Annotated in this window: 61 protein-coding genes and 3 tRNA genes (2 of these 64 cut by a window edge); 22 read left to right on the top strand and 42 right to left on the bottom strand. The window is 64.0% G+C overall.

Annotation, left to right across the window (positions count from 1 at the left end):
- Both E4487_RS12595 and E4487_RS12590 read right to left on the bottom strand, forming a co-directional pair.
- On the bottom strand, positions 1-658 hold the 5' portion of the coding sequence (locus E4487_RS12595; RefSeq protein WP_175253503.1) for a cytochrome c. The gene continues 152 nt to the left of window position 1, outside the view; 658 of the gene's 810 nt are visible here — the first part of the coding sequence; its start codon is at positions 656-658; the stop codon falls past the left edge of the window.
- The gene (locus tag E4487_RS12590) at positions 655-1,017 is read right to left on the bottom strand and encodes a rhodanese-like domain-containing protein (protein ID WP_175253502.1); all 363 of its coding nucleotides are present in this window, start codon (positions 1,015-1,017) and stop codon (positions 655-657) included. Before E4487_RS12590 ends, E4487_RS12595 begins: the two co-directional genes overlap by 4 nt.
- Positions 1,018-1,703: 686 nt before the next feature.
- On the opposite strand from E4487_RS12590, the gene E4487_RS12585 reads away from it, so the two are divergent.
- Both E4487_RS12585 and E4487_RS12580 read left to right on the top strand, forming a co-directional pair.
- Complete coding sequence (locus tag E4487_RS12585) at positions 1,704-2,909, top strand: acetyl-CoA C-acetyltransferase (protein ID WP_037053104.1); 1,206 nt, start codon at positions 1,704-1,706, stop codon at positions 2,907-2,909.
- 120 nt (positions 2,910-3,029) lie between these two features.
- Positions 3,030-5,174, top strand: coding sequence for a 3-hydroxyacyl-CoA dehydrogenase NAD-binding domain-containing protein (locus E4487_RS12580; RefSeq protein WP_175253501.1), 2,145 nt, complete (start codon positions 3,030-3,032; stop codon positions 5,172-5,174).
- Between the two features lie 58 nt (positions 5,175-5,232).
- Here the strand turns inward: E4487_RS12580 and ptrC are convergent, their stop codons facing one another.
- Together ptrC and E4487_RS24690 are read right to left on the bottom strand one after the other, a co-directional pair.
- The gene (ptrC, locus tag E4487_RS12575) at positions 5,233-5,433 is read right to left on the bottom strand and encodes a type III secretion system co-regulatory protein PtrC (protein WP_037053098.1); all 201 of its coding nucleotides are present in this window, start codon (positions 5,431-5,433) and stop codon (positions 5,233-5,235) included.
- A 21-nt stretch (positions 5,434-5,454) separates the two neighbouring features.
- On the bottom strand, positions 5,455-5,568 hold the full coding sequence (locus tag E4487_RS24690; RefSeq protein WP_277700522.1) for a PA2485 family small membrane protein: 114 nt from the start codon (positions 5,566-5,568) through the stop codon (positions 5,455-5,457).
- A 298-nt stretch (positions 5,569-5,866) separates the two neighbouring features.
- On the opposite strand from E4487_RS24690, the gene E4487_RS12570 reads away from it, so the two are divergent.
- Positions 5,867-6,592, top strand: a complete 726-nt coding sequence (locus tag E4487_RS12570) for an amidotransferase (protein WP_037053097.1) — start codon at positions 5,867-5,869, stop codon at positions 6,590-6,592.
- 40 nt (positions 6,593-6,632) lie between these two features.
- On the opposite strand, the gene E4487_RS12565 is transcribed toward E4487_RS12570, so the two are convergent.
- The 9 genes from E4487_RS12565 to acnB all read right to left on the bottom strand — a co-directional run bounded on the left by E4487_RS12565 (position 6,633) and on the right by acnB (position 15,929).
- Complete coding sequence (locus tag E4487_RS12565) at positions 6,633-6,875, bottom strand: hypothetical protein (protein ID WP_047588484.1); 243 nt, start codon at positions 6,873-6,875, stop codon at positions 6,633-6,635.
- Between the two features lie 9 nt (positions 6,876-6,884).
- A complete protein-coding gene (locus tag E4487_RS12560; RefSeq protein ID WP_134675977.1) occupies positions 6,885-7,079 on the bottom strand; it encodes a hypothetical protein in 195 nt (64 codons plus the stop codon).
- A 144-nt stretch (positions 7,080-7,223) separates the two neighbouring features.
- Positions 7,224-7,946 (bottom strand): 1-acyl-sn-glycerol-3-phosphate acyltransferase, encoded by a 723-nt coding sequence (locus E4487_RS12555; protein ID WP_037053094.1) that lies wholly within the window; start codon positions 7,944-7,946, stop codon positions 7,224-7,226.
- Positions 7,947-8,106: 160 nt separating this feature from the next.
- A complete protein-coding gene (alaC, locus tag E4487_RS12550; protein WP_037053093.1) occupies positions 8,107-9,339 on the bottom strand; it encodes an alanine transaminase in 1,233 nt (410 codons plus the stop codon).
- 104 nt (positions 9,340-9,443) lie between these two features.
- A complete protein-coding gene (locus E4487_RS12545; RefSeq protein ID WP_037053091.1) occupies positions 9,444-10,796 on the bottom strand; it encodes a pyridoxal-dependent decarboxylase in 1,353 nt (450 codons plus the stop codon).
- A 145-nt stretch (positions 10,797-10,941) separates the two neighbouring features.
- A complete protein-coding gene (locus tag E4487_RS12540; RefSeq protein WP_037053090.1) occupies positions 10,942-11,520 on the bottom strand; it encodes an ANTAR domain-containing response regulator in 579 nt (192 codons plus the stop codon).
- A gap of 18 nt (positions 11,521-11,538) precedes the next feature.
- Positions 11,539-12,744, bottom strand: a complete 1,206-nt coding sequence (locus E4487_RS12535; protein WP_175253500.1) for a CmpA/NrtA family ABC transporter substrate-binding protein — start codon at positions 12,742-12,744, stop codon at positions 11,539-11,541.
- Positions 12,745-12,971: 227 nt separating this feature from the next.
- A complete protein-coding gene (locus tag E4487_RS12530; RefSeq protein ID WP_037053086.1) occupies positions 12,972-13,181 on the bottom strand; it encodes a YgdI/YgdR family lipoprotein in 210 nt (69 codons plus the stop codon).
- Between the two features lie 147 nt (positions 13,182-13,328).
- Positions 13,329-15,929 carry a bifunctional aconitate hydratase 2/2-methylisocitrate dehydratase gene (gene acnB / locus E4487_RS12525; RefSeq protein ID WP_134675997.1) on the bottom strand — a complete coding sequence of 867 codons (2,601 nt, stop codon included), beginning with the start codon at positions 15,927-15,929 and terminating at the stop codon, positions 13,329-13,331.
- A 404-nt stretch (positions 15,930-16,333) separates the two neighbouring features.
- Between acnB and E4487_RS12520 the strand changes: the two genes are divergently transcribed.
- A complete protein-coding gene (locus E4487_RS12520; protein ID WP_037053082.1) occupies positions 16,334-16,810 on the top strand; it encodes a DUF1289 domain-containing protein in 477 nt (158 codons plus the stop codon).
- Positions 16,811-16,875: 65 nt separating this feature from the next.
- Here E4487_RS12520 and E4487_RS12515 read toward each other — a convergent pair whose 3' ends face one another.
- Positions 16,876-17,739: a universal stress protein gene (locus tag E4487_RS12515; RefSeq protein ID WP_175253499.1), complete on the bottom strand. Its 864-nt coding sequence runs from the start codon at positions 17,737-17,739 to the stop codon at positions 16,876-16,878.
- Positions 17,740-17,896: 157 nt separating this feature from the next.
- On the opposite strand from E4487_RS12515, the gene E4487_RS12510 reads away from it, so the two are divergent.
- Positions 17,897-18,550: a tRNA-(ms[2]io[6]A)-hydroxylase gene (locus E4487_RS12510; RefSeq protein WP_175253498.1), complete on the top strand. Its 654-nt coding sequence runs from the start codon at positions 17,897-17,899 to the stop codon at positions 18,548-18,550.
- 447 nt (positions 18,551-18,997) lie between these two features.
- Here the strand turns inward: E4487_RS12510 and lpxH are convergent, their stop codons facing one another.
- Together lpxH and E4487_RS12500 are read right to left on the bottom strand one after the other, a co-directional pair.
- On the bottom strand, positions 18,998-19,741 hold the full coding sequence (gene lpxH, locus E4487_RS12505) for a UDP-2,3-diacylglucosamine diphosphatase (RefSeq protein WP_152488574.1): 744 nt from the start codon (positions 19,739-19,741) through the stop codon (positions 18,998-19,000).
- A gap of 4 nt (positions 19,742-19,745) precedes the next feature.
- Positions 19,746-20,243, bottom strand: a complete 498-nt coding sequence (locus E4487_RS12500) for a peptidylprolyl isomerase (RefSeq protein ID WP_152488575.1) — start codon at positions 20,241-20,243, stop codon at positions 19,746-19,748.
- Positions 20,244-20,403: 160 nt separating this feature from the next.
- Between E4487_RS12500 and E4487_RS12495 the strand changes: the two genes are divergently transcribed.
- Complete coding sequence (locus E4487_RS12495) at positions 20,404-22,068, top strand: glutamine--tRNA ligase/YqeY domain fusion protein (protein WP_175253497.1); 1,665 nt, start codon at positions 20,404-20,406, stop codon at positions 22,066-22,068.
- Between the two features lie 130 nt (positions 22,069-22,198).
- Positions 22,199-23,581: a cysteine--tRNA ligase gene (gene cysS, locus E4487_RS12490; RefSeq protein WP_037053069.1), complete on the top strand. Its 1,383-nt coding sequence runs from the start codon at positions 22,199-22,201 to the stop codon at positions 23,579-23,581.
- A 43-nt stretch (positions 23,582-23,624) separates the two neighbouring features.
- Here cysS and E4487_RS12485 read toward each other — a convergent pair whose 3' ends face one another.
- Positions 23,625-24,584 carry a LysR family transcriptional regulator gene (locus tag E4487_RS12485; RefSeq protein ID WP_134675971.1) on the bottom strand — a complete coding sequence of 320 codons (960 nt, stop codon included), beginning with the start codon at positions 24,582-24,584 and terminating at the stop codon, positions 23,625-23,627.
- A 118-nt stretch (positions 24,585-24,702) separates the two neighbouring features.
- Between E4487_RS12485 and E4487_RS12480 the strand changes: the two genes are divergently transcribed.
- Positions 24,703-25,452, top strand: coding sequence for a 3-oxoacyl-ACP reductase family protein (locus E4487_RS12480; RefSeq protein ID WP_037053065.1), 750 nt, complete (start codon positions 24,703-24,705; stop codon positions 25,450-25,452).
- Between the two features lie 73 nt (positions 25,453-25,525).
- Here the strand turns inward: E4487_RS12480 and ampC are convergent, their stop codons facing one another.
- Entirely contained in the window at positions 25,526-26,662 is a 1,137-nt protein-coding gene (gene ampC / locus E4487_RS12475; protein ID WP_175253496.1) for a class C beta-lactamase, read from the bottom strand.
- Between the two features lie 12 nt (positions 26,663-26,674).
- A complete protein-coding gene (locus E4487_RS12470; RefSeq protein ID WP_175253495.1) occupies positions 26,675-27,112 on the bottom strand; it encodes an Lrp/AsnC family transcriptional regulator in 438 nt (145 codons plus the stop codon).
- 134 nt (positions 27,113-27,246) lie between these two features.
- Here E4487_RS12470 and E4487_RS12465 point away from each other — a divergent pair, with 134 nt between their 5' ends.
- Positions 27,247-28,143 (top strand): DMT family transporter, encoded by an 897-nt coding sequence (locus E4487_RS12465; protein WP_175253494.1) that lies wholly within the window; start codon positions 27,247-27,249, stop codon positions 28,141-28,143.
- On the opposite strand, the gene E4487_RS12460 is transcribed toward E4487_RS12465, so the two are convergent.
- The gene (locus tag E4487_RS12460; protein WP_175253493.1) at positions 28,133-29,968 is read right to left on the bottom strand and encodes a sigma-54-dependent Fis family transcriptional regulator; all 1,836 of its coding nucleotides are present in this window, start codon (positions 29,966-29,968) and stop codon (positions 28,133-28,135) included. The two genes, E4487_RS12465 and E4487_RS12460, sit on opposite strands and share 11 nt — an antisense overlap.
- A gap of 280 nt (positions 29,969-30,248) precedes the next feature.
- Between E4487_RS12460 and E4487_RS12455 the strand changes: the two genes are divergently transcribed.
- From E4487_RS12455 to E4487_RS12430, 6 genes are read left to right on the top strand one after another with little or no spacing between them, the layout of a single operon-like run.
- The gene (locus E4487_RS12455; RefSeq protein WP_037053060.1) at positions 30,249-31,343 is read left to right on the top strand and encodes an ABC transporter ATP-binding protein; all 1,095 of its coding nucleotides are present in this window, start codon (positions 30,249-30,251) and stop codon (positions 31,341-31,343) included.
- Positions 31,343-32,440 (top strand): ABC transporter ATP-binding protein, encoded by a 1,098-nt coding sequence (locus tag E4487_RS12450; RefSeq protein WP_047587400.1) that lies wholly within the window; start codon positions 31,343-31,345, stop codon positions 32,438-32,440. Before E4487_RS12455 ends, E4487_RS12450 begins: the two co-directional genes overlap by 1 nt.
- A complete protein-coding gene (locus E4487_RS12445; protein ID WP_037053057.1) occupies positions 32,437-33,300 on the top strand; it encodes a carbohydrate ABC transporter permease in 864 nt (287 codons plus the stop codon). The genes E4487_RS12450 and E4487_RS12445 overlap by 4 nt, the downstream gene beginning before the upstream one ends.
- 8 nt (positions 33,301-33,308) lie before the next feature.
- Positions 33,309-34,109, top strand: a complete 801-nt coding sequence (locus E4487_RS12440) for a carbohydrate ABC transporter permease (protein ID WP_037053055.1) — start codon at positions 33,309-33,311, stop codon at positions 34,107-34,109.
- 11 nt (positions 34,110-34,120) lie between these two features.
- Positions 34,121-34,393: a DUF2160 domain-containing protein gene (locus tag E4487_RS12435; RefSeq protein ID WP_037053054.1), complete on the top strand. Its 273-nt coding sequence runs from the start codon at positions 34,121-34,123 to the stop codon at positions 34,391-34,393.
- 50 nt (positions 34,394-34,443) lie between these two features.
- Positions 34,444-36,186 (top strand): ABC transporter substrate-binding protein, encoded by a 1,743-nt coding sequence (locus E4487_RS12430; protein WP_037053052.1) that lies wholly within the window; start codon positions 34,444-34,446, stop codon positions 36,184-36,186.
- Between the two features lie 84 nt (positions 36,187-36,270).
- Here the strand turns inward: E4487_RS12430 and folD are convergent, their stop codons facing one another.
- Entirely contained in the window at positions 36,271-37,125 is an 855-nt protein-coding gene (gene folD / locus E4487_RS12425; RefSeq protein WP_037053043.1) for a bifunctional methylenetetrahydrofolate dehydrogenase/methenyltetrahydrofolate cyclohydrolase FolD, read from the bottom strand.
- Positions 37,126-37,394: 269 nt separating this feature from the next.
- Here folD and E4487_RS12420 point away from each other — a divergent pair.
- From E4487_RS12420 to E4487_RS12410, 3 genes are all read left to right on the top strand, one after another.
- Positions 37,395-37,471, top strand: a tRNA-Arg gene (locus E4487_RS12420).
- Between the two features lie 38 nt (positions 37,472-37,509).
- Positions 37,510-37,585, top strand: a tRNA-His gene (locus tag E4487_RS12415).
- 55 nt (positions 37,586-37,640) lie between these two features.
- Positions 37,641-37,725 (top strand) — tRNA-Leu (locus E4487_RS12410).
- A gap of 134 nt (positions 37,726-37,859) precedes the next feature.
- Here E4487_RS12410 and E4487_RS12405 read toward each other — a convergent pair.
- The 20 genes from E4487_RS12405 to E4487_RS12315 all read right to left on the bottom strand — a co-directional run bounded on the left by E4487_RS12405 (position 37,860) and on the right by E4487_RS12315 (position 50,854).
- Positions 37,860-39,026, bottom strand: coding sequence for an Arm DNA-binding domain-containing protein (locus E4487_RS12405; protein ID WP_175253492.1), 1,167 nt, complete (start codon positions 39,024-39,026; stop codon positions 37,860-37,862).
- Between the two features lie 112 nt (positions 39,027-39,138).
- Positions 39,139-39,489 carry a hypothetical protein gene (locus E4487_RS12400; RefSeq protein WP_175253491.1) on the bottom strand — a complete coding sequence of 117 codons (351 nt, stop codon included), beginning with the start codon at positions 39,487-39,489 and terminating at the stop codon, positions 39,139-39,141.
- A gap of 80 nt (positions 39,490-39,569) precedes the next feature.
- Positions 39,570-39,776, bottom strand: a complete 207-nt coding sequence (locus E4487_RS12395; protein WP_373921522.1) for a hypothetical protein — start codon at positions 39,774-39,776, stop codon at positions 39,570-39,572.
- Positions 39,769-40,014 (bottom strand): type II toxin-antitoxin system HicA family toxin, encoded by a 246-nt coding sequence (locus E4487_RS12390; protein ID WP_175253490.1) that lies wholly within the window; start codon positions 40,012-40,014, stop codon positions 39,769-39,771. Before E4487_RS12390 ends, E4487_RS12395 begins: the two co-directional genes overlap by 8 nt.
- Positions 40,011-40,388 carry an ASCH domain-containing protein gene (locus tag E4487_RS12385; RefSeq protein WP_175253489.1) on the bottom strand — a complete coding sequence of 126 codons (378 nt, stop codon included), beginning with the start codon at positions 40,386-40,388 and terminating at the stop codon, positions 40,011-40,013. The genes E4487_RS12390 and E4487_RS12385 overlap by 4 nt, the downstream gene beginning before the upstream one ends.
- On the bottom strand, positions 40,385-42,118 hold the full coding sequence (locus E4487_RS12380; protein ID WP_175253488.1) for a DNA cytosine methyltransferase: 1,734 nt from the start codon (positions 42,116-42,118) through the stop codon (positions 40,385-40,387). The genes E4487_RS12385 and E4487_RS12380 overlap by 4 nt, the downstream gene beginning before the upstream one ends.
- The gene (locus tag E4487_RS12375; protein WP_175253487.1) at positions 42,108-42,356 is read right to left on the bottom strand and encodes a hypothetical protein; all 249 of its coding nucleotides are present in this window, start codon (positions 42,354-42,356) and stop codon (positions 42,108-42,110) included. The genes E4487_RS12380 and E4487_RS12375 overlap by 11 nt, the downstream gene beginning before the upstream one ends.
- A gap of 60 nt (positions 42,357-42,416) precedes the next feature.
- Positions 42,417-43,370, bottom strand: a complete 954-nt coding sequence (locus E4487_RS12370; protein ID WP_175253486.1) for a hypothetical protein — start codon at positions 43,368-43,370, stop codon at positions 42,417-42,419.
- 57 nt (positions 43,371-43,427) lie between these two features.
- A complete protein-coding gene (locus E4487_RS12365) occupies positions 43,428-43,787 on the bottom strand; it encodes a hypothetical protein (protein WP_175253485.1) in 360 nt (119 codons plus the stop codon).
- Positions 43,784-44,371: a hypothetical protein gene (locus E4487_RS12360; RefSeq protein ID WP_175253484.1), complete on the bottom strand. Its 588-nt coding sequence runs from the start codon at positions 44,369-44,371 to the stop codon at positions 43,784-43,786. Before E4487_RS12360 ends, E4487_RS12365 begins: the two co-directional genes overlap by 4 nt.
- A 53-nt stretch (positions 44,372-44,424) precedes the next feature.
- Positions 44,425-45,279 carry a hypothetical protein gene (locus E4487_RS12355; protein ID WP_175253483.1) on the bottom strand — a complete coding sequence of 285 codons (855 nt, stop codon included), beginning with the start codon at positions 45,277-45,279 and terminating at the stop codon, positions 44,425-44,427.
- Positions 45,280-45,334: 55 nt separating this feature from the next.
- The gene (locus tag E4487_RS24535) at positions 45,335-45,460 is read right to left on the bottom strand and encodes a hypothetical protein (protein ID WP_257229416.1); all 126 of its coding nucleotides are present in this window, start codon (positions 45,458-45,460) and stop codon (positions 45,335-45,337) included.
- A gap of 43 nt (positions 45,461-45,503) precedes the next feature.
- Positions 45,504-48,329 (bottom strand): toprim domain-containing protein, encoded by a 2,826-nt coding sequence (locus tag E4487_RS12350; protein ID WP_175253509.1) that lies wholly within the window; start codon positions 48,327-48,329, stop codon positions 45,504-45,506.
- A 5-nt stretch (positions 48,330-48,334) separates the two neighbouring features.
- On the bottom strand, positions 48,335-48,640 hold the full coding sequence (locus E4487_RS12345; RefSeq protein ID WP_175253482.1) for a hypothetical protein: 306 nt from the start codon (positions 48,638-48,640) through the stop codon (positions 48,335-48,337).
- A 10-nt stretch (positions 48,641-48,650) separates the two neighbouring features.
- Positions 48,651-48,884 (bottom strand): hypothetical protein, encoded by a 234-nt coding sequence (locus tag E4487_RS12340; RefSeq protein WP_175253481.1) that lies wholly within the window; start codon positions 48,882-48,884, stop codon positions 48,651-48,653.
- Between the two features lie 74 nt (positions 48,885-48,958).
- Complete coding sequence (locus E4487_RS12335; protein WP_175253480.1) at positions 48,959-49,237, bottom strand: hypothetical protein; 279 nt, start codon at positions 49,235-49,237, stop codon at positions 48,959-48,961.
- Complete coding sequence (locus E4487_RS12330) at positions 49,234-49,542, bottom strand: ogr/Delta-like zinc finger family protein (protein ID WP_175253479.1); 309 nt, start codon at positions 49,540-49,542, stop codon at positions 49,234-49,236. The genes E4487_RS12335 and E4487_RS12330 overlap by 4 nt, the downstream gene beginning before the upstream one ends.
- A gap of 25 nt (positions 49,543-49,567) precedes the next feature.
- On the bottom strand, positions 49,568-50,107 hold the full coding sequence (locus tag E4487_RS12325) for an antA/AntB antirepressor family protein (RefSeq protein WP_175253478.1): 540 nt from the start codon (positions 50,105-50,107) through the stop codon (positions 49,568-49,570).
- Positions 50,104-50,580 (bottom strand): YmfL family putative regulatory protein, encoded by a 477-nt coding sequence (locus E4487_RS12320; protein ID WP_175253477.1) that lies wholly within the window; start codon positions 50,578-50,580, stop codon positions 50,104-50,106. The genes E4487_RS12325 and E4487_RS12320 overlap by 4 nt, the downstream gene beginning before the upstream one ends.
- Before the next feature lie 37 nt (positions 50,581-50,617).
- Positions 50,618-50,854 carry a hypothetical protein gene (locus tag E4487_RS12315; protein ID WP_175253476.1) on the bottom strand — a complete coding sequence of 79 codons (237 nt, stop codon included), beginning with the start codon at positions 50,852-50,854 and terminating at the stop codon, positions 50,618-50,620.
- 145 nt (positions 50,855-50,999) lie between these two features.
- On the opposite strand from E4487_RS12315, the gene E4487_RS12310 reads away from it, so the two are divergent.
- From E4487_RS12310 to E4487_RS12295, 4 genes are read left to right on the top strand one after another with little or no spacing between them, the layout of a single operon-like run.
- The gene (locus E4487_RS12310; protein WP_175253508.1) at positions 51,000-51,416 is read left to right on the top strand and encodes a helix-turn-helix domain-containing protein; all 417 of its coding nucleotides are present in this window, start codon (positions 51,000-51,002) and stop codon (positions 51,414-51,416) included.
- A 35-nt stretch (positions 51,417-51,451) separates the two neighbouring features.
- Positions 51,452-51,757 carry a hypothetical protein gene (locus tag E4487_RS12305; RefSeq protein WP_175253475.1) on the top strand — a complete coding sequence of 102 codons (306 nt, stop codon included), beginning with the start codon at positions 51,452-51,454 and terminating at the stop codon, positions 51,755-51,757.
- A 38-nt stretch (positions 51,758-51,795) separates the two neighbouring features.
- Positions 51,796-52,656, top strand: a complete 861-nt coding sequence (locus tag E4487_RS12300) for a DUF6731 family protein (protein ID WP_175253474.1) — start codon at positions 51,796-51,798, stop codon at positions 52,654-52,656.
- Complete coding sequence (locus E4487_RS12295) at positions 52,653-53,063, top strand: hypothetical protein (RefSeq protein WP_175253473.1); 411 nt, start codon at positions 52,653-52,655, stop codon at positions 53,061-53,063. Before E4487_RS12300 ends, E4487_RS12295 begins: the two co-directional genes overlap by 4 nt.
- 64 nt (positions 53,064-53,127) lie before the next feature.
- Here the strand turns inward: E4487_RS12295 and E4487_RS12290 are convergent, their stop codons facing one another.
- A protein-coding gene (locus tag E4487_RS12290) for a phage late control D family protein (RefSeq protein ID WP_373921524.1) crosses the window boundary here: on the bottom strand, positions 53,128-53,162 show its end. The gene runs 1,183 nt beyond the window's last position; only the last 35 of its 1,218 coding nucleotides appear in the window; the start codon falls outside the window, past its right edge; it ends in the stop codon at positions 53,128-53,130.

The following is a 53,162-nucleotide window of genomic DNA, read 5'->3' as shown; positions in this document are numbered from 1 at the left end:
GCAGGAAGTCGCCGGTGAAGTACTCGGTGGGGTTGTAGGGGATATTCAGATCGGGGCCGAACGCGGAGTCACCGGCGCCATTGAGGCGGTGGCAGGCCATGCAGTTCTTCTGAAACAGGGCGAAGCCGGCCTGCACCTCGCTGTTCGCGTCACCGGCCGGGAGCAGGGCGGGGAAGCGTTGCTCCACCGCTGCGAGCTGGCGAATCCTGACGACCTGGAAGGGCCACTGCTCGGGGCTGATCTGGCTGGCGTGCGGGTCGGTCCAGACCAGGTAGAACGGCCCCGCGCTGGCCTTGCCCTGGGCCAGCGGTGGCCACGGCTCGTCCGGGTCTTCGATGGCCAGCCAGGCCTTGGCCCCCTCGTCGGCCAGCAGCAGGGCGGCCGGAAGCTCGGCGGCGAAGCCGTCCGATGCCACCGCCTGCAGGTGATCGCCCGCCGTCACGCCCTCGAGCAGCGCGCGGATCGGGACCGCACGGTAGCGCATGGGGCGCTTGTAGCTGACGTCGTCGGCGATCTCGATGTCGCGGGCCTGAGGGTGGTGCAACAGTTCGCTGCTGCTCCAGCTGCGCGTGCCAGCGTTCAGTTGTGCGGCGAACTCGCCGGCCTGCAGCGAGAGGGAACAGCCAAGAAACATCAGGCTGACCAGCAGCCCCCTCATTCGCCGCGCTCCAGGAGCGGCAGCAGGTCGTCATAGCCGCCTGCGTTGATCACCCGGCTGTAGCCCAGTGCCTGCAGCTTGTCCTGCGCGAATGAGGAGCGCCGCCCGCTGCGGCAGTACAGCACCAGCGGGCGGTCCTTGTCGGGTGCCACGCTGGCGATGCGTTCCGCGATCCGATCATGTTCGAGGTTGATGGCGCCGGGCAGGGCGCCGTCGGCGAATTCCTCGGCGCTGCGCACGTCGATCAGCAGGCTGTCTTCGTCTTGCAGCGTCTCGAGTGCGGCAGCCTGGTCCACTTCCGCGGCGTGGGCGCCGGCAAGGGTGAACAGGCCGGTAAGGAAGAGAATGGCGAGGCGCATGTCTGGCTCCGGGGCTGGCGAGGGATCGAACTATCTTTGCCCGATGCGGGCGCGCCGTCCAGACGGGGTGTCATCAGGTCATGGGAAAGCACCCGCCCTGTGCCGAGCGCACCACGGCGTCTGCACAGCAGCGGGGTCGTTGCTGGGTCAGCTGACCAGACGGGTCAGGTTGGGAAGGATCAGTATGACCGCCGTGGCGAAGAGAATGACGCCAGCCTGACGGTATTTCGGCTGCTTGTTCATGGCCATATGCCTCTTGTTGTTATGGGCGTCGTGTCGGACGCCTGCCGGTCTGCCTGGCGAGCTGCTGCCTGGGCGTAGTTCCATCGACCGTCCCGGCATGACCCAGCGACGGTTCCCTGCACCGGTTTTCGTCAAGGTGCATGACTAACTCTAGGGCTGCAGTCAGCGCTTTCTTAGATGACTTGGTTGCTAATGGCTGGCTGCTAGGAAACACGCGCTATGACGCGCGCCAGGTGCGCAGGCCGCATGCCTTGTGGCAGACAGGTTGCTCGGGCCCATGTGCCCGTTGACGAACAAACGACCGTTCGTCTGAGCTCAGTGGTCAATGGCGCTGAGCGCTTCGGTCATTGAGCGCTGGCCTCGTGGCGCTAAGGTAGGGACGCTCAAACAAGAACCGGCGCGGCGCCGTGATCGCCAGCGCCGCATGACCTTCCGAGGATGCCATGACCGAAGCTTATATTTTCGACGCGGTACGCACGCCGCGTGGCAAGGGCAAGAAGGACGGCGCGCTGTACAGCGTCAAGCCCGTCCAGCTGGTCGCCGGCCTGCTGACTGCCCTGCAAGCCCGTAACGATCTGGATACCAGCCAGGTGGACGACATCGTGCTGGGCTGCGTGACGCCGGTAGGCGACCAGGGCGCCGACATCGCCAAGACCGCCGCGATGGTGGCCGACTGGGACGTATGCGTGGCGGGCGTACAGCTCAATCGCTTCTGCGCCTCGGGGCTGGAGGCGGTGAACATGGGGGCGATGAAGGTGCGCTCCGGCTTCGAGGACCTGGTGGTGGTCGGTGGCGTCGAGTCGATGTCACGCGTGCCCATGGGTTCCGACGGCGGCGCCTGGGTGATGGACCCGGAAACCAACATTCACTCCAATTTCGTGCCGCAGGGCATCGGCGCCGACCTGATCGCGACGCTGGAAGGGTTCACCCGCGCGGACGTCGATGCCTTCGCCCTGCGTTCGCAGCAGAAGGCCGCACGCGCCAGCGGCAATGGCGCATTCGCCAGGTCCCTGGTGCCGGTCCGCGACCAGAACGGCATCCTGCTGCTCGAACATGACGAATTCATCCGTGGCGACTCGACGCTGGAGGGGCTGAACAAGCTCAAGCCCAGCTTCGAGATGATGGGGCAGATGGGCTTCGATGCCACCGCCTTGCGCGTCTACAGTCATGTCGAGCGTATCGAGCATGTGCACACGCCGGGCAACAGCTCCGGCATCGTCGATGGCGCCGCGCTGATGCTGATCGGCTCCGCGGCCAAGGGCAGCGAACTGGGCCTGAAACCACGTGCGCGCATCGTCGCCACGGCGGTGACCAGTACCGATCCGACCATCATGCTCACCGGTCCGGCGCCCGCCACGCGCAAGGCGCTGGCCAAGGCGGGGCTGGCGGTGGATGACATCGACCTGTTCGAGGTCAACGAGGCCTTCGCCTCGGTGGTGATGAAGTTCATGAAGGACATGGGCGTGAGCGAGGACAAGGTCAACGTCAATGGCGGCGCGATCGCCATGGGCCACCCGCTGGGCGCCACCGGCTGCGCGATCCTCGGCACGCTGCTCGACGAACTGGAGAAGCGCCAGCTGCGCTATGGCCTGGCCACCCTTTGCGTGGGCGGTGGCATGGGTATCGCCACCATCATCGAACGTATCTAGGAGCTGTCACGGGCGACTGCGCTCGGCCACGCGGCGCTGGAAGTCCAATGATTTCCGCCTTGCCTGAGCTGCGCGCGTGACGCCCCTGAAGCACTCCCCGAATATTTGGGACGTGAAAAAATGACTGACGCCATCCGCTACGAAAAAGGCCAGGACGCTATCGTCGTCCTGACCATGGACATGCCCGGCCAGAGTGCCAACACCATGAACGCGGTGTACCGCGAGGCCATGGCCGAGATCGTCGACCGCCTGGAGGCGGAAAAGGACACCATCGCGGGGGTCATCGTCACCTCGGCGAAGAAGACCTTCTTCGCCGGCGGCGACCTCAACGAACTGATCCAGGTCACCCCGGCCGACGCCCAGGGTTTCTACGAGATGATCCTCAAGATCAAGGGCCAGCTGCGCCGTCTCGAGACCCTCGGCAAGCCGGTGGTCGCGGCTATCAACGGCGCCGCGCTGGGTGGCGGCTGGGAGATCGCCCTGGCCTGCCACCAGCGCATCGCCCTGAACGAGCCCCATGTGCAGCTCGGCCTGCCGGAGGTCACCCTGGGGCTGCTGCCCGGTGGCGGCGGCGTGGTGCGCATGGTGCGCATCCTCGGCCTGGAAAAGGCGCTGCCGTACCTGGCCGAAGGCAAGAAGGTGCGCCCGGAGGCAGCGCTCAAGGCCGGGCTGATCCATGAGCTGGCCGGCGACCGCGAGGAGATGCTGGCCAAGGCGCGTGCCTGGATCGCCGCCAACCCGACCGCGCGGCAGCCCTGGGACGTGCAGGGCTACAAGATTCCGGGGGGGGCGCCGAGTTCACCGAACGTGGCGCAGATGCTGGCCATTGCCCCGAGCGTGTTGCGCGACAAGACCCGGGGCTGCTTCCCCGCGCCGGAGAAAATCATGTGCGCGGCGGTCGAGGGCGCGCAGGTCGACTTCGACACCGCGCAGATCATCGAGGCGCGCTACTTCACCGAGCTGACCTGCGGCCAGGTGGCGAAGAACATGATCGGCACCTTCTGGTTTCAGCTCAATGAGATCAATGCCGGCGGTTCGCGCCCGCAGGGATACCCGAAGACCCGGACGAAGAAGGTCGGTGTGCTCGGCGCGGGCATGATGGGTGCGGGTATCGCCTACGTATCGGCAGCGGCGGGTATCGAGGTGGTGCTCAAGGACGTGTCCGTCGAAGCGGCGGAGAAGGGCAAGGGCTACTCGGCCAGGCTGCTGGACAAGAAGGTCGGCAGGGGGCACATGAGCGCCGAGCAGCGCGACGCCTTCCTCGGGCTGATCAAGGCGAGCGACAGCGAGGCGGACTTCGACGGCTGCGACCTGATCATCGAAGCGGTATTCGAGGATCGTGCGCTCAAGGGCAAGGTCACCGCCGCCGCAGAATCCGCCGCGCTGGGCGACGCAGTGATCGCCTCCAACACCTCGACGCTGCCGATCACCGGTCTGGCGACTGCCGTGGCCAGGCCGGAGAACTTCATCGGCCTGCATTTCTTCAGTCCGGTGGACAAGATGCCGCTGGTGGAAATCATCCGCGGCGAGAAGACCTCCGACGAGACGCTGGCGCGTGGTTTCGACTACGTCATGCAGATCAAGAAGACCCCCATCGTGGTCAACGACAGCCGTGGTTTCTTCACCTCGCGGGTGTTCGGCACCTTCACCAACGAAGGCCTGGCCATGCTTGGCGAAGGCGTCAGTGCAGCGATGATCGAGAACGAGGCACGCAACGCCGGCATGCCGGTCGGCCCGCTGGCGATCAGCGATGAAGTGTCGATGAGCCTGATGAATCACATCCGCCAGCAGACCATCAAGGACCTGGCGGCAGAGGGCAAATCCATCCCCGAGCACCCGGCCTTCGCGGTCATCGACATGATGCTGGGCGAGTACAAGCGTCCAGGCAAGGCGGCGGGCATGGGTTTCTACGACTACCCGGCCGCAGGCAAGAAGCACCTGTGGCCCGAGCTCAAGGCGCGTTTCGAAAAGGCCGATGCGCAGATTCCGCAGCAGGATGTCCGCGACCGGATCCTGTTCATCCAGGCCATCGAAACGGTGCGCTGCGTCGAGGAGGGCGTGCTGCAGTCGGTGGCCGATGCCAACGTCGGCTCGATCTTCGGTATTGGCTTCGCCGCCTGGACGGGCGGTGCGCTGCAGTACATCAATCAGTACGGGGTGAAGGACTTCGTCGCCCGTGCGCAGTACCTGGCCGAGCAATATGGCGAGCGCTTCCTGCCGCCGGCGCTGCTGCTGGAGAAGGCGGCCAAGGGCGAGTGCTTCTGAGGCGACTGGTGTGCAAAGAGACGGCCCGATGGGCCGTTTCTTTTTTGGGGAGCGTCCGTCAGGCCGCCTGGCACCAGCCCTGCTGAATGCACACCGCTTCGTGAATGGCCAGCATCTCGCTGTAGCGGGTCGGCATGCGCAGGGTCAGCATGCTGCCGTCATCGAGCTGCAGGGCGGCTTCGCTCTCGAACTGCAGGCCGTCGTCTTGCAGGTGAACGTAGGTGACGCCATAGGCGTCCAGGCTGAGTTGGCTGTGCATGGCGGCTCTCCTGGCGGGTCGTCAGCTGGAACGGACGTCGCGGTTTGCCGGTGCCGCAGGGGCAGGACGAGCCGGGGCGGAGGTCTGGAAGGCGGAAGCAGCGGCGAAGCTGGCGAGCGCGGCATAAATGCTCATGATCGATTTCCTTCTGTGTGATGAGGGCGACTGCCCGGTGAAGTGATATTCACCGCAGGCTCGCCATCACAGAAGTGAATGGTGTGCATGGTAACTATCGAAGCGGCTGATAGCGTCTCGTGCAGCGCCACTGCGTCAGGGCGATGTCAATTTTAATTGACGAATGTTCGCAGCCTTGCACAGGGCTCCGGAACGCCGAATATGCGTGTAAATCAGGCTTGGCTATTTCTTTGTGTGGGGGCATGTGTTAAGAAAAACGCACAAATCGTCCTACCTTCGTGCTCACACAGGAAACCTCATGTCACTGCGTATCTGCATCCTGGAAACTGACATCCTCCGTCCCGAACTGGTCGACCAGTATCAGGGCTATGGCCGTATGTTCGAGCAGCTTTTCGCTCAGCAACCGGTTGCGGCGGAGTTCAGTGTCTACAACGTGGTGGAGGGGCATTACCCGCCCGACAGCGAGCAGTTCGACGCTTACCTGGTGACCGGCAGCAAGGCGGATTCGTTCGGCAGCGAGCCATGGATCCAGACCCTCAAGCAGTACCTGCTCGAGCGCTACCAGCGTGGCGACAAGCTGCTGGGCATCTGCTTCGGTCACCAGCTGCTGGCGCTGTTGCTGGGCGGCAAGGCCGAGCGTGCCGAGCAGGGCTGGGGCGTTGGCGTGCACAGCTATCGCCTGCAGGGCAACCCGGAGTGGATGAGCCCGGCGCTGGACGAGCTGCAACTGCTGATCAGCCACCAGGACCAGGTCACTCGCCTGCCGGAGAAGGCCACGCTGCTGGCGTCCAGCGACTTCTGCCCGATCGGTGCGTACCACATCGAGGATCAGGTGCTGTGCTTCCAGGGCCACCCCGAGTTCATCCACGATTACTCGCGGGCGCTGCTCGAGCTGCGTCAGCAGCACCTTGGCGAGCAGGTCTATCAGCAAGGGGTGGACAGCCTCAAGCACGCCCAGCAGGGCAGTGTGGTGGGCGAGTGGATGATGCGTTTCGTCGCCCAGGGCAGGAAAGCCAAGGTCTGAGCCTGATTCGCAGTCAGAAAGCCCGGATTTCCGGGCTTTTTCATGCCTGCCTGACGGGCAGGAAGTAGGGCGAGAAGCGCTCGTCGCGGCTGGGTGGCGGGCTGCTGCGCTGCCGCTTGAGGCTCTCGGCCAGGTCGAGGTGATGGGCGAGCTTGTGGCTGCACTCGATGTTGCGTGCCACCGCGCCAGCCGAGCCCTTGCCGATGCCGACCAGGGCCAGCAGGGTGGTCAGCAGGGCCATGCCGGCAAGCATCAGCAGGCGGCTCCGTTGGGTTCTGAGCATGGCCGCACCTCAGCTTGGCGAGAGGGCGCGCAACAGCGCCGGCAGCTGGCTGATCAGCGTCTGCAGCGGCGCCGACTGTTCGAAGGTCGGCGTGCTTGGCTTCAGGCTGGCATAGCTCAGCACCAGCACCGTGGAGGTGCTGATCAGATACAGGCCGATGGCTGCGAGGGCGCCGTTGCGGGCCGCTTGTGCGAGGCGTGACATGTCCGTGCTCCAGGTCTTGGGTAGGCGTGGGCACAGAATCGCTCAAGGCATTTCGATTGAATAATGGATGTGCAGCAGAGTAACTATCGATCGTTTTGATGGTTGCCGCGGGTTGTCGGTGCGCACCGACAACCCGCCTGCCAGTCAGGCGCTGGCCAGTTCCGCGTCCATGCTGCTGATGCACTCGCGCATGGCCTGCTGGCAGCGCTCCATCAGCGCCGGCATGTCGTCCAGGCTCAGGCCGGCAGTGGGGATGGCCGGCAGCGAGCGGATCAGGATGCGGCCGCTGTTCCAGCGGTTGAGACGCATGGACCTGGCATAGTTGCTCACGCACACCGGAATGATCGGAACACCGGCGTTGATCGCCATCTGGAAGGCGCCTTTCTTGAACGGCAGCAGGCCACGGCCGAGATTGCGCGTGCCCTCCGGGAACACCCAGATCGAGGTGTCGTGATCACGCAGGGTTGCGGTGGTGGTCAGCATGGCCCGCTTGGCAGCCAGGGCATTGCTGCGGTCGATCAGCACGTTGCCCGCCAGCCAGTACAGCTGGCCGAAGAACGGCACCCATTTGAGGCTCTTCTTGCCGATGCTCACCGTGCGCCTGGGCACCACGCGGCCCAGCACGTACAGGTCGAAGTTGGACTGATGGTTGGCGATGATCACGCATGAGCGCTGGTGTTCCAGCAGCGGACGGACGTCGGCCTTGAGCTTGAGGCGCAGCAGGCACAGCGCGGGCAGCGAGTAGAGGCGTGCGCAGAGGCGGCTGTTGTCCGGGTTGAAGGGGCGGCACAGGCCGAGCAGCAGGCCGAGCAGCCCGGCGAAGATGAAATGCACGCCCATCAGCAGCATGCGCAGAACGAAGAGCATCGAGGTACGACCGTCAGGGAAGGGGCGCGCAGTGTACGGGCGTTCACTCTGCCGGGCAATTCCCCGGAACTACCAGCTGAGGTTGGTAAACGTCATGAATTGTCGCAGATCTTGTCAGCTTTGCCGCTGATGGAGAAAGGGCGCCTTGCGGCGCCCTCTGTCACTGTTCCTGCTCGGCTCTGGCGGGCTTGCCCGGCAGCAGGCCGTCGGCCCTGAACATCGCCTTGATCCCGCGCAGCGCCTGGCGCGTGCGGTCCTGGTTCTCGATCAGGGCGAAGCGGACGTGGTCGTCGCCGTAGTCACCGAAGCCCAGGCCGGGCGACACGCAGACCTTGGCTTCGGCCAGCAGCTTCTTGGCGAACTCCAGCGAGCCCAGATGCGCGTAGGCCTCGGGAATCTTGGCCCAGACGTACATCGAGGCCTTGGGCTTCTCTACCATCCAGCCGATCTCGTGCAGCCCCTTGACCAGCAGGTTGCGACGCTGGCGGTACTGCTCGGCGATATCGCGCACGCATTGCTGGTCGCCTTCCAGGGCGGCGATGGCGGCCACCTGCAGGGGCGTGAAGGTGCCGTAGTCGTGGTAGCTCTTGATCCGCGCCAGGGCGTTGACCAGCTCGGGGTTGCCGACCATGAAACCGATGCGCCAGCCGGCCATGTTGTAGCTCTTGGACAGGGTGAAGAATTCCACCGCGATGTCCTTGGCACCTGGCACCTGCATGATCGACGGGGCCTTCCAGCCGTCGTAGACGATGTCGGCATAGGCCAGGTCATGCACCACCAGTACGTCGTACTGCTTGGCCAGGGCGACCACGCGTTCGAAGAAGTCCAGCTCCACGCACTGTGCGGTGGGGTTGGAGGGGAAGCCCAGGATCATCATCTTCGGCTTGGGAATCGACTCGCGGATGGCGCGTTCCAGTTCCGCGAAGAAGTCCACGCCCGGCACCAGCGGTACCGAGCGCACCTGGGCGCCGGCGATCACCGCGCCGTAGATGTGGATCGGGTAGCTGGGGTTGGGCACCAGCACGGTGTCACCATGATCCAGGGTGGCCAGCATCAGGTGCGCCAGGCCTTCCTTGGAGCCGATGGTGACGATGGCTTCGCTTTCCGGATCGATCTCCACGTCGTAGCGGTCCTTGTACCAGCGCGAGATGGCGCGGCGCAGGCGTGGAATACCGCGGGAGGTGGAGTATCCGTGGGTGTCTTCGCGCTGGGCGACCTGCACGAGCTTCTCGACGATGTGCGGCGGAGTCGCACCGTCGGGGTTGCCCATGGAGAAGTCGATGATGTCTTCACCGCGACGGCGTGCAGCCATCTTCAGTTCGGCGGTGATGTTGAAGACGTAGGGGGGGAGACGATCGATGCGCGCAAAGCGGCGCTTGGCGTTCTCTGCCATGATTTCCTCGGATACGTAAGCGCCCGGAACCGTCCGAGCGACGTTGGTCACTGCTGTGACCTGGCGGCGACGATACGCCTGTGGCCGCCAGGCTGTCCAGCGCGCTATGCGCCGCTCTGGCGCTTGAGTCGCAGCAGCAGTTCGGCCAGAGCCTGGATGTCCTCGTCAGTGGTACGCCAGGACGAGACGCTCAGGCGGAACGCCGGGCGTCCCTGCCAGCGGGTCGGGCCGAACCAGGCCTCGCCACTGCCCTGGACCGCCTCGCGGATGGCGTCTGTCTGTGCGTCCGAGTCGGCGCGTACCAGCACCTGATTCAGCGGCACCTGGTTGAGCACCTGGTAGCCACCAGCGCTGAGGGCGTCGGCGAGCAGGCGGGCCTGGCGAATGTGTCGGTCGATCATGCGCCGCAGGCCGTCGCGGCCGAGGTTGGCCAGTGCCGCCCAGATCGCCACGCCGCGCGCCCGGCGGGAGAACTCCAGGGTCAGGTTGGTCTGCGCGTGGGCACTGGCCATGGCGTAGGCGGCGTCGCTGTTCATCGCCGCAGCCAGGGCGCTGGCGTCCCGGCAGATGGCCATGGCACTGTCGTAAGGGGTGTTGAGCCATTTGTGCCCATCGCAGGTCCAGCTGTCGGCCTGCTCGATGCCGGCGGCCAGGTGCGCCGACGACGAGGCCCGCGCCCAGAGCCCGAAGGCGCCGTCGACATGCACCCAGGCGCCAGCGGCGCGGGCCCTGGGGATCAGTTCGGCGAACGGGTCGAACTCGCCGCTGTTGACCTCGCCGGCCTGCAGGATCAGCAGGCTGCGTGCATCCAGCGGCGGCAGACGCGCCGGGTCGATGCGCCCGCGTTCGTCGACCGGTGCGTAGATCAGCTGATTCATGCCGAAGCCGAGCACGCGCAGGGCCTTCTTCACGGTGACGTGCGCCGTTTCCGAGAGCACCACGCGCAGCGCTGGCGCACCGGTCAGGCCATCACCATCGAAATCCCAGCCCTGCTCGGCGAGCAGCTTGCGCCGAGCGGCGGCGATGCAGGTCAGGGTGCAGGCGGTGGCGCTGGTGCCGAAGCCGACCGCGCTCTGCGCCGGCAGCCCCAGGGCCTGGCATACCCAGCGCCCGGCGACCCGTTCGAGCTGGTCGACCACCGGCGAGTTGTTGAAGGACGAGGCGCACTGGTCCCAGGCCAGCACCAGGCGTTCGGCGGCGGCCGCCGCCGGCAGCGTCGCGCCGATGACGAAGCCGAAGTAGCGCCCGCCGTTGCTTGCCACCGTCGCGGGTGAGCCGATGTCATCGAGCTGGCGCAGCACCTGCTCGGCGGCGTGACCCTGCTCCGGCAGTGGCTGGTCGAAGGCGGCCAGGGCGGCGATGGCAGGGGCGTCGGGGAAGACCCGGCGCGTGGGGGTACCGTCCAGGTAGGCGAGGGCGCGGCGGTCGGCTTCGGCCAGCAGGTCGTGTTCGGTCATGAAGGGTTCCTCGGCTAGGGGTTGTCTACCCTAGCCGAGGCCGGCGGGACGGGGCATACACAGGCGCCGGCGAAGGCGACTGTAACAGTTGCCTGACTGATACAGTCCGTACCGGTACAGTTAACTGTTTCAGCGGTACAGTTGCTCAGCCGCCGAGCATGTCGTGCATGGCGATGATCTGTTCGGCGACCTGGATCAGCTTCTGCTGGCGACTCATGGCCTGGCGCCGCATCAGGGTGTAGGCATCCTCTTCATTGCAGCTCTTCATCTTCATCAGCAGGCCCTTGGCCAGCTCCACGCGCTTGCGCTCGGCCAGCTGTGCGTCGCGGGCCTGCAATTGCGCGCGCAAGGCCTGGTCGCTCTCGAAGCGCGCCATGGCGACGTCGAGGATCGGTTGCAGGCGCTGGGCGTGGATGCCCTCGACGATGTAGGCGCTGACACCGCTCTGGATCGCCTGGCGCATCACGCCGGGGTCGTGCTCGTCGGTGAACATGACGATCGGCCGTGGCTGGTCGCGGCTGACCAGGACCACCTGTTCCATGACGTCGCGTCCGGGCGATTCGGTGTCGATCAGGATGACGTCGGGGCGCACCGCCTCGACGCGCTCGGGCAGGTCGATGGTCAGCCCTGATTCGTCGATCACCTCGAAGCCGGCCTCGACCAGCGCGGTCTTGAGGCGGCCGACCTTCTTGGGCGTGTCGTTGATCAGCAGGATACGCAGCATCGATGGCTCTCCGGGCAGTTACAGGGCGGCAGCCGGGCTGTCGGCCAGGGCGTGGAGGTGGAAGCTGCGGGCATAGGCGGCCGGGTCGCTGCCGTCCCAGCGGGTGCCGTCCTGAAGCGTGGAGCTGCGCATCTCGGCGGGTACGGCAATGCCCAGCGCGCTGGCGGCCTGGCGATACAGCGCCAGTTGCTGCACCTGGCGGGCGATGCCGAGGTAGTCCGGGTCGCTGCGCAGCAGGCCCCAGCGGCGGAACTGGGTCATGAACCACATGGCGTCGGACAGGTAGGGCTGGTTGACCAGGCCGCCCGCATGGAAGCGCAGCGGGTGCTCGTCCTGCCAGGTGCGCCCCAGGCCGTCCTGATACTGGCCAAGGAAGCGTGGCGTGATGGCTGACACCGGGGCGTTGACGTATTCGCTGCCGCTGAGCAGCTGGGCGGTGCTGCGCTTGTTCTCTTCGTTGTCGTCGATGAAACGGGCGGCGTCGAGCACGGCCATGATCAGGGCGCGCGCGGTGTTGGGGTTCTGCTCGACGAAGGCGCGGGTGCAACCCAGCACCTTCTCCGGGTGGTCCGGCCAGATCGCCTGGATGGTGGTGACGGTGCAGCCCAGCTGTTCGTCGACGGCCTTGGCGGTCCAGGGTTCGCCGACGCAGAAGCCGTCGATGCGCCGCGCTTCGAGGTGCTCGACCATCTGTGGCGGCGGGACCACCACGCTGTCGACATCGCGCAGCGGATGGATGCCCTGACTGGCCAGCCAGTAGTAGAGCCACATGGCGTGGGTGCCGGTGGGGAAGGTCTGTGCGAAGGTCAGGCGTGCCTCATGCTGGTGCACGTGCTGCCTGAGTGCCTCGCCGTTGGTCACGCCGGCCGCCTGCAGGCTGTGCGACAGGTTGATGCTCTGGCCGTTCTGGTTCAGCCCCATCAGCACTGCCATGTCGGTGGCGGGGGCGCCACCGAGGCCCAGCTGCACCCCGTAGATCAACCCGTACAGGCTGTGCGCGGCATCCAGCTCGCCGCTGAGCAGGCGGTCGCGCAGGCTGGCCCAGGACGTCTGGCGATGCAGCCTGAGGCTCAGTCCGTACTTCTCGGCGAAGCCCTGAGTGGCGGCCACCACCACCGAGGCGGAGTCGCTCAGGGCCATGAAGCCGATGTTCAGGACGCTCTTCTCAGGGGCATCGCTGCCCCAGGCCGGGGCGTCGTCGCGAGGGGGGTCGTGTTCGCTCATGTCGCTTCCTTAACGCTCACGCAAATAACGGCAGCCGTCCATCAGAACGCCGCGCCCGCCTCATGGCGTCACCAGTGACGGTGGGCAGGGATGGTTGGCCATAAAAAAACGTCGTACCCGATCCGGCGCGGATGCCCGGATCAGATACGACGCCGTTGTCGATCGAGCCTATCCGTCGTTGGAAAGGCTGCTTGCATGGGGTTGAAGCAAGGGGTATGCCAGTGCGTTCAGCGCTCCAGAACCTGCTTCACGCTGGTCTGCGGGATCTGTTGCTTGCGGCCTTCACTATCGGTGAACTGAAGCATGCCGGTATCGGAGTCAAGCTTGGGCTTGCCATCGCTGGTGAGCATCTGGCCGTCAGTGGTCGTGATGATGTACTCGCTGGCGCAGCCGACCAGTCCGAAAAGGCACAGGGCTACGATGATCCATGGCTTCATGATGTGCTCCTGAAAGGTTGCGGGGGAATCCCCACAAATGACGTTAGCTGCTGCCGTAACGTCTGCAAGACAGTGCGGCAAAAGGTCCTTTCCGGCGCCCATGAAAAAGCCCCGCACTGGGCGGGGCTCCTTGCTGCAACGCTGGGATCAGGCCTGAACGACCGGGATCTGGGCGTTGGCCGCAGCTTCACGGAAGTCTGCGATCTGGTCGAAGCTCAGGTAGCGGTAGATGTCGCCAGCCATGCTGTCGATGTCCTTCGCGTAGGCCATGTACTCCTCGACGGTCGGCAGCTTGCCGAGAATCGAAGCGACCGCAGCCAGTTCGGCAGAGGCCAGGTACACGTTGGCGCCATCGCCCAGACGGTTCGGGAAGTTACGGGTGGAGGTCGAGACCACGGTGGAGTTGGCAGCGACGCGAGCCTGGTTACCCATGCACAGCGAGCAGCCCGGCATTTCCATGCGCGCGCCGGCCTTGCCGTAGATGCCGTAGTAGCCTTCCTCGGTCAGCTGGTGGGCATCCATCTTGGTCGGCGGCGACAGCCACAGACGAGTCGGGATGCCGCCCTTGACCTTGTCCAGCAGCTTGCCGGCAGCGCGGAAGTGACCGATGTTGGTCATGCACGAACCGATGAACACTTCGTCGATCTTGTCGCCGGCCACGGTGGACAGCAGACGGGCGTCGTCCGGATCGTTCGGGGCGCACAGTACCGGCTCGTTGAGCTCGGCCAGGTCGATCTCGATGATTTCCGAGTACTCGGCGTCCTTGTCGGCTTCCATCAGCACCGGGTTGGCCAGCCAGGCTTCCATCGCCTGGGCACGACGCTCCAGGGTACGGGCATCGCCGTAGCCTTCGCTGATCATCCAGCGCAGCAGGGTGATGTTGGACTGCAGGTATTCGGCAATGGCCGCTTCCGGCAGTTTGATGGTGCAGCCGGCGGCCGAACGCTCGGCGGAGGCGTCGGACAGCTCGAACGCCTGCTCGACGGTCAGGTTGTCCAGGCCTTCGATCTCGAGGATGCGGCCGGAGAAGATGTTCTTCTTGCCTTTCTTCTCGACGGTCAGCAGGCCTTTCTGGATGGCGTAGTAAGGGATCGCATGAACCAGGTCACGCAGGGTGATACCGGGTTGCATCTTGCCCTTGAAGCGCACCAGAACGGATTCCGGCATGTCCAGCGGCATGACGCCGGTGGCGGCGGCGAAGGCCACCAGGCCGGAACCGGCCGGGAAGCTGATGCCGATCGGGAAACGGGTGTGCGAATCGCCACCGGTGCCGACGGTGTCAGGCAGCAGCATGCGGTTCAGCCAGCTGTGGATGATGCCGTCGCCCGGACGCAGGGACACGCCGCCACGGGTGCGGATGAAATCCGGCAGGGTGTGGTGGGTGGTGACGTCGATCGGCTTCGGATAGGCCGCAGTGTGGCAGAAGGACTGCATCACCAGGTCAGCGGAGAAGCCCAGGCAAGCCAGGTCTTTCAGCTCGTCGCGGGTCATCGGACCGGTGGTGTCCTGGGAACCGACGGTGGTCATCTTCGGTTCGCAGTAGGTGCCCGGACGCACGCCTTCGACGCCGCAGGCCTTGCCGACCATCTTCTGCGCCAGGGTGAAGCCCTTGCCGCTGTCAGCCGGTTGCTCCGGCTTCTTGAACAGCTCGGAAGCGCCCAGGCCCAGCTCGGCACGCGCCTTCTCGGTCAGGCCGCGGCCGACGATCAGCGGGATACGGCCGCCAGCGCGGACTTCGTCGAGCAGCACCGGGGTCTTCAGTTCGAAGGTGGTGATGACGTCGTCGGTGCCGTGCTTGCAGACCTTGCCAGCGTACGGGTAGACATCGATCACGTCGCCCATGTTGATGTTCGAGACATCGAACTCGATCGGCAGGGCGCCGGCATCTTCCATGGTGTTGTAGAAGATCGGAGCGATCTTGGTGCCGAAGCAGAAACCGCCGGCACGCTTGTTCGGAACGTAGGGGATGTCGTCGCCGAAGAACCACAGCACCGAGTTGGTGGCGGACTTGCGGGACGAACCGGTACCGACCACGTCACCGACGTAGGCGACCGGGAAGCCCTTGGCCTTGATCTCTTCGATCTGCTTCAGCGGGCCGATGGCGCCTTGCTGCTCCGGCACGATGCCGTCGCGGGCCATTTTCAGCATGGCCAGGGCGTGCAGCGGGATGTCGGGGCGCGACCAGGCGTCCGGGGCAGGGGACAGGTCGTCGGTGTTGGTTTCGCCCGGGACCTTGAACACGGCCAGGCTGTATTTCTCGGCGATGGCCGGCTTGTTGGTGAACCACTCGCCATCGGCCCAAGACTGCAGCACGGCCTTGGCGTTGGCATTGCCGGCCTTGGCTTTCTCGGCGACGTCGTGGAAGGCGTCGAACATCAGCAGGGTGTGCTTGAGCTGCTCGGCGGCAACGGTGCCGAGGGCGGCATCGTCCAGCAGGTCGACCAGGGTGGCGATGTTGTAGCCGCCCTGCATGGTGCCCAGCAGTTCAGCGGCGCGCTGCTTGCTGATCAGCGGGGAAGTGGCTTCGCCCTTGGCAACGGCAGAGAGGAAACCGGCCTTGACGTAGGCGGCTTCGTCCACGCCTGGCGGCACGCGGTTGGTGATCAGGTCTACGAGGAATTCTTCTTCGCCAGCCGGCGGGTTTTTCAGCAGCTCGACCAGGCCTGCGGTTTGTTCGGCGTTCAGCGGCTGGGGCACGATACCCTGAGCGGCACGCTCTGCTACGTGTTTGCGATAGGCTTCAAGCACAGTTATTACCCTCATCAGTGGTCCCAAAGGGTTGTCCGGGACGCGATCCAGATACTCACGAATCAGGCGCTTTTCGACTTTATGAGCCGATCAGCCGAGATTGCATGAGTCTCTTGTAGAAGCTGCTTTCAAAGTTTTACGCCGGCAGGACGGGTTCTGATGAGGGCTGACGCAGGCACTCGGGGGGACTTCGAGCGGCTGCGTCGCCATCGTACCTGCAGGATCGACTGTGCTCGTGACGCTTTGAAAACAGCTTCCAACGGACATTGGCGCCGTAAAAGGCGGGCCGATTCTACTGGAAAGCGCGGACAAAGTTAAGCCGACGTCCCTGTATTGGTAGGGGTGATCTGGATTAGACAAAGGGCTAAGATGCTCGGCCGTTCTGCTGCCTATATCGCTTTGCCATGTCCAATCAGCGCATCAAGACGCCTTGTGTAGGCTTGTGTTCGACCGTCTATGGCGATGTGGTCTGCCGCGGTTGCAAGCGCTTCCACCACGAGGTGATCAACTGGAACAGCTACGGCGACGAGGAGAAGCGCGCCGTCTGGACGCGCCTGGAAGTCCTGTTGGTGCAGGTGATGGCGGCCAAGCTGGAGGTGTTCGACGAGCAGCGCCTGCGGAGCCAGCTGGAGCAGCGGCAGATCCGCTTCGTGCCGCAGCAGTCGCCCTATTGCTGGGCGTATCAGCTGATCGCGCGCGGCGCGCGCATGATCAATCAGCTGGAGGCTTACGGCATGGTACTGCTCCCGGAGTTTCGCGACTGGGGCCTGCCCGAGCTGCGCGATGCCATCGACCGCGAGTTCTTCCTGTTGTCCGAGGCGCACTACGAGCGCTACATCGCTCCGAAATTCCTGCGCGAAGGCCTGGAAGTAAGGGTCTAGTCCGACACCGGCAGATACAAAAATGCCGCTCGACCTCGAGCGGCATTTTCATTTCCGGGGCAGCTTCAGCGCTGCGCCACCAGTTCTTCGAGGTGGGCGATCACCTCATCCGGCTTGAGCACCAGGACATCGCTTTCCAGTGCATCGAGCACCACCTCGGCCGTGTTGCCGATCAGCGCGCCGGAGAGCCCCGTGCGCGCCACCGTGCCGATCACCGTGACGGCGGCGCCGAGGCGGTGAGCCATTTGCGGGATCACCACGTCGGCAGGGCCCTCGACCACGTGCAGGCGCTCGTCGCTGATGTCGTACTCGGCCTGGAAGCTGCGGCATTGCTCGCGGTAGCGCGCCTCGATGGTCTCTTTCAGCTGGTAGGTCGGATCGACGGCGGACAGCATGGGCGTCGGGTGGGCGGTGATGACGTGCAGGGTGCCCTTGGCCAGCCCGGCGATATCGTAGCCGTGGCTGATGATGCCGGCATGCAGGGTGCGATGCTCGCCATCGGCATTGCCCACATCCACGGCGGCGAGGACGCTGCCGCCGGTCCATGGGCGGTCGGTCTTGACCATCAGCACCGGCCCCGGACAGTAGCGCAGGAGCTTCCAGTCCTCGGGGGTGAGCAGGGCTTTCTTCAGAGGGTTGTCCGGCAGGTGCTGCTTGACCACCAGGTTGCAGCCTTCGGCCTGCTGCACCGTGATGATGGTCTGGTGCAGGTTGTCGTGCCAGGACTGCTGGGTGGAGACGCTGAAGCCCTCCTGGGTGAGGCCACTGCTGAGGTCGTTGAGCCAGGCGCTGTGATCGCCCTTCTTGTCGCACACCAGCAGATGCAGGTGCGACTGGGTGACTCCAGCTATCAGTTTGGCCCGCTTCAGTGCCAGGCCTTCCGGGTGTTGGGGCTCCATCACCACCAGAATACTGCGAATCGCTTGCATGGTCGTCTCCCTGAGAATGAATAGCGCTTATCCAACTATAGGTGCGCCGGCTTCAGCCGCTCGTTGACCTGTATCAACGCTGTGCTGGTCGACGGGCCTGTCACTCGTATAATGGCCCGCCATTTTCAACCTCGCCAGCACCATGAGCGCTTCAAATATGATGTCAAATGCCGAGCATATTCCGAGTAACGGCGAAGAACCTGTGTCGATCCTGCAGGAAATTCTCGGCTTTCTTGGCGGCGTCGCCACACCGGATGCCTGGCTGGACGAGGCCTTGCGTCAGCAGGAGATCCTGCTGCTCGATCACCGCAACCTGGAGTACAAGGCCGCACAGACAGCCCTGAGCCTCATGGGACGCTACCTGACCAAGACCGAATTGACCGCGAGAATGTCGCGTTTGGCCCGTGAGGAGCTGGTGCACTTCGAGCAGGTGAGCAAGATCATTCGCGGCCGGGGTATCGAGATTCGCCACGTATCGGCGTCGCGCTACGCCGCCGGCCTGCGTGCGCTGCTGCGCAATGGTGAAGTCGAGCGGCTGGTGGACGTGCTGGTGGTGGGTGCCTTCATCGAGGCGCGTTCATGCGAGCGCTTCGCCGCGCTGGTGCCGCGTCTGGACGCCGAGCTGGCCAAGTTCTACGCCGGGCTGCTGGAAAGCGAAGGGCGCCACTACCGGGGCTATCTCAAGCTCGCCTACCTGTACGGCGATGCGGCCGATGTCGATGCGCGCATTGAGGTCGTGCGGGGCGTGGAGCAGGAACTGATCACCACGCCGGACGAGCAGTTCCGTTTCCACAGTGGTGTACCGGCATAAGGCTGCGGCGGCGGTGGCGACCTCAGATTGAGCATTTGTACGGGCTACGGTTTGGAGGCGTTTGGCCGGGTAGGGCGGGTGAAACCCGCCGCGAGGGAGATGGCGGGTTTCACCCGCCCTACATCGCTGCATAAGGCCGCGGCGGCGGTGGCCACCTCAGATTGAGCACTGTAGGAGCGGCTTCAGCCGCGAACATTGCAATAGTGGCCTTTCGCGGCTGAAGCCGCTCCTACGAATTTGTACGGGCTACGGCTCGGAGGCGTTTGGCCGGGTAGGGCGGGTGAAACCCGCCGTGAGGGAGATGGCGGGTTTCACCCGCCCTACATCGCTGCATAAGGCCGCGGCGGCGGTGGTGACCTCAGATTGAGCACTGTAGGAGCGGCTTCAGCCGCGAACATTGCAACAGCGGCCTTTCGCGGCTGAAGCCGCTCCTACAGGATGGTATGGCTACGGCTCGCAGGCGTTTGCGGGAGCAAGCTCGAACGGCGCCTGGTTGAAGCCCTCGTCATCGATCTGCAGCGCCCAGCCCTGGCGATCCCAGTCGCCCAGCACGATGCGCCGTGCCGGCTGGCCGTTCACCTCCAGCTCATGCACGGCCGGGCGATGGGTGTGGCCATGGATCAGCGTGCGCACGCCATGCGCGGCCATGACCCTGAGCACTTCCTGCGGCGTGACGTCGACGATCTCACTGGCCTTCATCCGCGTTTGCGCGCGGCTTTCGTTGCGCAGCTTGCGTGCCAGCTTCTGCCGGGTGGCGAGCGGCAGATTGCGCAGGACCAGCAGTGACAGCGGGTTGCGCAGCCAGCGCCGCAGCTTCATGTAGCCGACATCCAGGGTGCACAGGCTGTCGCCGTGCATCAGCAGTACGCGCTCACCGCCCAGTTGCACCGTGCAGGGATCGCTGAGCAGGGTGCAGCCGGCCTCGCGGCAGAATGCCTTGCCGATGAGAAAGTCGCGGTTGCCGTGCATCAGGTGGATGCGCGTGCCGGCATCGCTCAGCTCGCGCAGGGCGCGGGCGATCTCATGCTGGAAGGGCGACATGCCGTCGTCGCCGATCCAGACCTCGAAGAAGTCGCCAAGGATGTACAGCGCCTCGGCCTGGCGCGCGCGCGTGGCGAGAAAATGCAGAAACGCCCGGGTGATGTCCGGGCGTTTCTCTTCGAGGTGCAGATCGGAGATCAGCAGGATCATCGACTTACTCGGCTACGACTTCGGCCTTCTCGATGACCACGTCGTCGACCGGTACGTCCTGGTGGCCGGCTTTCATGGTGGTGGAGACGCCCTTGATCTTCTCGACCACGTCCATGCCTTCGACCACTTCACCGAACACGGCGTAGCCCCAGCCCTGAACGGTCGGTGCGCTGTGGTTGAGGAAGCTGTTGTCGGCGACGTTGATGAAGAACTGCGCGCTGGCCGAATGCGGCTCCATGGTGCGGGCCATGGCGACGGTGCCGACCTTGTTGGCGACGCCGTTGTTGGCTTCGTTCTTGATCGGTGCACGGGTCGGCTTCTGCTTCATGCCCGGCTCGAAACCGCCGCCCTGGATCATGAAGTTGCCGATCACACGGTGGAAGATGGTGCCGTCGTAGTGGCCTTCCTTCACGTATTGCTCGAAGTTGGCCACGGTTTCCGGGGCCTTGTCGGCGAACAGGTTCAGGGTGATGACGCCGTGGTTGGTGTGCAGTTTGATCATGATCGTATCCGTGATGAGGCAGGTTCGAGCGCTCGGCTCGTGGATGAACAGCGCTTGTCAGGGTGGCATGCACCCTGTCAGGGGCTTGACAGGTTGGTTATGATACGGACTTTGCCCGAGGCGGCCTACCCTGTGCCGCGCCAGTATTGTTAAGGACACCATGAGCAAGCCCACCGTCGAAAAAGCCGCCAACTTCCTGCGCCCCATCGTCCAGGCCGATCTGGACAGCGGCAAGCACGCCCAGATCGTGACCCGCTTTCCGCCGGAGCCCAACGGCTACCTGCACATCGGTCATGCCAAGAGCATCTGTCTGAACTTCGGCCTGGCCGAAGAGTTCGGCGGCCAGTGCAACCTGCGTTTCGACGACACCAACCCGGCCAAGGAAGACCAGGAATACATCGACGCGATCAAGGTCGACGTCGAGTGGCTGGGCTTCAAGTGGGCGGGCGAAGAGCGCTACGCCTCCAACTACTTCGACCAGCTGCATGCCTGGGCCATCGAGCTGATCAAGGCGGGCAAGGCCTTCGTCTGCGATCTGAACGCCGAAGAAATGCGCGAATACCGTGGCAACCTCACCGAGCCGGGCAAGAACAGCCCGTTCCGTGAGCGTTCGGTGGAGGAGAACCTGGACCTGTTCGCCCGCATGAAGGCTGGCGAGTTCGCGGACGGCGCCCGTTCGCTGCGTGCCAAGATCGACATGACCTCGCCGAACATCAACCTGCGCGACCCGATCCTCTATCGCATCCGCCATGCCCATCACCACCAGACGGGCGACAAGTGGTGCATCTACCCGAGCTACGACTTCACCCACGGTCAGTCCGACGCGATCGAGGGCGTGACGCACTCGATCTGCACCCTGGAGTTCGAGGATCACCGTCCGCTGTACGAATGGTTCCTGGCCAACCTGCCGGTGCCGGCGGCGCCGCGTCAGTACGAATTCGCCCGCCTGAACCTGAACTACACCATCACCAGCAAGCGCAAGCTCAAGCAGCTCGTCGACGAGAAACACGTCGATGGCTGGGACGACCCGCGCATGTCGACGCTGTCCGGTTACCGCCGTCGCGGTTACACCCCGGCGTCGATCCGCACCTTCTGCGACATGATCGGCGTCAACCGTGCCGGTGGCCTGGTGGATATCGGCATGCTGGAATTCGCCATTCGTGACGACCTGGACGCCAACGCCGCGCGCGCCATGTGCGTGCTCAAGCCGCTCAAGGTGGTGATCACCAACTACCCGGAAGGCCAGGTCGAGAACCTCGAGCTGCCGCGCCACCCGAAGCAGGACATGGGCGTGCGCGTGCTGCCGTTCTCCCGCGAGATCTACATCGATGCCAGCGACTTCGAGGAAACTCCGCCGGACGGCTTCAAGCGTCTGATCCCCGGTGGCGAAGTGCGCCTGCGCGGCAGCTACGTGATCCGCGCCGACGAGGCCGTCAAGGACGCCGCCGGCAACATCGTCGAGCTGCGTTGCTCCTACGACGAGAACACCCTCGGCAAGAACCCGGAAGGGCGCAAGGTCAAGGGCGTGATCCACTGGGTGCCGGCGGCCGAGAGCGTGGCCTGCGAAGTGCGCCTGTACGATCGCCTGTTCCGTTCGGCCAACCCGGAGAAAGCGGAAGAGGGCGGCAGCTTCCTCGACAACATCAACCCGGATTCGCTGGTGGTGCTCACCGGTTGCCGTGCCGAGCCGTCGCTGGCCCAGGCTACTGCCGATGATCGCTTCCAGTTCGAGCGCGAAGGCTACTTCTGCCTGGACAAGGACTCGACCGCCGATGCCCTGGTGTTCAACCGTACCGTGACCCTGCGCGACTCCTGGGGGCAATAACGGCTGGCAAATCGCTGCGCTCGATCGGGCAGCGTCGATGCGAGGTTGGCAAAGCGTTTGCTCACCTCGCCCCGCGTTGCCTGATCATCGCGCGCTGCCTTGCAAGCCGTGCTTGAGGAATTAGAGAAAGATGCTGAGCATTTACAACACCCTGAGCAAGACCAAGGACGCCTTCCAGCCGCTGATCGGCAACCAGGTGCGCATGTACGTGTGCGGCATGACCGTGTACGACTACTGCCATATCGGTCACGCCCGCGTGATGGTCGCCTTCGACGTGGTCACCCGCTGGCTGCGTCAGCGCGGCTATGACGTGACCTACGTGCGCAACATCACCGACATCGACGACAAGATCATCCGCCGCGCCAACGAGAACGGCGAGCCGTTCGAGGCGCTGGTCGAGCGCATGATCGCCGCGATGCACGAGGACGAAGCGCGTCTGTCCGTGCTGCGCCCGGACATCGAGCCGCGCGCCACCGGCCATATCGCCGGCATGCACCAGATGATCCAGACCCTGATCGACAAGGGCTTCGCCTATGCGCCGGGCAATGGCGACGTGTACTACCGCGTCACCAAGTTCGAGACCTACGGCAAGCTGTCGCGGCGCAAGATCGACGAGCTGAAGATCGGCGCGCGCATCGAAGTCGACGAAATCAAGGAAGATCCGCTGGACTTCGTTCTGTGGAAAGGCGCCAAGCCGGGTGAGCCGAGCTGGGACTCGCCGTGGGGCAAGGGCCGTCCCGGCTGGCACATCGAGTGCTCGGTGATGTCCACCTGCTGCCTGGGCGAGACCTTCGACATCCACGGCGGTGGCCCGGACCTGGTGTTCCCGCACCACGAGAACGAGATCGCGCAGAGCGAGGCGGCGACCGGCAAGCAGTACGCCAAGGCCTGGATGCATGCCGGGGCGGTGCGCGTCGATGGCGAGAAGATGTCCAAGAGCCTGGGCAATTTCTTCACCATCCGCGAGGTGCTGGAGAAGTATCACCCGGAGGTGGTGCGTTACCTGCTGGTGTCCAGCCATTACCGCAGCCCGATCAACTACTCCGAAGAGAGCCTCAAGGAAGCCAAGGGCGCCCTGGAACGCTTCTACAACGGCCTCAAGGGCCTGCCGGAGCTGGCGCCTGCCGGTGGCGAAGCCTTCGTCGAGCGCTTCGGCGCGGCGATGGACGATGACTTCAACTCGCCGGAAGCCTGTGCGGTGCTGTTCGAGATGATCCGTGAGGTCAACCGCCTGCGCGAATCCGACGTGCAGGCCGCTGCCGGCCTGGCCGCCCAGCTCAAGCAGCTGGCCGCCGTGCTGGGCGTGCTGCAGCTGGAGCCGGAAGCCTTCCTTCAGGCGGGCGCTGCCGGCAAGGTCGATGCGGCCGAGGTCGAGGCACTGATCGCCGCGCGCCTGCAGGCGCGTGCCGAGAAGAACTGGGCGGAAAGCGACCGCATCCGTGACCAGATCACCGCCATGGGCGTGGTACTGGAAGACGGCAAGGGCGGTACCACCTGGCGCTTGGCCGAGTAAGCCCCGACGCTGAACGACGAAGGCCGCTGTGAAGCGGCCTTCGTCATTTTCGGGGGGGCTCCGTGGTGGCGGCCATGGGGTTGCGCGCATCGAAACGCTGCGCCCAGCGGTGTTCACGGAAACGCTCGACGATGAAGTCGATGAACACCCGCGTCTTGGCCGGCAGCAGCTTCTGCGCACTGAAGTAGAGGCTCAGGCTGCCGGTGTCCACGTACCAGTCCGGCAGCACCCGTTGCAGCTCACCGCGCTGCAGGTAGGGCAGCGCGTGCACGGTGCTGACCAGGGTGATGCCCAGGTCCTGCAGGGCGGCATGACAGGCGGCCTCGGGGTCGTTCATGGTCATGCGCCGGTTCAGCTCCAGGGTGGCCTGGCGCTCATCCGCCGTGCGCAGGGGCCAGCTGCGTACGCGCCCGGTCTGCGGCGAGCGGATCAGGATACCGTCATGCCGTGCCAGGTCCTCCGGCGTCCGAATGACAGCATGCCTGGCGAGATAGCCTGGCGAGGCCAGCAGCACCCGATGAGCGGGGGCCAACTGGCGAGCGATCGCACCGGGCGGTAGCTCGAAGCCGCCGCCGATGGCCGCATCGAAGCCTTCGCCGATCAGGTCCACGGCGCGGTTGTCGAAGTGCCAGTCTGGGGTGATCGCCGGATAGCGGGCGAGGAAGTCGCTCAGGTGCGGCAGGATGTAATCACGGCCGAAGGCGACGCCCATGCTCACCTTGAGCCGGCCAGCGGGCTGGCCCTGGCTGCTGGCGAGATTGGCCACCGCGCTCTGGATGCTCGCCAGCCCGCCGCTCACCTGCGCGAGAAACCGTTCGCCGGCCTCGGTCAGCGTCAGGCGCCGGGTGCTGCGCAGGAACAGGCGCACTCCGAGGCTGGACTCCAGACGTGCAACGTTCTTGCCGACAGCGGCGGGGGTCAGGCCCAGGCGCCTGGCGGCCTCGGCGAAACTGCCGGCTTCTGCCGTGCGGACGAAACATTCGATGCTGCTGAGGGTTTCCATGGGTCGCCTGTAAACCATTGGTATCGAATGAATATAGCAATTGCCGGCTTATTGGTTGTGAGTCCTGGGTGAATACTGAGTCCGTGTCCCAATCAAACCTCAGTTCCAGGAGATTCCCATGAGCATCAAGAAAACCCTCGAAGGCAAAGTCGCATTCATCCAAGGTGGTTCGCGCGGCATTGGCGCCGCGATCGCCCAGCGCCTGGCGCAGGAAGGCGCTGCAGTGGCCCTGACCTACGTGTCCTCTGCTGCGGGTGCACTCGACGTCGTGGCCGGTATCGAAGCGGCCGGTGGCCGCGCCATCGCGATTCAGGCCGACAGTCGTGACGAACAGGCGATTCGTGCCGCCATCCGCCATACGCTGGAGAGTCTCGGTGGCCTCGATATTCTGGTGAACAATGCCGGTGTGCTGGCCGTCGCCCCCATCGAAACCTTCAGCATCGAGGATCTGGACCGCACGCTGGACGTGAACGTGCGCAGCGTGGTGATCGCCAGCCAGGAGGCTGCCCGGGTGATGGGCGAGGGCGGGCGGATCATCACCATCGGCAGCACCAACGCCGAGCGCATGCCGTTCGCCGGTGGCTCCGTCTATGCCTTGAGCAAGGCGGCGGTGGCCGGCTTCACCAAGGGGCTGGCCCGTGACCTGGGGCCGCGCGGCATCACGGTCAACAACGTTCAGCCTGGCCCGGTGGATACCGACATGAACCCCGATCAGGGTGATTTCGCCGAGTCGCTGAAGCAGACCATGGCCCTGCCGCGTTATGGCAAGGCAGAGGAAATCGCCAGTTTCGTGGCGTACCTGGCAGGCCCCGAAGCGGCCTACATCACCGGCGCCAATCTGACGATCGACGGTGGTTTCTCGGCCTGACCTCAGCTTCTCGATCGACGACGCCCGTCGCCTCAGCGGCGGGCGTCGTCGTTTGGCTCACGAGCTGCGCCGGCTAGGGTGCAATGGCCTCGAGCAGTTGCAGCGCCAGGCGCACACGCTCGGCGTTGGGGTAGTTGCGGTTGGCGAGTATCACCAGCCCGGTGTCCCGTGCGGGCAGCAGCAGGATGTAGGCGCCGAAGCCATTGGTCGAGCCGGTCTTGTTCAGCAGCAGATCGCCTTCGGCAGGCTTGGCCACGGCGAAGCGCTCGACGGGATGCGGCTGCAGGGCCATGTCGGCGGAGTTGCCAGCCTGCAGCTGTTCCAGGCTGATGGGGTAGGCGTAGCGTTCCCAGCCGAGGGCCTGGGTCATGTCACCGACCTGGTAGTAGCCGCGATGAGTGGCGCTGACGGCCTGGTGCAGCGGCGAGGGCAGGCGATCCGGGTGCAGGTTGACCTCGATGAAGCGCAGCATGTCGGTGGCGCTGGATTTCAACCCGTAGGCTTCGGCATCCAGGGCGCCGGGGCCTACGCGCATGGCCTTGTCGTCGCGGTAGCCCCAGGCGTAGTGCTGCATCTGCCCGGCCGGTATCTGCACGTAGCTTTCCTGCATGCCCAGTCGTGGCAGCAGGTCCTGCTCCATCACCTGCTGGAAGGGTTCGGCCAGGCTGGCCGCCGCCAGGTGGCCGAACAGGCCGATGCTCGGGTTGGAATACAGGCGACGGGTGCCGGCCGGATAGACGGCCTGCCAGTTGCGGTAGTAGTCGAGCATCTGGCGCTCGTCGCCTACCGCGTCCGGGAACTGCAGCGGCAGGCCGCCGGCGCTGTAGGTCGCCAGGTCCAGCAGGCTGATATGGTCGAACGCGCTGCCTTGCAGGGCTGGCAGGTACTGGCTGGCGTTGTCGCTGAGGTTCAGGGTGCCACGCGCCTGCGCGTAGGTGCCGAGGGTGGCGGTGAACAGTTTGCTGATCGAGCCCAGCTCGAACAGCGTGTGACGATCCACGGCCTGGCCGCTTTCGCGGGAGGCGACGCCATAGTCGAAGAAGTGCTGCTGCCCCTTGTGGCTGATGGCGATGGCCATGCCGGGGATGGCGTAGGCCTGCATCACGGGTTTCACGGCAGCGTCGACGGCCGGGCGCAGTTCGGCGAGCGCGTTCTGGCTGGCCAGGCAGAGGCCGAGTGCGGCGAGCAGGGGGCGTAGGGAGGAGGGCATGAGCGTTCCTTGTCAGTTCATCGGTGGCAATCGGCGCGGGACCGAGGTCTTCTTGACGATGGCGGTGTTGGTTTCGGCATGGCCGTTGAGGCGATCGAGCACCTCGTCCAGCTGTTCCATGGAGCGCACGTGCAGGCGCGCGATGAAACAGTCCTCGCCGGTGACCTTGTCGCATTCGGTGAATTCGGGTGTGGCCTGGATCAGTCGTTCGACTTCGTGCAGTTTGCCGGGCAGCGGCCTGACGCGAACGATGGCCTGCAACTGGTAGCCGAAATGCCGTGGGTCGATCTCCACGGTGTAGCCCCTCAGCACGCCGCGCTCCTCCAGGCGGCGCAGGCGTTCGGCCACGCTGGGGGAGGACAGGCCACTGAGCTGCGCCAGTGCTTTCAGCGAGCGCCGCGAGTCGGCCATCAATGCGGCGATCAGGGGCTGGTCGATTTCATCGGTCATTGCAGGCCTCGTTAGGTAAAAGCCGGAATCTGCCGTTGTAAAAAAGGTGAGGGCTGGATTCTGCCTCAGATTCTCCATGGAGCGAGAAGTTGCACCTTCGCATAATGGCAGCTCATTTCAATGAGGATCGACCCGTGGACGAGAAGCTCAAGCGTGGCTCGCTGGAAATGATCGCCGCCATGCTGATTTCCGGCACCATCGGCTGGTTCGTGCTGCTTTCCGGCCAGGTGGTGGTGGACGTGGTGTTCTGGCGCTGCCTGATCGGTGGGGGCATGTTGCTGTTGGTCTGCGCCGCGCTCGGTCTGTTGCGTGCCGAGCTGCTCGGGCGGCGCGTGCTGCTGCTGGGCGTGCTCAGCGGCGTGGCCATCGTCGGCAACTGGCTGTTGTTGTTCGCCTCCTACACGCAGGCCTCCATCGCCGTCAGCACGGTGGTGTACAACGTTCAGCCGTTCATGCTGGTGGGGTTGGCGGCGCTGTTTCTCGGCGAACGCCTGACCTGGCTCAAGCTCGCCTGGCTGGCCCTGGCGTTCGTCGGCATGCTGGCCATCGTCAGTGCTCATGGCCGGGGTGCCGTGGCCGGCGCCAACTACCTGATGGGCATCGGGTTGGCGCTGGGGGCGGCGCTGCTCTATGCGATCGCCGCATTGATCGTCAAACGCCTCAGCGACACGCCGCCGCACCTGATCGCGCTGATCCAGCTGGTGACCGGGGTGATCCTGCTGGCGCCGCTGATGGGGCGTGAACTGCCGCAGGGCGAGGTCGCCTGGGCCAGCCTGCTGGCCTTGGGGCTCGTGCATACCGGGTTGATGTACCTGCTGCTGTATGGCGCGATCCAGAAACTGCCGACGGCGGTGACCGGCGCACTGTCATTCATCTACCCGGTGGCGGCGATTCTGGTCGACTGGCTGGCCTTCGACCACTGGCTGAGCCCGCTGCAGTGGTTCGGTGTCGCGGCCATCCTGCTGGCGGCGGCGGGCATGCAGCGCGGATGGCGGCCGGCTGTCTGGGTGCGGCGCGTGATCAAGGCCTGACGCCCTGTTCACGCAGGCGCTTGTACAGGGTGTTGCGGCTCAGGCCGAGGTGGCGCGCCAGGTAGGAGATATTGCCGCCGCAGGCCTGGTACTGGCTGGCCAGGTCGTCGCTGTCTGCCACGGGCAGTGACGGCTGCGGCGCCGCGCCGGGCAGGTCGGTGAAAAAGTCGTCCGGCAGGTGTTCGGCGCGAATCGGCTGGTCGTCGGCCATGGCCAGCGCGACGCGCAGCACGCTGCTGAGCTGGCGCAGGTTGCCCGGCCAGGGGTGGCGCTGGAATAGTTCGAGTACCTCGCGACTGAGCCCCGCCCACTGCCTGGGTTCGCGGTGCTGTTCCCAGAGCTTCTGGAACAGGGCCGCCTTGTCGGTGCGTTCGCGCAGCGGCGGCAGCTCCAGGTTCAGGCCGCTGATGCGGTAGTAGAGGTCGGCGCGAAACTGGCCATTGTCGATGTCCTGGCGCAACGGGCGGTTGGTCGCGGAGATCAGGCGCACGTCCACCGGGTGCAACTCGCTGCTGCCCAGCGGCTGCACGCAGCGTTCCTGCAGGACACGCAGCAATCGGGCCTGGACGCGCAGCGGCATGTCGCCGATTTCGTCGAGAAACAGCGTGCCCTTGTGCGCCTTGCGGATCAGGCCGACATGGCCCTTCTGGCTGGCGCCGGTGAAGGCGCCTTTCTCGTAGCCGAACAGCTCCGACTCCACCAGCTCCGCCGGGATGGCGGCGCAGTTGACCGCGATGAACGCCTGGTTGGCGCGTGAGCTGGAGCGGTGCAGGGCCTTGACGAAGACCTCCTTGCCGGCGCCGGTTTCACCCTGCACCAGAATCGGGATGTCCTTCTCCAGCAGGCGTTCGGCCTGGCGAATGGCCTTGTCCACTCTGGCGTCGCCCAGGTTGAGTGCGTGCAGGTGCGGCTCCTGCTCGCTGCGGCTGGTCAGCGGCGGGCGGAAGTCGCGGGGTTGAACGGGGGCTGGCCGGGTAGGGCGGCGCACCCGCGCGTGGAAGCGAAAGTGGCCGCTGGTACGCAGGTTGAAGGGCAGGTTGTCCGGCTGGTTGAGCAACTGCTGCAGCGGCACGTCGAACAGCTGCTCGATGGCGCAGTAGGCAAGGGGTTGCCCGAGCAGGTTGTCGGCACGGCGGTTCGCCGAGACCACGTGGCCCTGCTCGTCGAACACCACCAGCCCGGCCCAGGGGCTGTCGAGGTTGTCCAGGCTGGTATTGAAGCTGAGCAGGTGGTACTGCTCGGCGAACAGCTTGAGGATCAGGCGGTTCTCCACCGACTGGCTCATCATCTTGACCATGCCCAGGGTGTGCGCGGGCGGCAGGTAGCTGTCGCTGGACACGTCGAGCACGGCGACCATGCGTCGCTGCTCGTCGAAGATCGGTGAGGCCGAGCCGGTCATGAAGCGGTTCGCCTTGAGGAAGTGCTCGTCGTGCTGGATGTGCACGGCCTGGCCGCAGCTGAGCGCGGTGCCGATGGCATTGGTGCCGGTGTAGCGCTCCAGCCAGCTGGCGCCGGCGACGAAGCCCGCGGCCTGGCGCGGTTCGATGAAGCGCTGGTCGCCCCAGGACTGCAACAGCCGGCCCTGCTCGTCGGCGAGCATGATCAGGCAGTTGGAGTTGGCCAGGATGGTGCCGTAGTAGGGCAGCACTTCCTGGTGGGTGGTCTGTACCAGTGCCTGGCGGCTCTCCAGCAGGGCCGAGAGTTCACCGGGAGGGGGCGGGTCGAAGCAGGGCGGACTCTGGTGGGTCAGGCCGTAGTCACGGCAGCGCGACCAGGATTGCTCGATGATGGTGTCGTGCGCCTGCGCGCGGGCAGCTTCTGTCATGGACGCTCTCTTCTTGTAGGTTCGCGATCTGCGCCGCGATGTGCTCGCGACCTGCGTCGCGTCCGTCCAGTCTTGTTCAAAACTGTTCAAAGTCAACAGTCGAACTGTTCAGTTGTTCACATCCGCTTGTGCAAAGCTGTTCAGTCTGGTCTCGATGAGCTTTCCAGGAATTTCGCGTTTTTTCTTGTTTATCAGATGGATAGTTGATGTTTTTCGGCCCTGGCATGCTTGTCGCTAAGGTGTTCGTAATCGAATGGCACGACAAGAAAAAGGACAGGCCATGTCGCTCAAGCTCGAACACGTCACCCGTATCGTCGACGGCCAGGTGCATATCGATGATGCCTGCCTGAGTTTCGAACCCGGCTCTTTCAACGTCCTGCTGGGCCGCACCCTGGCCGGCAAGACCAGCCTGATGCGCCTGATGGCCGGCCTGGATCGACCCAGCAGCGGTCGCGTGCTGATGAACGGCGCCGATGTCACCGGCGTCCCGGTGCGTCAGCGCAACGTGTCGATGGTCTATCAGCAGTTCATCAACTACCCGACCCTGACGGTGTTCGAGAACATCGCGTCGCCGCTGCGCCAGGCCGGAATGGCCAGGGAGCTGATCGCCGACAAGGTCGAGAGCACGGCGCGCATGCTGCGCATCGACAACCTGCTGTCACGCTACCCACTGGAACTGTCCGGTGGTCAGCAGCAGCGCACGGCCATGGCGCGGGCACTGGTCAAGGACGCTTCGCTGATCCTCTTCGACGAGCCCCTGGTCAACCTCGACTACAAGCTGCGCGAGGAGTTGCGCCAGGAAATGCGCGAGCTGTTTCAGGCGCGCCACACCATCGCCATCTACGCCACCACCGAGCCGAACGAGGCGCTGGCCCTCGGTGGCACCACCACCATCCTGCACGAGGGGCGGGTGGTGCAGAGTGGCAAGACCGCCGATGTCTATCACCGTCCGCAGCAGGTGCTGGCCGCCGAACTGTTCTCCGAGCCGGCGATCAACCTGATGCCGGGGCGGATCAGCGGCAGCGAGGTGAGCTTTGCCGACTGCGTGCACTTTCCGCTCAATCAGGACCTGCGCGACATCGCCGAGGGCGAGTACCGTTTCGGCGTGCGCCCGAGCCATATTGGCCTGGTGCCGTCGAACGACGATGACCTGGAACTGGCGGTCACCGTGGAGCTGGCCGAGATCAGCGGCTCGGAAACCTTCCTGCACGTGCGCAACGAACAGTTCGTGCTGGTGCTGCACCTGCCGGGCGTGCACGAGTACGCGGTGGACACGCCGATACTCATCTACATCCCGACCCACAAGCTGTTCGTCTTTGCCGCCGATGGGCAATTGGTCCAGGCACCCAGTCGTCGCCAGGGGAGGGCTGCCTGATGGCCGAGATTCGTCTGCACAACCTCGCGCACAGCTACAGCGGCGCGCCGAAGGCGCCGGAAGATTATGCGATCCGCGAGATGAACCACATCTGGCAGCAGGGCGGCGCCTACGCGCTGCTGGGCCCCTCGGGCTGCGGCAAGTCGACCCTGCTCAACATCATCTCCGGCCTGCTAAGCCCGTCCCAGGGCGAGGTGCAGTTCGACGGCAAGGCGGTCAACGCATTGTCGCCGCAGCAGCGCAACATCGCCCAGGTGTTCCAGTTCCCGGTGGTCTACGACACCATGACGGTGTTCGACAACCTGGCCTTCCCGCTGCGTAACCAGGGCATGGACGAGGCGCGGATCACCAGCAAGGTGCATGAGATCGCGGAGGTGCTCGAACTCCATCCGCTGCTGCGCAAGAAGGCGCGCAACCTCACCGCCGACGAGAAGCAGAAGGTGTCCATGGGGCGTGGCCTGGTGCGTGACGACGTATCGGCGATTCTCTTCGACGAGCCGCTGACGGTGATCGACCCGCACCTGAAGTGGAAGCTGCGGCGCAAGCTCAAGCAGATCCACGAGCAGTTCAACATCACCATGGTCTACGTCACCCACGACCAGCTGGAGGCTTCCACCTTCGCCGACAAGATCGCGGTGATGTATGGCGGGCAGATCGTCCAGTTCGGTACGCCGCGCGAACTGTTCGAGCGCCCCGGACACACCTTCGTCGGCTACTTCATCGGCAGCCCGGGGATGAACCTGATCGACGTGCAGCGCTGCGAAGGTGGCGTGCGTTTCGCCGATACCGTGCTGCCGCTTTCCGACGCGCTCAACCAGCGCCTGGCCGAACTGGACGGCAGGCGCCTGCAGGTGGGCATCCGCCCCGAGTTCGTGCATGTCTGGGACGGCGCCTATGAAGACGCGCTGTGCGGGCGCGTGCTGCACGTCGAGGACCTCGGCACCTACAAGATCCTTACCTTCGACCTCGACGGCCAGGTGCTCAAGGCACGCCTGCAGGAGGACCAGCCGGTGCCACGCGAACAGGTCTACCTGAGCTTTCCTGCGCAGTGGCTGATGCTCTATGCCGATGACTACCTGGTGGAGGTGGCGCCATGAAGGTACAGAACAACAAGGCCTGGTGGCTGGTCCTGCCGGTGTTCCTGCTGGTGGCCTTCAGTGCCATCGTGCCGATGATGACGGTGGTCAACTACTCGGTGCAGGACATCTTCGATCCGGCCACGCGCTACTTCGTCGGCGTCGACTGGTATCGCCAGGTGTTGCAGGACCCGCGCCTGCACGACTCGCTGCTGCGCCAGTTCATCTTCTCCGCCTGCGTGCTGCTGATCGAGATTCCGCTGGGCATCGCCATCGCCCTGTGCATGCCGACCCGCGGGCGCTGGGCGTCGCTGTGCCTGATCCTGATGGCCATCCCGCTGCTGATTCCATGGAACGTGGTGGGCACCATCTGGCAGATCTTCGGCCGTGCCGACATCGGCCTGATGGGCTGGGCGCTGAACAAGCTGGGCCTCAGCTACAACTATGCCGCCAACACCATGGATGCCTGGGTGACGGTGCTGATCATGGACGTCTGGCACTGGACGTCGCTGGTAGCGCTGCTGTGCTACTCGGGCTTGCGGGCGATACCCGACGTCTACTACCAGGCGGCGCGCATCGACCGTGCGTCGAACTGGGCGGTGTTCCGCCATATCCAGCTGCCCAAGCTGAAGAGCGTGCTGCTGATCGCGGTGATGCTGCGCTTCATGGACAGCTTCATGATCTACACCGAGCCGTTCGTGCTGACCGGGGGTGGCCCGGGCAACGCCACCACCTTCCTCAGCCAGACCCTGACGCAGATGGCCATCGGTCAGTTCGATCTGGGCCCGGCGGCGGCGTTCTCGCTGGTCTACTTCCTGATCATCCTGCTGGTGTCCTGGCTGTTCTATACCGCCATGACCCACGACGACAAGAATCGCTGAGGCCGACCATGATGCTACGCAAACGCCTGGCTCTGCTGATCTACTTCCTCTTCCTGCTGGTGCCGATCTACTGGCTGCTGAACATGTCGTTCAAGAGCAACACCGAGATTCTCGGTGGCCTGAGCCTGTGGCCGCAGCATTTCACCCTGGAAAACTACCGGGTGATCTTCACCGATCGCAGCTGGTACGAGGGCTATCTCAACTCGCTGTACTACGTCAGCCTCAACACCCTGATCTCGCTCAGCGTGGCGCTGCCGGCGGCCTATGCCTTCTCGCGCTACCGCTTCCTCGGCGACAAGCACCTGTTCTTCTGGCTGCTGACCAACCGCATGGCGCCGCCGGCGGTGTTCCTGCTGCCGTTCTTCCAGCTGTATTCGTCCATCGGCCTGTTCGATACCCATATCGCCGTGGCGCTGGCGCACTGCCTGTTCAACGTGCCGCTGGCGGTGTGGATCCTGGAAGGGTTCATGTCCAGCGTGCCCAAGGAAATCGACGAGACGGCCTATATCGACGGCTACAGCTTCCCGAAATTCTTCGTGAAGATCTTCATCCCGCTGATCCGTTCCGGCATCGGCGTCACGGCTTTCTTCTGCTTCATGTTCTCCTGGGTCGAGCTGCTGCTGGCGCGCACCCTGACATCCGTGGACGCCAAGCCCATCGCCGCGGTGATGACCCGTACGGTATCCGCGTCGGGGATCGACTGGGGCGTGCTGGCCGCCGCCGGGGTGCTGACCATCATTCCCGGCATGCTGGTGATCTGGTTCGTTCGCAATCATGTGGCCAAGGGCTTTGCCCTCGGTCGCGTGTAAGGAGGTTCGTCATGAGCTGGATGGCCTGGACTCTACCGACTGCGCTGTTCTTCGCCGGCATCGCCGTGCTGCTGGCCGGTATGACGCTGGTGGAGCTGCGCTGGCCTTGCGTGGAACGCAAGGGGTTTCTGCCGATCGCCACGACCCGTGGCGACCGGTTGTTCATCGGTCTGCTCGGTAGCGCCTACCTGCACCTGCTGGTGATAGGCGTGACCGACTGGAGCGTGTGGATAGCGTCACTGCTATCGCTGTTGTGGTTGTGCGCAGTCATGCGCTGGGGCTGAGCCGGGCTGCCACCGGTTTGCCTCTCCCATATCCTGAGATGGAGGTCTCTATGTTCGACAATAACAACAAGACCCGACATAGCATGGCGTTGGCCGCCTTGCTGGCGTTGTCCGGTTTGAGCGGTGCGGCCTGGGCGGATGCCTATGAAGAGGCCGCCAAGAAATGGATCGCCGAGGAGTTCAACCCCTCGACCCTGACACCCGAGCAGCAACTCGCCGAACTGCAGTGGTTCATCAAGGCCGCCGAGCCGTTCCGCGGCATGGATATCAGCGTGGTGTCGGAAACCATCACCACCCACGAGTACGAGTCCAAGGTGCTGGCCAAGGCGTTCAGCGAGATCACCGGGATCAAGCTGCGCCATGACCTGCTGCAGGAAGGCGACGTGGTCGAGAAGCTGCAGACGCAGATGCAGTCGGACAAGAACATCTACGACGGCTGGGTCAACGACTCCGACCTGATCGGCACCCATGCGCGCTACGGCAAGGCGGTGGCCATCAGCGACATGATCGCCGGCGAAGCCAAGGACTACACCTCGCCGACCCTGGATCTCGAGGACTTCATCGGCACGTCCTTCACCACCGGGCCGGACGGCAAGCTGTACCAGCTGCCGGATCAGCAGTTCGCCAACCTCTACTGGTTCCGCGCCGACTGGTTCGAGCGCCCGGAACTCAAGGCCAAGTTCAAGGAAATCTACGGCTACGAGCTGGGCGTGCCGGTCAACTGGTCGGCCTATGAAGACATTGCCGAGTTCTTCTCCAAGCACGTCAAGGAGATCGATGGCCAGCGCGTCTATGGCCACATGGACTACGGCAAGAAAGACCCGTCGCTGGGCTGGCGCTTCACCGATGCCTGGTTCTCCATGGCTGGCGGCGGCGACAAGGGCCTGCCCAATGGCCTGCCGGTGGACGAGTGGGGCATTCGCGTCGACGGCTGCCGCCCGGTGGGCTCCAGCGTTGCCCGTGGCGGCGACACCAACGGCCCGGCGGCAGTGTTCGCCACGCAGAAGTACGTCGACTGGATGCGTCAGTACGCACCGCCGGAAGCCCAGGGCATGACCTTCTCCGAGGCCGGTCCGGTGCCGGCGCAGGGCGCCATTGCCCAGCAGATCTTCTGGTACACCGCCTTCACCGCCGACATGACCAAGCCGGGCCTGCCGGTGGTCAACGAGGACGGCACGCCGAAATGGCGCATGGCACCGTCGCCGAAGGGACCGTACTGGGAGGAGGGCATGAAGCTCGGCTACCAGGACACCGGTTCCTGGACCTTCCTCAAGTCGACCCCGGAGAAGCAGCGCCTGGCGGCCTGGCTGTACGCCCAGTTCGTCACCTCCAAGACCGTCTCGCTGAAGAAGACCCTGGTCGGCCTGACCCCGATTCGCGAATCGGACATCAACTCGCAGGCCATGACGGACATAGCGCCGAAGCTTGGCGGTCTGGTGGAGTTCTACCGCAGCCCGGCTCGCGTGCAGTGGACGCCGACCGGCACCAACGTGCCGGACTATCCGCGTCTGGCCCAGCTGTGGTGGCAGTTCATCGCCGAAGCCGCGAGTGGCGACAAGACGCCACAGCAGGCGCTCGATGGTCTGGCTGCCGCGCAGGACACCATGCTCGGTCGCCTGGAACGCTCCAACGTGCTTGGCGAGTGCGGGCCGAAGCTGAACGAGCCGCGTGATCCGCAGTACTGGTTCGATCAGCCGGGTGCACCCAAGCCCAAGCTGGCCAACGAGAAGCCCAAGGGCGAAACCATCGCCTATGACGAGCTGCTCAAGTCCTGGGAGCAGGCGCGCAAGTGAGGCCGATGCCTGTGTTGTAGGAGCGGTTTCAGCCGCGAAAAAAAACGGCACCCTTGGGTGCCGTTTTCGATTCAGCCGCAGCGATCACTCATGCAGGTGCTCGGCCGCGTGCAGGGTGTTTTCCAGCAGGCCGGCGCGGGTCATCGGGCCGACACCGCCCGGTACCGGAGTGATCCAGCCAGCGCGGGGCAGGGCGGTCTCGTAGATCACGTCGCCGACCAGCTTGCCGTCTTCCTGGCGGTTGATCCCGACATCGATGACGATGGCACCCGGCTTGATCCACTCGCCTTTGACCAGCCCCGGCTTGCCGGCGGCGACCACGACGATGTCGGCCTGGCCGACATGGCCGGCGAGGTCTTTGGTGAAACGGTGGGTGACGGTGACCGTGCACCCGGCCAGCAGCAGCTCCATGGCCATCGGGCGGCCGACGATGTTCGAAGCGCCGACCACCACCGCGTGCAGGCCGTAGAGGTCGACGCCGGTGCTCTCCAGCAGGGTCATGATGCCCTTGGGCGTGCAGGGGCGCAGCAGCGGCATGCGCTGGGCCAGGCGGCCGATGTTGTAGGGGTGGAAACCGTCCACATCCTTGTCGGGGCGAATGCGCTCGAGCAGCAGCGAGCTGTCCAGGTGCTCGGGCAGCGGCAACTGCACCAGGATACCGTCGATGGCCGGGTCGTCGTTGAGCTCGTCGATCAGGGCCAGCAGATCGGCCTGGCTGGTGTCGCTCGGCAGGTCATAGGCGCGCGAGAGGAAGCCGACTTCCTCGCAATCCTTGCGTTTGTGTGACACATAGACCTGGGAGGCAGGATCGGTACCGACCAGGATCACGGCCAGACCCGGAGTGCGAAGGCCTTGTTCGCGGCGTTCGGCGACGCGTTTGGCAATCTGCTGGCGGAGGCTGGCGGCGATCGCCTTGCCATCGATCAGTTGTGCGGTCATTACGCTGGTTAACCATTAATAAGGATGAAAAAAGGACGCGCATTCTCGCATGGGTGCTCACCCGGGCAAAGGCGCCTGCCGTCGTTTTCGCGTAACTCCTTTATATCGCTGAATTTTTTTGATTTTTTCTGTTGACGAGGTGCGTAAGCGTCTATAACATTCGCCCCGCTTCTCAGGAACAGCCACTCGCTGGGTGAGACGGCAAGAGCCAAGCCCCCGTGGTGAGGCTGGAGCCGAAAGCTTCTAAGTCTGCATTAGCGGATGGATAAGCGCCCGTAGCTCAGCTGGATAGAGCATCCGCCTTCTAAGCGGATGGTCGCAGGTTCGAGTCCTGCCGGGTGCGCCATTTGGCGGTCAGGCAATTTGAGTAAGCAATGCAATATGGTGGGCGTAGCTCAGTTGGTAGAGCACAGGATTGTGGCTCCTGGTGTCGTGGGTTCGATTCCCATCGTCCACCCCATATTCCAGAACGCCAGGCCAAAAGCCTGGCGTTTTTGTTTTTAGCTTGAAACCACGCGGACGTGGTGAAATTGGTAGACACACCAGATTTAGGTTCTGGCGCCGCAAGGTGTGAGAGTTCGAGTCTCTCCGTCCGCACCATCTGAAAGCCAGTATTTCCGGGGGTTCCAGCCGGACCGCTTCTCAGAAGGGAGCGTTTTGGGAACACTTTGGGAATGGTGGTACGAAAAAGGCAGCCTGTGAGGGCTGCCTTTTGTCGTTTCTGGGGCCTGGATTCACAGCTTTAGCGCGTGTTCCAGGAGCGGGATCATGTCCGGGCCGTCCTTGCTGATGTACTTGCCATAGTGGCGCTCCAGCATGGCGATGGTGGTGTGGCCCATCTGGTCCTTGAGCCACTGCAACGTCACCGCGCCAGTGGTGAGCAGCTGGCTGGCGTAGGTGTGGCGGCAGTTGTTCGGCCCCCGGTACCGAACCTCGGCGGCTGCCAGGTGCGGGCGCCAGAATCCCTTGAGCAGCATGTCGGAGCTGCTGTGCGCTGCGCCGGTGCTGGTGCAGTGGAACACGAAGCGCAGCGCCTGGCGCTTCCTGGTCTTGTTGTCGCGGTCGAGCACTTCGACTTCCACGGGCTTGAGCTTCTGCGTGTGCATGGCCATCGCGTGCAGCGCCTGGAGCGCAGGCTTGAGCAAGCGCACCTCGCGGGTTGATCGCCGATTCTTCGTCACCTTGTACACGCCCCGCACCTGCGCGCGGCGGAATCTCACCGTGCCGGCCTTGAGGTCGACGTCTTCCCAGGCCAGCGCGATGGCCTCCGATACCCTGGGCCCCGTCCACAGCATGAACTGGGCGAGCAGCAGCTCCTGGAGCTTGTCCGTGTGCGTGCCGAGGATCGCGTCGATTTCCTCGCGGGTGAACGGGTCGACTTCGTCCGGGTCCGGCTGGCGGATGGTGATGCCCTCGGTCGGGTCGTGCGCAGAGCGGTTGCGCGCCCGGTACAGCGTGAAGACCTGTTTCACCAGGCTGACCACCTCGCGCACGGTGCGGTTGTGCAGCGTAGGCATCAGCGTCTTATGCACCCACGCCTGCAGGTCCAGGTGATCGATGGTGTCAGCCTGTTCATCGCCCCAGCGCGGGCGGATGTGCGTCTCCACCTTGCTCTTGTAGGTGCGAAAGCCGGACGGCGCCATCTCATTGCGCTTGATCTCAAGCCACAGGTCCATGTAGTGGCCCAGCGTGTTGGTTTTCACCTTGGGCGAGTCGGGGAAGTGGCGGGCATAGCTGAACGTGCCCGCCTTGATTTCGTACTCGATCATGCCGACCAGGCGCTCGGCCTGGGCGATGTTGTCGGGCGTGGCGTCACCGTTGAACGGCTCGCGGCACAGTTCGCCCTGATACCGGAAATACACACGCACGCGGTTGCCGCGTACCTCTACACCCTTTGCCATCTGCGCCCCCCGGCACACGAAAAGCCCAGTGTATGGGCCGAAAAGAAGCTCGGCCCGAGAGCGGGCCGAGAAGTTGAAGCGCTGATTTCTCGTTATGCGGGTGTCGCTGGCCTCAGATCAGCAGATCCAGCGACGAGCGCGGGCAGGCCGACCAGGGAATTACCACGGCCTCTTCCAGCGGGCGGCAATGCCAGGCCTGATGAAAGACCTGGCCGTCGATCACCTCGACGCCCGCCAGCACCATGCCAAGGGTGGCCATGCCCTCCAGCTGGACGTTGTAGAGCCTGGGGATGGGGTCTTGCATGTTGTTGCCGCCGGCGCAGGCGGTCAGGCATGGCCCGCCGGATGGTCCCTCCGGGTTCACGTGAACCTGCACGTCTAAACGCAAGCGTTGGCTGGCCTGCACGTCGCGCGAGGGTCGGCGCTTGCCGAGGTGATAGAGCGGGGTGACGTCGTAGTACATAGCGCAAGAATACTGGTTGAGTATCCAGTATTCTTGCCGCAGAACGGGCCCCCGTCGAGTGGCGTTTGTCGCGTCCTGGTTCAAACATGCTCCCTCCTGAGCCACTCGCTGCGGCGTCGCCACTGGTTGCGCATTTCCTCGATCAGCCGCTCGGCGGCAGCGGCACCACGCTTGGCGGTGATCTTCTCGCGCAGCTCGTCGACCATCGCCGCGCTGGTGTAGCCGAGGCGCAGCCAATGCCGCGCTTCGCATTCGTGCATGTGTTGGCGGTCGGCCTGGTCAACCACGGTCCACCTCCAGTACGCGATAGCCGTCCGCCCGGGCCAGCATGGAGACGGCGTTGCGCACGGCACGCCAATCGCTCGGCGTGCTGCTGGTGTGGACGATAGGGCGGCCAGGCTTGGTCAGGCGCAGATGGCCACCGTTGGTCTTGGCGATCTTCCAGCCGTGGTCCCTGGCGTAGCAGAACAGCGGCCAGAGGCGCTTGCCGCAGCGCCGGCCGGTGGTGATGACTTGGCGGCTCATGGCGCTGCTCCCTGGTACTCCACGTCGAACAGCCCCAGCCGACCCTTGCAGGGCATGAACGGTAGGGGCTTGGCGTCGGCCAGTTCGAAGCCGTACTTGCCGAAGAACCACAGCGACGGGCTGTCGTCGATGCAGCCTGTGACGGTGGCCTGGCCGACGATTCCGCCGCGCTCCAGGGCGTCGAAGGCGGGCAGGGTGACTGCGGCCTTGCTGCACAGGCTGGCGGCGTCTTCGTATTCGGCGCGGGTCATGCCCTTGGCCGCGTGGATCAACAGCGGGCCACGGTAGGACGTGGCCCAGGAACGGTTTTCAAGTGGCTTGTGGCCCTGGACGATCAGCCATGCCCAGGGCTGGCGAATGCTCAAGGTCTTCATGCGTTGAGCTCCTGTTGCTGGCGGCTCAGGCTGATCGCCATTGCCAGCGGCTGGCACCAGACGGGCATAGCGTTGAGGGTGAAGGTTTCGCCCATTTCCGACAGCATCAGGGTGCTGAGCATTACGTCAGCAATGGCCTTACCTGCCTTGCGCGGTACGGCGTTGCCGATACGTTCGCGCCAGGCGCCGTCGTTGTTGCCATGCAGAATGAATTGCTTGCCGACGAGCTCCAGTGCTCCGGTCTCGCTGTTGGGCTGCCAGATGTCCTCTGGATCGAACATCGACTGTAGGGCGGCCAGCTCCAGGGTGGTGAATGGCCTATTCCAGGTGTCGTGCGGGCTGCGGATGACGCAGGCCAGGCGGTCGTTGGCGGCTGGCAGGCGAGTATCAGCTACGGACCAACGGCCGTTGTCGTGACGTGCGCTCGCCGATACCGCGCCGGCCGAGCTTTCCCAGTCGACAACGCCATAGTGGCCGCCAGTGAGGTAAGCGTCGCCTTTCTTGCGATCGAGGACACGCGGGTCTGCCACTGACTGCCAACCCCCTTGCACACCCTTGCCGCCGGCGATGATGGTCCCGGCAGCCCTGTCGAAAGGAACTACACGGAAGTTGCCCGAGTGGCGATTCCAGTCCGGGCGCGGGTCAGCCACGCTGAACGGGCCTTGCCCTGGGCTGCGCTGTCCTGTCACCACGCCGGAATGGCGATCCCAAGGGATCACCCCGTACTGTGAGTATTCCGCCTTGCTGAGCGGGCGGGGGTCAGCGACTGAGAAGGCGCCGTTGGTAGGCCCATTGCGCCCGGCAATCGTGCCGGTGCTGTCGTCCCAGCCATGCACGCCCAGGTATCCAGCCTGGTACTCCGGCACGATGATCAGGTCGCGTAGGTAGCCGTCCTCGATCGCCAGGCGATTGAGCGAGCGCCAGTCTTTACCAGGTTCGACCAGGGCGAGACGTACCCAGGTTTTCCAGTGCAGCGCGGGAACCCGGTGCATCGGGCCAGCGATTTCGATATCGCCAGGCATAGGCATGCGACCGAGGATTTCGCCCACGCCTCGCAAGCTGTGTGTCTGCGGCTGGTACAGGAATGCCGGCACGCGCTCGACATGGCGGGCGACCAGCAGGAAACGCGGTCGGCTCTGTGCCAGGTTGGCGATCTTGCCGCAGTCGTGGACGGTTTCCTCCACTGCGTAGCCGTAGTGGCGGAACAGCCCGACGATCTGGTCGAGCAGGTACCGGCCCCGGGAAGCAAGGCGCGGGACGTTCTCGAAGACGATCAACTTGACCGGGTTGTGCTGCCAGGCCTCCAGCATCAGCCAGACACAGCGGAGCGTCAGCTCGTTGAGCGCCATGTACTTCGGTGTGATGCTCATAGACTCGGGCAGCAGGCCCGATGCGCCCTTGCAAGGGCTGCTGATGAATACCGCGTCGGGGTCTTCGCCGCCAGCGGCGCGGCGGATGTCGTCGAGTCCTGCCTCCTTCCACCCTGTTGGCGGTTGTTCACCATGAAAGGCGATGTACTGCTCGCGGGTGAACAGGTCCAGCATGGTGCCCTTGGTGCCGGTGAAGTCTTCGAAGTCGGCCAAGCCCGCTCGATCGATATCGACGCCACCGATGCAGCGCCAGTTGCCGAGCATGTTGGCAATCTGCAGGGCGCTGTCATTGAAGCCAGCGGCGCCAGAGCCGAGGCCACAGCAAAAGCCAAAGTGTTTGTAGGTGCGCTTAACGAGCATAGCGGCGCCCCCCTTTGGCTTTCTTGGCGGCGATGTTGGCCATGTAGCTGGCCCATTCGGCGCTTTTGGTTTTCTGGCGAATGCGGCTGCATTTGGCGTGCTTGCCGGTCGAGCGGGCGCCGCCGCAGATGTCGCAGATGCTGGGCAGGTTGAGGTTGTGACTGGCCAGTGTTGGGCGTGTGCGCTGTCGCGGTGTGGTAGCCTTATCGCCACTGACTTCGGGGTTTTGTGCTTGCATGGTGCTTCTCCTTCGGGGTTGGTATGGCCCTGGTGAGTTGCCGCTCACCGGGGCCTTTCTTTATGCCGCCACGTAGCCGGCGGCGGTCTTGCTCAGCAGGCCGGCTTCTGCGGCTTGCTGCATCAGTCGGGTGGTTCTCTCGCTGCCCATCCTCAATTCCTTCGCCACCTGCCGGACGGCCAGCTTGGCGCCGTGCTCGGTGCGGGCGATCAGTTGCAGTAGTTCGGGCGGTAGGTCGCTGCCTGCGTCCGTTGCCGGTGCTGTTTCTGTGCGTTCCTGCGGCTGTTCCTCGGTGCGTTTCTGGCGTGCCGGTGCGGTTGCTGCTGCCGTTTCGGTAACAGGTCGTAGCGCGCTGAGGATCAGGGCCGGGACCACCTCCAGCGCCAGGGCGAAGCCGATGCACAGCAGGGTGGCCAGCGCCTGGGGCAGGCCTGCGGCCTTGGCCGGTTGGCTGCGCAGGGCGGTGAGTTCCCGCGATGCGCTGTCGCGGCGCTGCTGGGCGGCGTTGCGCAGGGTGTCGATGCGGGCGAGGGCGGCGGCCTCCAGCTCCAGGGCGCGAGTGACCATGCCGCGTTCGCGCAGGGCGTTGGCTTGGTGATGAACTGCGGCGGCTTCGGTGTCGAGCTGCTCGATGCGGGTGGCGTCGGCCTGGCGCAGTTCCAGCAGGTCGACCTGGCGTTGTTCGTGCTGCGCCTGATGCTTGGCCTGGCTGGTGATGATCGAGGTCATCAGCCGGTCATAGGTGGCCCAGCCGGAAACGGCGCCCAGGGCCAGGGCGCTGATCATCATCAGCAGCGCGGCCAGGGTGCGTCGGGTTGCCAGCAGCATCAGGGCCAGCGGCCAGGCCACGTACTTGAACAGATCCAGCACCACAGCAGCGGCGGCGAACAGGCCGGCGAGCACAGGCGCGGCTATCAGCGCGGATATGGCCATCGCCACCGACGTGGCCGTCACGCCCGCCAGGGCTGCGACCATGGCCAGTAGCGGCCAGCGGTGGTGGGGTTGTAGGTGCATGGTGGTTCTCCTTCGGGGCAGCCCTGCCGAGTTGCCGCTCGGCGGGGCTGGGTTGGGTTAGCCCAGGCGGTACTGCTTGTCGCCGTCGATGACGTAGAGGGTTACGTCTTTCAGTGGGTACACGCCCCCCGGTCCGCCATGAACGGCAAAGTTGCCGTAGGGCGGGGTGCCGACTCGCACAGGGAACAACTTGTCGGTTTGGTGGGCGTACTCGCTGGTCTTCTTGATCAGCGCGTAGAGCTGCTGGCCTTTAGGGCGGCAGCCGTCCGGGCCGTGGGCCGCTTCGAAGCCGATCCAGGCGTTACGGGTTTCGATGTTCTGGAACTGCACACCGTCGTGGGCCATGTCGTAGCCGCGTGCTTTGGCCCAGAACTGAAAGGCCATTGCCAGTTCGGTGTTGTCGAATATCCCGCTCATGCCTGCGCCCCCTTGAACGCTGCTGCGGCGGCTGCGTACTCGCTGGGCAGAATCTCGACGGCGCCCTCGATCCAACCAGAGGTGGGCTTGCCGGCGGAGACCTTGGCCAGGTGGTCGGCCTCGTCGATCTGGAAGCCCAGGAGGAAATAGGCGGTGCCCTGGTGCTCGAACAGCAAGCCGCCGCAAAGCATCAGGTTGCCGGTGTTCACGCCGAGTCGGTCCCAGTAGTCGTGCGTGCTCACTCGCGCCGGGTAGTTCTCGCGCCAGAGGGTGAGCAGTCGCTCATGCTCGGCGCGGATGGCTGCGCGGTCCTTCTTCTCGGTGCCTTTGGGGATGACAGGCTTGCTGCGCAGGTCGCGGTAGCCCCATTCATCAGGGCGGCGCCAGTGCACGTCGAGCGCCTTACCCGCGCTGAGTTTCACGCCGCCGGCGAAGTAGCTGGTGATGTCATGCATCGGGGCGATTTCGCCGCCGAACAGTTCGCCCAGCTTGGCCGATTTGGCGCGCATTTCAGCCCTTGCCTGGAACAGCTCTTGAACGATGGCCACCGTGGCCGGTGCGGTGGATTTGTAGTGGTGCTGCATGGTGCTTCTCCTTCGGGTGTTGCCCAGGCGTTGCCGCGCCTGGGCGTGGTGGGTCAGTTGGTGGTGGTCGCTTCGGCGGGTTTGCTATCCGCATGCACCCAAGCCATGCCGCACACCTCGGTGTGGGCGTGGTGCAGTACCTGGGTGGGGATGTGGAACAGGTCGTGCAACACGTCGAGCAGGGCGCGCAGCTGGGCGTGGTTGCGGGCTACGCCAGGGCACAGGCCGGGGGCGGTTTCAGTGCGCAGGCTTTCGGTGTAGGCCGGGACGTGGCCCAAGCGGTAAATGACCTGCTCGCGGTTCTCGCGAACGCCGTTGATGAAGTCGCAGAAGTCGCCGATTTGCAGCTCATACAGCGCCTGTACGGCGGCGCGGTGGGCGTCGGTGCGGGGCTGGCGTTGTAGGTGGATGTTCACCAACCTCCGGTTGTAGAGCGGTACTTCGTCATTGCCGCCAACAAAGGCCAGAGCACCGTGGAAATGGACTGTTTCTGCGCGGTGACCAACTGGGGTATTGGACATGCGGACGCCAATGTCGCCGCCTTCGTAGCAGCCGCGAAGGGTGTTCCAGCTGAAGGCGTCTTCATCGGTTTCGGGGCCTTCAATCACCACCGGGCGATTGGTTGCCGTGGACAGCATGGCCAGCAGCGCACCGATGCTGTGCGTGGCGCGGCTGATGTTCTCGTCTTCGCTGCTGCCCGCCAGCTTCCACAGATTCGCCACCAGCGTGGACTTGCCCACGCCGGCGCCGCCGGTGATTTGCAGGATGGGGTAGGTGGCTTGCAGCTCGCGGATGCGCTGGGCGTGGAACGCGCCGGCCCACCAGGCCAGGGCGATCAGGCCTTGGGTACCGAACGCGGTGATGAACAGGTCGAGCCATTTCGGGGTTTGGTTGGTGGTGGTTTGCATGGTGCTTCTCCTTCGGGGTTGGTTGCCCAGGCGTTGCCGCGCCTGGGCGGTTGGGTTAGCGAATTGCCGCCTGCAGCGCGTCGGGTGCGACGCTGGCGAGGGCGAGCAGAGCGAGCACGGCCAGGGTGCTGCCGAGCAGCGTCATGGCGGTGCTGGTGGGGGTGTCGTTGCTGACTTGCATGGTGCTTCTCCTTCGGGGTTGAGCCGGCGTTGCCGCGCCGGGGTTAGCGTGATTGCTGGAAGATCCAGCACTTCACAGTGGGAGCCTTGTAGGTGGTGAGGTTGGCGCGCTTGGCCTGCCATACCCGCACGGCGCTGGAGACGGCGCGGTTGGCCTCTACGAACTTGCGGGAGCGGCTTTCTTTCAGCAGGTCGCGCAGCACGTTGATTTCCGGGAGCTTCTGCTTGTGTTCCTGGGCGCGCTCGTAGAACTCATTGAGGTTGATGGCGATTTCGCCGGTCTCGGGCTTGTTGCTGTGGTTGACCACCGGGCCTTCGGCGTCCAGGCCCTGCAGGTACTCGTAAACCTCCCAAAACTCCGCCACGTGCTGGTGGTCGGCGCTGATCGAGGCTTGGCGCTCCAGGGCCATGGTGATGATCTGGCGTTGCGTGGCGCTGCGCTGTGCTTCGCTGACGGGCACTACCTGGCGCAGGCAGTCGAGCAGGGCCAGCAACATCGCGTGGTTCTTGCTGATGCGCTCGACGCGGATGTAGCCGCGCAGGGTGTTGCCGCAGGCCTTGCAAGCGTGGCTCTCGTTGGCGTCGGTGTAAGGCGTTTCGCACTGCCAGCAGTGGGTGTGCAGTCGACGCAGGCGCGATTCGTAGCCGGGGAACTGCTCGGCGAAGCCGTCGAGAATGCCGGCCTCGGCCTTGACCGCCTGCAGCAGGAAGTGGCTGAGCACGTCGCCGTCCAGGGCGTTGAGTTTGTCCGCCGCTGCGCGGCTCTCCGGCGTTACCTGGGGGCGCACGAAGTGCAGCTTGCAGATGCGCGTCATGATCGCTTCATGCGCGACTACAGCGGCGTTCTGGCTGATGGCGATGGTGCCGCGAAAGGGCGGCTCATACGTCTCGTTGCCCGCCGTTTTCACGCCCTTGGTGGCCAGGGTGCCGCCGCCGAAGAAATCTTTCAGTTCGTCCCATTCGAAGGTTTTGGCGTGGGGCTTGTCGTCGCTGTGGCGGTCGGCCTCCAGATACACCACCGGCATGCCGGCCACCTGGCCCATGAGGCGCGAGCGGCCTGCCTTGGTGGACTTCATCGGGTCGAAGCCCTCATAACCTGGGCGGCCGAGCAGCTTCCACAGCAGGTTGAGCAGGGTGGTTTTGCCGGCGCCGGCTTCGCCTGTTGCCTCCAGGAAGGGGAATGACTGCCAGCGTGCGCGAATCTGCTCGCAGAACAGCGAGCCGAAAAACCACACCATGGCCACGAGGCCCTGAGCGCCGAAGCACGTCCACAGCAGCTTGAACCATTCGCTGCTGTAGGCCTTGGCGTCGCGGCTCGGGCGGATGGTGACGCCCTTTTGCAGCGTTTTGATGCGCAGCTTGCCGAACTCAAAGTAGTCCTCGGCGTTGGCCTCGTAGACCTGGCCATCCTTGACGGCGATGTCGCCGAACACATAGCAGCCGTGGTCCTTGCTGTAGCCCACGAAGTCGATGGTCTCCACGGTTTTGATGCCGTAGGTCTGCAACTTCATGATCTTTTCCAGCTGCTGGCCGGTGCCGGTGTACATGGCGCCGGCGGCCATGCCCAACAAGCGCTTCTTGAACTCGCTGGCAGCGGCCAGGTGGGTGGCGGTGAAGGTGTTCTTCACGCTCGGCGCGCCGTGGGGGAAGTCGACGCGCAGGTAGTACCAGGACTCGTCGGTGATTTCGTTGCGCTGGAAGTAGAGGGCCTCGAAGTAGCAGTTGGCGATTTCGTTGACGTTGCCGGACAGGCGCAAGGCCTTCTCGCGGATTTCCTTGTTGTTCAGCTCGCGGTCCTTGCCCTCGTCGTCGCCCTCGATCGCCTGAATGGCCTTGTTGTATTTGTCCAGGTCGAGCGACCACCAGTACAGGCGGTTATCAAAACGGTAGTGGAACTCCTTCCACTCGTTGCGCTGGTAGATCAGCAAGCCTTTCTCGCTGGCGTTCTCGGCGGTCAGCAGGGCGCCCTGATAGCGGGCTTCGTCCAGGTCAGCGGCGATACGTGCGGCGCGTTGCTCGGCGTCTTCGATGAACTGCCAGCGCTGGTGCAGGTCGTTCCAGTCGACCTTTCTGCCGTTCTGCGGGATGACGGCTGCTGAGCAGGTGAACCCCAGGTCCTGAGCCTCTTTCGCCCAACGGCGCATGTTGGCCTTGGCGACCGGCTCGTTATCGAGCGCCCACACCAGGCGCGGGAGTGGCTTGCCAGCGTCCTGGCAGGCCTTCTTGAGTGCTTTGAGGGCTTCGGCAGGGAAGGGCGCGCTGCTCATCATCGAGGCGGCAGCCAGTTCGTGATGCTCCAGGGCGATGGCGTCGAAGATGCCCTCGACGATCCACAGCTCGGGCACGGCAGTCAGGTCGCGCCCTGGCAACGTCCACAGCTTGCCCTTGTAGCTGTAGCCGGGCTTGAAGCGCGCCTTCTGCTTGCCGAAGCGCTCGGGGCGGTCGATCAGGCGTTCCCAGTAGCCGCCGCCCGGCATCTCAAAGCGCACGGTGGCGCTGCCGATGCTGAGGTCACGGTCCCAGTAGCTTTCCTGAGTGAACACGCCGGCGAGCAGTTCAAGGCGGAAGCCGCGGGCCATTTCAAGATAGGCGCGGGCGGTGGCGGTGGGATTCTCCGGCGTCGACGGCGCCTGCTTGCTCCAGTCGTTGAACAGGTCGTCGTAGAGGTCTTTGACGTGGATACGGTGGTCGCATTGTTTCGGGCGACCACAGACCAGCATCCAGGGGGCATCCGAATAGGTGTACAGGGTTTTCTGGCCGCAACCGGGGGCCGGGCACTTGCCCTTGCGCATGACCTTGACGTCGGTGCGCGGGAAATCGAAGTCACGCTTGAGGCGGCTCAGCACCTCTAGGCGAATCTTTTCTTCCATCGGATTCATACGGCGGCTCCGAAGGCGAAGGCGGTCAGCTCTGCGGCCATAGCTGCGCCTTGGTCAGCGCTGATGACGTCCATTTCCATGTAGGCAGCCAACATGCCCTTAAGGCGCTGGGCGTCGGCTTGACGTGCGTCTGCTGGCTGGTCCATGCGCATGCTCTCGAGCCAGTGCGCGAACAGGTAGCGGCCAGGCTGGGCAGCGAATGCCCGGCAAATCAGAAGGCGCGGCATGGTGCGGTGCATGTGAATTTCACTCATGGGCACTTCGATAAAGCGCTGATCAAACGGAACGGGGGTCGTCTTCATATCTGGTGCCTTACTGGGCGGCTGTGAGCGCGGCTTTCAGCGCGCCAATGGTGCGTTTGTGGCCGGCGAGGGCCGGGTAGTCGGTGAGGATGCGAGCCGTGCGCAGGCCAGCCGGCACGGTGCGGTAGCGGTCGGCGTACCAATGCAGCTGCAGGCCCTGGCGCAGCTCTTCGCGCAGGCTGGTGAGCAGCGCCTCGGCCACTGGCTTGGGCATGTGCAACTGGATCTCGACGGCTTCTGGCATGGCGCAAACCTCGAATGCTGGGTGTAACTCCCCCTTACCCACGCGAGGCGGGCAGGGCGATTGGTGGTGCTGGGTTAGGTGAAACGGTGGCGGACGGTGCTGTCTTTCCCGCTGGCCAGGTCGATACCGAGCCATGTGCGTTGGTACGGCTGCAGCTCGGTGATGGCCAAGGCGACCAGGTGCGGCGCCAGGAACAGCGGCACGTCGTACTGGTGCACCAGATGGCAGGTGGTGCGCTCGATCAGTTGGGAGTCGTCTGCGAGGTGCTCGTTCTGGTGCGCCTGCAGGTAGCTGAGCGCCTGGGCCTGCATCTGGCTGCGGTAGTCATGCGGCAGTGGCTTCGGGTCGTTCATGCGGTGGCCTCCTGGGCGTCGAGCATGTCCAGTTGGTTGGACTCGGGGCGGCTGTCGCGCTGGGCTTGCTTGCGCTGGGCCGAAGGCGCAACGGGCAGCACCACGCGGGGGCTGTCGACGCCGGATGGCACCAGGGCGTAGTCCCAGGAGAGCGAGCCGATGATGCTGTGGCTGCAGGCCATGCTGGTGCACTGGGCGTACATGGTCTTGAAGGTGGGCGTTTGCTCTTTGCTGTCCTTGATGCGCATGGGGCTGCCGCAGGCCGGGCATTTGACGCGGTAGCCGCCGCCGGTGGGTGCTGTCATGGCTGCTGCTCCCTGTACTGAGTCATTACTTGGCCGGGAACAAGTCGTCGGTCTGCGGCTTGGCGCGCCCTACGCTGTCGATCGAGGGCACCGGCAAGGCGAGCAGGTGGCAGTGCTGGACCAGCTGTGCGTGCAAGGTGGCGCGGATGGCCGGGGCGGTTTCGGCCTTGAGCTGGCTGAGCAGCTTGGGCACCTGGCGGTGAATGGCCAGTTGCTGGGCAACGCTGAGGTAGGAAACGCCACGGCTTTCACGTGCTTCACGCTCCATGGCGATGAAATAGCGGCGTACCTGACGGCCTTGCTCGTTGTTCTCGACCATGGCCAGTTCCTTGGCGGTGTCGAGGGTGAGGTGGTACTCCATACCCGGTCGACCGCCGGTACTTTTCCCCAAAAATGGGGAAAAGTCCTCGCCATCCACGAAGCCATACTGCTCGATGCGATCCTTGATCCAGGTACTGAAATCACGCCCGACAGACAAGAAAGTGTGCAGGTCGCGGGCGTCGCACAGCTGCTGCTGACGTTCGCCAAGGGCACCGTTGAATACGGGAATCAGTTGCTGGGTCATGGTTTGGCTCCTTCTTTGCGGTGCAGGGTGATGACCGCGCCGACTTCGGCGTGGCGTGCGGCAATGTGTTGACGGTGGGCGGCGATAATTTCTGCCAGCTCGGCTTCATCGATCACGCCGTCGCGCAGGGCCTCGGCAATCAGCTTGTCGACCTGGCCACGCTGCACAGCGGTGGTGATGGCGCGAGCGTAAAGGTCGATGTTGTCCAGCTGCTCGGCGCCGGGCATGGGCACGAATACGCCGCCGTACAGGGCGCAGAGGTAGTCCACCAGCAGGGTGGTGCCGGCCAGGCGCTCCAGTTGCGCGACCTGTTCGTCGGAGAGCGGGCGATGGCCGGGGTTTTCGTACAGCTGGTTGTCGAAGCGCTTGAGGTCTAGCCCCAGGTGCGTGGCGGCGCAGTCGCGCCCACCGGGGAAGGCATTGACGGCAGCGATGACGGCGCGGCGGCGGCTGGCAAGAATTTCACGGTGCACTTTCTTGTACCTCGGGGCCTGGGCTGGCGGTTAAGGTTCAGCAGGCTTGGGCAAAGGGGTGCGCAAGCAAACCGGGGATCAGCTCGGTGCCGATCTGCTTGGACAGGTCACGCATGATCGAGAAGGCGATGCGACCGTTGGGCAGGGTTTCAGAACCTGCCCAGCGCGCTACCGTCTGAGTGACCGTGCGCGGGTCGTAGCCCTTGGCGAGCGCGAATTGGCGGAAGTTGCTGTCTTGCTCGATGAGGCGAGCGCGGATTTGGTTGTATGTCATGGCTGGCAGCCTCATTGCATAGGGTGTGCGGCGTAGGTTTTGCAGTGGCACGTCATGGTTTGGCGTTGCCTTTGCGGGTAATCTGTTCGCATTGAGCGAGAATATATTTCGCAAAACACGAGCAGTCAACCAAAAAACTAACATTATGCGAGAAAATTCTTTGGAACAGATTCTGGGGCGTTTGCTACAGGTGCTGTCCGCTAAGAACGAATCTGAGCTAGCTAGGCGGCTTGGTACGTCTTCTTCGAACGTGAGCACATGGAGGAAGCGCGGGAGCGTTCCGCTCGCAATATGCGAACAAGTGGCGCGTGAACGTGGCTTGAGCCTGGACTGGCTGCTCTATGGTGAGGGAGCGATGCACCGTGGTGAGGCAGGGCAGGCGGCGCCAATAGCCGCCGAGACGCCCCGCGAACAGGCGTTGCTGGCGCTATGGCGCGAGCTGGACGAGGACGCCCAGCGAGAAATACAGCGAGCTGCTGAGGAAAAGAAACGCCTGAATACCCTCGAACAACGTGTTTCGGAGCTGGAGGCCGTTGTCGCAGCTGGCAAAAGGCTGGCATAGTCTGTTCCCATTGAGAACAGATGGCAGGCCAGGGAATGGACGAAGAACTCCGCTCTGAAATCTTCAAGAACGCCAAGCAGCTGCATGGCGTGCCCTATCTGAGTCGGTACGGCTATGTCGAGGAAGTGCTCGAAATGGAGCGCTTCCTCCATGCAATCGCCGCTGAGCAGCTCCAGAGCTACGTGCTCAGCCTGTACTACGACTCCAATGCATCCTTCTGCGATATCGAGACGGTCGAAGGCCTTACCGCCAATGACCCCGACGGCGTGCGCCTGACGCAGGCTGCCGCTGAACATATCTCCCAGTTTCATCTATTCGGTGTCATAGGCCACCGCGCGTAAGCGTCCGCCTGCCGGTTGATCGTATAGCGAGCTAATTAATGAAGATACATGCTTTTAAAGTAAGTGAAGACCAGGGCTCCGCGAGCCTGGATGATGTGCTTAAGAAAGTAAAAGCCGAGAAAAAGTTAGAGAAACGAATTAGGCTCATCAATAAGGCTGAGTTACGGATAGATTCGATAGAGTTTCGTGATGGCATTTGGCTGTTGGATTTTGTGAAATTCCGGCAGACGCAGGGGCCAGGGCGCGGTAAAAAACGCGCAAAGACTGAAGGCTTTGAATTCAAGAAGGGCGAGAGCTTTGCTGAAGAAACGGCAGCGCTATACGACCCGGCAACGAAATATATGCTCGTTCAATACAATCACTCCGGTGTGCGCTCTGGCTCCATTTCTCAGTATCTGAGTGATTATGATGAGGCGGCAACAAATATTTACGACCTGAATCCAAAGTATGACCCTGAGACTGAGCGCAAGCTGCAGCGAAAGGTGATTAAGAGAAGCTTAAGCTTTCGAATTGATGTCACTCAGATGACTGCGCAAGATTTAAAAAGTGGTGTTGCGTTAGAGAAAGCAATTGCTTTCGGTCGTGACTGCTCTGCTGGGCAAATCACGGTCGAGCTTGCAGCTGGCGGCACACGTGACAAGTCTCTGAAGGGTATGGCTGGCGATACGCTAGCGGCCCTAATAAACCTAGCCAAAAGCAACCCCGAGGCCGTACAAAGTGTTAAGGTCGGAGGTAAGGAAACAGAGGACGCAGCCGTAGAAGTATTGGATCTTCTTACCGAGCGCTTACACGTTGAGTTTTCTGACATCAAGCCTGGTATTGATCTGCGCCTACCGCTTGAAGATCGATGGAAAGGGCTGATGAGAGCAAGAAACGGATGGAAAAAAGTACTGAAATGAGTCTGTGGTTTGAGAGACTGTATCCGTACATTCTAATGGGGGTGGCTGCGTTCCTTTGGTGTCGATTACAGATTTCATTTCCTGTCTCAGAGTCCGTGCTCTCTTCAACATTGAGTGTGGCTGGTATCTTTGTTGGCTTCCTTGCAACAAGCAAAGCCATACTTATGAGTATGACTTCTTCAATAATAGAGCGCTTGCGTGAGAGCGGCTATATGGGCGTGCTGGCCTCTTACATAGGGCAAGCGATTTGGCTCAATCTTATATTTTGCATTGTTAATATCGTTGGCTATTTTGAGAATCAAAAGGCTGCTTGGTTCTCAGTGCTATGGATTGTCTTTGCTGTTGGCGCGTTTGCGTCGTTTGCAAGGGTTACTACAGTAATGTTGAAGATATTTAAATATCACTGAGCATCTAAATTGCTTACCAATGCCCATATAACAAAGCCCCGTTAGATCGGGGCTTTTTTGTTATTCACGCCTGCAGCCGCCCAGCCTCCCGCTTTACCG

This window comes from Pseudomonas sp. BMW13, from assembly GCF_013357275.1.
GTDB lineage: Bacteria > Pseudomonadota > Gammaproteobacteria > Pseudomonadales > Pseudomonadaceae > Aquipseudomonas > Aquipseudomonas khazarica.
Note: the sequence above shows the minus strand (reverse complement) of the source record. Positions and strands in the feature narration are given on the sequence as shown.

Excerpts from the sequence above, each read along its gene's own strand:
- E4487_RS12530 (WP_037053086.1), bottom strand. The coding sequence starts at position 13,181 with ATGAAGCCATGGATCATCGTAGCCCTGTGCCTTTTCGGACTGGTCGGC.
- alaC (WP_037053093.1), bottom strand. The coding sequence starts at position 9,339 with ATGGCAGAGAACGCCAAGCGCCGCTTTGCGCGCATCGATCGTCTCCCC.
- E4487_RS12585 (WP_037053104.1), top strand. The coding sequence starts at position 1,704 with ATGACCGAAGCTTATATTTTCGACGCGGTACGCACGCCGCGTGGCAAG.
- folD (WP_037053043.1), bottom strand. The coding sequence starts at position 37,125 with ATGACCGCACAACTGATCGATGGCAAGGCGATCGCCGCCAGCCTCCGC.
- E4487_RS12565 (WP_047588484.1), bottom strand. The coding sequence starts at position 6,875 with ATGCTCAGAACCCAACGGAGCCGCCTGCTGATGCTTGCCGGCATGGCC.
- E4487_RS12480 (WP_037053065.1), top strand. The coding sequence starts at position 24,703 with ATGAGCATCAAGAAAACCCTCGAAGGCAAAGTCGCATTCATCCAAGGT.
- E4487_RS12350 (WP_175253509.1), bottom strand. The coding sequence starts at position 48,329 with ATGGAAGAAAAGATTCGCCTAGAGGTGCTGAGCCGCCTCAAGCGTGAC.
- E4487_RS12345 (WP_175253482.1), bottom strand. The coding sequence starts at position 48,640 with ATGAAGACGACCCCCGTTCCGTTTGATCAGCGCTTTATCGAAGTGCCC.
- E4487_RS12375 (WP_175253487.1), bottom strand. The coding sequence starts at position 42,356 with ATGCAAGCACAAAACCCCGAAGTCAGTGGCGATAAGGCTACCACACCG.
- E4487_RS12405 (WP_175253492.1), bottom strand. The coding sequence starts at position 39,026 with ATGGCAAAGGGTGTAGAGGTACGCGGCAACCGCGTGCGTGTGTATTTC.
- cysS (WP_037053069.1), top strand. The coding sequence starts at position 22,199 with ATGCTGAGCATTTACAACACCCTGAGCAAGACCAAGGACGCCTTCCAG.
- E4487_RS12455 (WP_037053060.1), top strand. The coding sequence starts at position 30,249 with ATGTCGCTCAAGCTCGAACACGTCACCCGTATCGTCGACGGCCAGGTG.
- E4487_RS24690 (WP_277700522.1), bottom strand. The coding sequence starts at position 5,568 with ATGAGCATTTATGCCGCGCTCGCCAGCTTCGCCGCTGCTTCCGCCTTC.
- E4487_RS12370 (WP_175253486.1), bottom strand. The coding sequence starts at position 43,370 with ATGCACCTACAACCCCACCACCGCTGGCCGCTACTGGCCATGGTCGCA.
- E4487_RS12460 (WP_175253493.1), bottom strand. The coding sequence starts at position 29,968 with ATGACAGAAGCTGCCCGCGCGCAGGCGCACGACACCATCATCGAGCAA.
- E4487_RS24535 (WP_257229416.1), bottom strand. The coding sequence starts at position 45,460 with ATGCAAGTCAGCAACGACACCCCCACCAGCACCGCCATGACGCTGCTC.
- E4487_RS12510 (WP_175253498.1), top strand. The coding sequence starts at position 17,897 with ATGATGTCAAATGCCGAGCATATTCCGAGTAACGGCGAAGAACCTGTG.
- E4487_RS12540 (WP_037053090.1), bottom strand. The coding sequence starts at position 11,520 with ATGCTGCGTATCCTGCTGATCAACGACACGCCCAAGAAGGTCGGCCGC.
- E4487_RS12360 (WP_175253484.1), bottom strand. The coding sequence starts at position 44,371 with ATGCAGCACCACTACAAATCCACCGCACCGGCCACGGTGGCCATCGTT.
- E4487_RS12515 (WP_175253499.1), bottom strand. The coding sequence starts at position 17,739 with ATGCAAGCGATTCGCAGTATTCTGGTGGTGATGGAGCCCCAACACCCG.
- ampC (WP_175253496.1), bottom strand. The coding sequence starts at position 26,662 with ATGCCCTCCTCCCTACGCCCCCTGCTCGCCGCACTCGGCCTCTGCCTG.
- E4487_RS12365 (WP_175253485.1), bottom strand. The coding sequence starts at position 43,787 with ATGAGCGGGATATTCGACAACACCGAACTGGCAATGGCCTTTCAGTTC.
- E4487_RS12310 (WP_175253508.1), top strand. The coding sequence starts at position 51,000 with ATGCGAGAAAATTCTTTGGAACAGATTCTGGGGCGTTTGCTACAGGTG.
- E4487_RS12495 (WP_175253497.1), top strand. The coding sequence starts at position 20,404 with ATGAGCAAGCCCACCGTCGAAAAAGCCGCCAACTTCCTGCGCCCCATC.
- E4487_RS12315 (WP_175253476.1), bottom strand. The coding sequence starts at position 50,854 with ATGACATACAACCAAATCCGCGCTCGCCTCATCGAGCAAGACAGCAAC.
- E4487_RS12535 (WP_175253500.1), bottom strand. The coding sequence starts at position 12,744 with ATGAGCGAACACGACCCCCCTCGCGACGACGCCCCGGCCTGGGGCAGC.
- E4487_RS12580 (WP_175253501.1), top strand. The coding sequence starts at position 3,030 with ATGACTGACGCCATCCGCTACGAAAAAGGCCAGGACGCTATCGTCGTC.
- E4487_RS12340 (WP_175253481.1), bottom strand. The coding sequence starts at position 48,884 with ATGCCAGAAGCCGTCGAGATCCAGTTGCACATGCCCAAGCCAGTGGCC.
- E4487_RS12450 (WP_047587400.1), top strand. The coding sequence starts at position 31,343 with ATGGCCGAGATTCGTCTGCACAACCTCGCGCACAGCTACAGCGGCGCG.
- E4487_RS12590 (WP_175253502.1), bottom strand. The coding sequence starts at position 1,017 with ATGCGCCTCGCCATTCTCTTCCTTACCGGCCTGTTCACCCTTGCCGGC.
- E4487_RS12335 (WP_175253480.1), bottom strand. The coding sequence starts at position 49,237 with ATGAACGACCCGAAGCCACTGCCGCATGACTACCGCAGCCAGATGCAG.
- E4487_RS12435 (WP_037053054.1), top strand. The coding sequence starts at position 34,121 with ATGAGCTGGATGGCCTGGACTCTACCGACTGCGCTGTTCTTCGCCGGC.
- E4487_RS12570 (WP_037053097.1), top strand. The coding sequence starts at position 5,867 with ATGTCACTGCGTATCTGCATCCTGGAAACTGACATCCTCCGTCCCGAA.
- E4487_RS12300 (WP_175253474.1), top strand. The coding sequence starts at position 51,796 with ATGAAGATACATGCTTTTAAAGTAAGTGAAGACCAGGGCTCCGCGAGC.
- E4487_RS12430 (WP_037053052.1), top strand. The coding sequence starts at position 34,444 with ATGTTCGACAATAACAACAAGACCCGACATAGCATGGCGTTGGCCGCC.
- E4487_RS12295 (WP_175253473.1), top strand. The coding sequence starts at position 52,653 with ATGAGTCTGTGGTTTGAGAGACTGTATCCGTACATTCTAATGGGGGTG.
- E4487_RS12330 (WP_175253479.1), bottom strand. The coding sequence starts at position 49,542 with ATGACAGCACCCACCGGCGGCGGCTACCGCGTCAAATGCCCGGCCTGC.
- E4487_RS12500 (WP_152488575.1), bottom strand. The coding sequence starts at position 20,243 with ATGATCAAACTGCACACCAACCACGGCGTCATCACCCTGAACCTGTTC.
- E4487_RS12545 (WP_037053091.1), bottom strand. The coding sequence starts at position 10,796 with ATGACCGAACACGACCTGCTGGCCGAAGCCGACCGCCGCGCCCTCGCC.
- E4487_RS12385 (WP_175253489.1), bottom strand. The coding sequence starts at position 40,388 with ATGAAGACCTTGAGCATTCGCCAGCCCTGGGCATGGCTGATCGTCCAG.
- E4487_RS12355 (WP_175253483.1), bottom strand. The coding sequence starts at position 45,279 with ATGCAAACCACCACCAACCAAACCCCGAAATGGCTCGACCTGTTCATC.
- E4487_RS12520 (WP_037053082.1), top strand. The coding sequence starts at position 16,334 with ATGTCCAATCAGCGCATCAAGACGCCTTGTGTAGGCTTGTGTTCGACC.
- E4487_RS12560 (WP_134675977.1), bottom strand. The coding sequence starts at position 7,079 with ATGTCACGCCTCGCACAAGCGGCCCGCAACGGCGCCCTCGCAGCCATC.
- E4487_RS12380 (WP_175253488.1), bottom strand. The coding sequence starts at position 42,118 with ATGCTCGTTAAGCGCACCTACAAACACTTTGGCTTTTGCTGTGGCCTC.
- E4487_RS12485 (WP_134675971.1), bottom strand. The coding sequence starts at position 24,584 with ATGGAAACCCTCAGCAGCATCGAATGTTTCGTCCGCACGGCAGAAGCC.
- E4487_RS12440 (WP_037053055.1), top strand. The coding sequence starts at position 33,309 with ATGATGCTACGCAAACGCCTGGCTCTGCTGATCTACTTCCTCTTCCTG.
- E4487_RS12555 (WP_037053094.1), bottom strand. The coding sequence starts at position 7,946 with ATGCTCTTCGTTCTGCGCATGCTGCTGATGGGCGTGCATTTCATCTTC.
- E4487_RS12400 (WP_175253491.1), bottom strand. The coding sequence starts at position 39,489 with ATGTACTACGACGTCACCCCGCTCTATCACCTCGGCAAGCGCCGACCC.
- E4487_RS12325 (WP_175253478.1), bottom strand. The coding sequence starts at position 50,107 with ATGACCCAGCAACTGATTCCCGTATTCAACGGTGCCCTTGGCGAACGT.
- ptrC (WP_037053098.1), bottom strand. The coding sequence starts at position 5,433 with ATGCACAGCCAACTCAGCCTGGACGCCTATGGCGTCACCTACGTTCAC.
- E4487_RS12470 (WP_175253495.1), bottom strand. The coding sequence starts at position 27,112 with ATGACCGATGAAATCGACCAGCCCCTGATCGCCGCATTGATGGCCGAC.
- E4487_RS12390 (WP_175253490.1), bottom strand. The coding sequence starts at position 40,014 with ATGAGCCGCCAAGTCATCACCACCGGCCGGCGCTGCGGCAAGCGCCTC.
- E4487_RS12305 (WP_175253475.1), top strand. The coding sequence starts at position 51,452 with ATGGACGAAGAACTCCGCTCTGAAATCTTCAAGAACGCCAAGCAGCTG.
- lpxH (WP_152488574.1), bottom strand. The coding sequence starts at position 19,741 with ATGATCCTGCTGATCTCCGATCTGCACCTCGAAGAGAAACGCCCGGAC.
- E4487_RS12445 (WP_037053057.1), top strand. The coding sequence starts at position 32,437 with ATGAAGGTACAGAACAACAAGGCCTGGTGGCTGGTCCTGCCGGTGTTC.